Raw genomic sequence first — 57,671 nt, forward strand, 5'->3', positions numbered from 1 at the left:
GGACAAATTCTTCACGGAGAGGAATTTATTATACATAGAGATGATTTCGACCTAGTTTTAAGTATTTCAAAAGTCCCACTCTTCCACCCTGATGGCTCACGCAAAGGTCTTATAGTAATGGGAAGAGACGTTACCGAACTAAAAGAAACTGAAAAGTTATTACGAAAATCCGAAAAGCTTGCAGTAGTAGGACAACTGACAGCTGGAATTGCACATGAAATTAGAAACCCACTCACTTCATTAAAAGGATTTTTAACATTATTACATCCAGAAATAAATGAGGAAAATAAATGGTATGTGGACGTTATGCTGAGTGAGATTTCACAAATGGAATCTATAACAAGCCAATTTATGGCGATGTCTAAACCACAAGTGTTATCTATTCATACATGCAACGTACAAACATTAATTGAAGAAGTTGTAACTTTTATTTTACCAACAGCAATTATGCACAGCGTTCATATCATCATGGACCATTTCGATTATATTTCTGACATTCAATGTGACAGTAATCAATTAAAACAAGTTTTTATTAACATATTAAAAAATGCGATCGAGGCGATGCCTGATGGTGGTAACATATTCATTCAAACAACTTCGTTAGAAAATGATTTTGTTTCAATACGCATTATCGATGAAGGTTGTGGGATTCCTGAAGAGCGCATGGCTCGTCTTGGCGAACCTTTTTATAGCTTGAAAGAAAAAGGAACTGGCCTTGGCTTAATGATGTGCTATAAAATCATTCAAGAGCATCACGGGAAATTATTCATTTCAAGTGAATTAAACATAGGAACAACTGTCGATATCCAATTACCAGTTGCTACAGCTCAGCCTGTAACAAACTCTTAACTATGCTACATGAATATAGTAAAAGATATCTGTTATAAGTAGTTCAGTTATTGTGGAAAACATCTACACTAATACGCTAAAAAGCTCAAAGTCCCTATATGACTCTGAGCTTTTTAGCGTATAAAACGCATTTCATTACATCCATTCTCTTCCATGTTCACGAATAAATTTAATATCCTTTTCGTAATGTTCAAGGTGTCCTTCATCTATCATCTTTTGGAAGTTCATATCGCCTTCTTTTGCTTTTCTTTTCATGTATTTACATAATCCTTCTAATCGTAGAAGTACCATCTCCAAATAATCCTCGTCCATCCCCTCACCTTTATAGGACTCAAAAAACAATTTAATCCTTTGCTTTATACGTCCCGCATGCTGTAATGAATTATAATAAACTGCCTTACCTGTTTCCGTATAATAAACTCTACTTAATGGGACACAAGTGTAAAGAGTATAGGCTATGTCCCAAAGTCTTGGTCCAGGACCAGCAACATCAAAATCAATAATACCTACTGGTTTTTCGTTATTAAAAATAATGTTATATATTGCAAAATCATTGTGGCATACAACCTCTATTTTATTTGGAGTATTATCCATTAGTTTCCAATCATCTGATAAAGGAAAATCACTCACAGCATCATGATAAAGACGGAGCATCTTCGCTATTTCTTTTAAAACATCATTAGACCACATGTACTCTTTTAAAGGATAATTACCAGCTTTCCCTTCAATAAATGATAATATTTCTCTATCTTTATCATCAATACCTAAAAACTTTGGTGCATAACTAAAACCTTTATTTTCTAAATGATTTAATAGCTTATGAATTTTGGTACTGCCTTGCTTTAATTCTCGTCGAACTGTATCTTCTGAACGATATACGTTTGAGACATTGCCTCCCGTTAGCATTTCTTCATTTTCGTAGTTTGCCATCTAATAGTTTCCCCCATTATTAGAATAATCGACACTCCTGCTCATTAACAATACAGGAACCCCTTTACTTTTATTTTAACATAACTTTCCTATTCTCTTTTAACCCCTTAAATTGCAACAAAAAAATCGAGTATAAAATCTTTATGATTTTACACTCGATTTAGTCTACTATTTATGCATGTGAAAACATTTTTTCATACCATTCTGTTGCCTTCTCTACTTCATTCATCGTTAATTGATGTCCTCTATTTTCCCAATGCATTGTTACATTAGCATTTGCATTTTCTAATAGCATCTTCAATTCCTCTGACTCAGAAGGTGAACAAATTGGATCATTTGTTCCAGCAGCAATAAACACTGCTTTCTCTACTAAATTAGGAAGTTCTATCCCTCTTCTTGGGACCATTGGATGATGAAGAATGGCACCTTTTAATGCATTTTCATAATGGAATAATAAACTCGCTGCAATATTTGCTCCATTTGAATACCCAACAACTACGATATTATCTCTATCAAATTCATATGTTTTTGCTGCTTCATTTAAAAATTCATTTAATTCCTTCGTACGGAAAACAAGATCCTCTTCATCAAAAATACCTTCTGCTAATCGGCGGAAGAAACGGGGCATCCCATTTTCTAATACATTTCCACGAACACTTAAGACAGAAGCTTCCCGATCAATTCTTTCTGCAAGCGGTAATAAATCTAATTCATTTCCTCCCGTACCATGAAGCAATAATAGTGTTGGTTTTGACTCATCTTTTCCTTTTTGAAAAACATGTTTCATCATTTTTCTCCCCTTTCAATCCCTTATATAATTAGTATAATTCTCTTACTTAAATTGGTAATAACCCTTGTTCAATCTGTTTTCTATGCTGATTATATCGCTCTGGTAATTTTAATTCCTCACCCATCGTCTTCTCCACGCCCTTTTTTATTTCATTACAAAAAACGTTTATTTGCTAAAATTCATTATTCATTTTGTCCATATGATAAAGTTCAATCCGCAATGCTATTTTATCTCAATTTTGAGATGCCTTTCAAAAAAACTAACACATTTCATCTCGCTCAGAAATTATCTCGAATTCGAGGTAATTCACAAAAAAACTACAGTTCTTATGATTATATTTAAAATATTGATTTTATGTTTTTGACTATCCTTCAAAAATATCTTGAATCCGAGATTTATTATAGTCTAATTAGTTTTTATTGTCAATGCGTATATCGTTTCATTTTTTCATCAAAAACAATATTCTGATAACTCATCTCCATCAAATAATTTGTTTGAAAAAGAGCAACAGACAAGCGGGAACATTCATGTAATAAACTTCTACTTTTCCCATAACCAAAAAAGCCATACAAATGTATGACTTTGTACTCATATTTTTTGTTCAGCTACATATTTACTTCCCAATTACGGAAGGAAACAATTCCGAAAGTGGAACTACTCTCCCCATCTCATCTTTAAACACAATATGCTCTCTCGTTAAATGGCGCGGGCTCTTTACCCCCGCCGCTGCCGCTAATGAAAACAAACTATATCTCATGCTAATAATGTAGTTCATTACTCGCCATTTCTTCTCATATGGATCTAACGCTTTTTGGTAGTGTGGATCCGTAGTTGCAACACCCGATGGGCATTGCCCTGAATTACATTGAAGCGCCATAATACAGCCACTTGCCATCATGAAGCCGCGTGCTGAATTTACGGCATCTGCACCGATAGCCAAAGCAATCGCTACTTTATCTGGTGTGATTAATTTCCCTGAAGCAAACACCTTTAATTTATCCCGAACACCGTAATGATTCGCCGTATCAATAAATGTAAGTAATGCCGGTATAAGCGGCAGCCCCATACTATCTGCCATCGATTTATATGTTGCACCTGATCCACCTTCTGAACCGTCGATTGTAATAAAATCTGGATAGATGTTTAATTCTTTCATTGCTTTTAATAAATCTTCCAAAGGCTTCTGTTGACCAATTACAATTTTCATGCCCACTGGTTTACCACCGTTTTCTTGCAAATCTTGAATAAAATATAAAGCCTCTGCCGCACTATTAATAAATGAAAATCGATTTGGCGAATTAATCGTTTCACCTTCTCGTACTTTCCGAACGGAAGCGATTTTCTCATTTACCTTCTGCCCTTCTAAATGACCACCACGTATTTTTGCTCCTTGCCCAAATTTCAATTCAAACGCTTTAATATTACTTTCTTTCGCCTTCTCCAAAAATTCCTTCATCGAAAAATTCCCGTCCTCGTCACGGTATCCGAATAATCCAGGACCAATTTGCGCAACGATATTCGCACCCGTATGTAAATGTTCTGGAATTACGCCCCCTTCCCCAGTATTAATCCACGAACCACCTGCCATTTTTGCACCAAACCCAGCTGATAAAATATAATTTTCTCCAATCGCACCGTAAGATGTAGCTGACGCTCCAAACATCCCATACAGTTTCCATGGATATTTACGATTTTCGCCGACTATAATTGCATCATCTTCTTCATACAACCAAAGGTTTGTTGTATCCGCTGTCAATTTTTCTCTTCTTGAAAATAATCCTTCTTTATGAATCATATACTTTTTCCCCTCACGTTCTTGCGTGAGATTCACACTTAATTCATCTGTTAATGTGGGGAATAATGTATTAGCAATATAATAGCCAGATTCCTCAAAATCCCGTTTTGATCCAAAACCAAGTATTTCAGAACGGTATTTTGCTAGAAACATAACACTTTGAAAATCATAGCGCGAAAAAGGCTTTCCGTCAGTATCATGATCAAACCAATATTGCCTAAATTCTGGACCTATTTTTTCGAGTAAATAGCGCATTCTACCTAAGTATGGATGCAGTTTTAATATAGAATGATGCGTCCGTTTTTTAATAAAAAATGTAATGATAAAAAAGAAAATTAAAAGTAGCATCAAAAAGAGCAATATACTAATAATAACGAGTAGCGCTTCACTCATTCCGCTTCCCCCTATATATGAAATTCCATAATAAAAAGAGAACACTCGATGTGTTCTCTTTTTATCCTTATTCACACTAATGTAGCAAGATGCTCTTTCGCGTCATATTCAACTAAACTTTCAGCATTTTTAATTCGATGAACAAAATCTGGGTTAGCGATTAATGGTCTTCCGAACGCCGCTACATCAATTGTTCCTTCTTGCAATGCTTCTTCTGCCTCTTTCGGATTCAAATTGCCCACCCCAACAATAGTACCATCCCAATATTTTCTTACTAATTGATGAAAATTCTTTCCGTCAGCAATAACTTGCGTATAATTCATCGTTGAAGGGTGAATCATCGCTAATCCAACTTCTTTGAACATATTTACAAAAGTTTCAATCGCAAGTTCTGGATTTTTCCACATATAAGCAGGATTATCACCTTTAAATGCAGAGAAGCGAAGAAGTGTTTTATTAGCTCCAACTGCCTCTATTACAGCCTCGGTTACTTCTTTCATAAATGTTAACCTTTGCTTTAAGTCCCCGCCATATTTATCTGTGCGCTTATTCGCAAACTCATAAGTAAATTGATCAATTAAATATCCGTGTGCACCGTGAATTTCTACTCCATCAAATCCAGCTTCGATTGCGTTCTTTGCAGCTTGTGCATATTGACCGATAACTTCTTTTATTTCTTCTATTGTCATTGCTTCTGGTGTATCAAACGGTTTACGAAAACGCGGAACATTACCCTCCGCAGCAATAGCAGACGGCGCTTGCGGCATTTGACCACCAATTATTTCGTGATGACTCATACGTCCAACATGCCATATTTGAGCAATAATCGTTCCGCCTTCTTTATGTACTGCCTCTGTAACAGGTTTCCAAGAATCAATTTGCGCTTGTGTATAAATACCTGGTACTCCCGGATTCCCTTTTGCTCTCGGGCTAATGACAATTCCTTCTGTAATAATTAATCCAATCCCATCCGCAGCACGTTTTTGGTAATACTCTACTACATCAGTACCAACTACCCCAGTCTCATTATTTGCAAAACATCTCGTCATCGGTGCCATCGCTATGCGATTACGAAGAGACCAAGATCCAATTTGAATCGGATCAAACACCTTTGTTGCATCAATGTTTTCAAAAGATCCCCAATTATTTATATTTGTTCCTGCATAAATATTTGCTGCTTTATTGTTTGAACTTGTCATTTTTCTTCCCCCTTATAAAAAATTACTATAATCGCATCATACTTACTTTTAAATAGTAACGTCAATTTATACGTCTTTAACATTAAAGATTCGAATATTAAACAAATAGAATAATAAAAACAAAAATTAAAGAGGTTTCCTAATTAGGAAACCTCTTTTAGTTGACCATATAAGGCTAACAATTCGTTTATCTCTTTTACATAAAGAAAATAAACAATTATTATCTCCTCACATATGAAAAAAAATCCCGTAACAATAGAAATGAGAGTGGCTCAGTATTCTTCTAAAAATAAAAACTTATATACCTAAAACAATGAAAGCCCTACCTCTCTTTCATCCTTACGGCTCCTTGTCCGTGCCAGTGTGAATCAGGATTGCAAAAATCAAGTAACTATTTTATCGAAGTATTGAATTAAACTTCGAACATTCGTAAAAGAAATTAAAAAATAAAAATGGATTAAATTGTAGTCATAACAAACGAGGTTAATGCTTTAAAAGTGGTTTGAAAGAGTTGAATGTTTTTGAAATGATTGATGTTCTATAATTATATTCCCAAAAAATTCAAGATCTTTTTTGGGATGTAATACATTATCTACAATGAATCTTAACAAAAGCTTTTTATTTGATTTTCTGTGATACCTTCAATTAATCCCAGTTCACTAATCAAAAATTCATGTGCATTATCTAACATTTTCTTTTCGCTTGCATTAAGTGCTTTTTCTTTCTGCATACGTAATAAATCACGTACAACTTCAGCACCTTCTTGTATTTTACCCGTTTTTATTTTATCTGTATTCAATTTATACCTTTGTTTCCACGTCAGTAATCTGTCTGATTCTCCATGTTGAAAAATATCTATTATGTTTGTTAATGCCTTTATATCTGTGACTGGTCGTATATTTGAAGTCAATACTTTCCCAATAGGAATCATCACTTCCATATTACTAGCCGACATTTTTATAACATAATACTGTTGTTTTTCTCCTGTGATTTCCTTTTCTTCTATGGCTTTAATTATACCTGCTCCGTGCATTGGATAAACGATGTTATCGCCAATTTGAAACAAATAATCCACCTCCATATATGGTAACCTTCTCAATCTTAACACACATTTATTTTTTTAGCAAAATTTTTATAATATCACAAAAATATTTTCTATGTCAATTTATTTACGCATAAAAATTCAATCTGTACAGAAACACTAAAAAACCCGCATTTTGTTACATTTTCCACACACATATCTATTCTAATTTCACATTCTCATTTAACATAAAAACACATTACTACATATGAGTAGTAATGTGTTTTTTATAAGGTATAGGAAAACATTCACTTTTAATTTTACGTCTATATACTAACCTGCTTACGAACTGTTTCTCTCGCTAAAAGAAAACTCATAATCACTTGCGCAGCTACTCTACTCGTCATATCCCTAAAATCAAGAGTTGGATCAATTTCTACTATATCCATCCCTTGAACGAGTGGCTCTTTACCAAGGAATTCAATTGCATCAAGTAAAGTTGTACTATCCATTCCACCAGGGCCAATTGCTGGACAGCCTGGCGCAAACGCTTGGTCTAATACGTCCATATCAAGAGAAATATAAATAGAAGTCACACCTTGTTTTCTTAATATTTCAATACTTTCTGAAATAAGATCTTTTATTTCTCGCTCTCTTACATCTTTCATTGTATACACTGTCACGCCATGCTCTTTTGCATATTCATGGTACGCTCGTGCATTTGAAAAATTACGAATCCCAATTTGAACGAGTTGTTTTCCTGTAATCACATCATTTTCTAGCAAACTACGGAACGGTGTACCATTTGATGGACCACCATCATCTAAATTACGTAAATCATGATGGGCATCAAACTGAATAATACCGACCTTCCCTTTACTATTTGCAAAACCAGTTATACTCGGAAAACTAATCGAGTGGTCACCACCAAGAACGATTGGTATCATTTTCGGATTTACTTTCGTCAAGTGGCCAACTGTTTTCGCAATTCGGTTATGACTCTCTTTTATATCTGTCACATGCATCGCAATATCGCCGCAATCATGAAGAACACTTTCTTTCATATCGTGTTCTTCTGTAATTGCGTACGTGCTATATGCATCTAACATCGCACGAATTGTTTTTGGCGCAAAACATGCCCCCGAATGACTAATAGATGGTTTAGAAAGGGGCGCTCCAATTAAGGCAGCACCGAATATTTCTACGCCTTCCTCCCAATCTTTAATCATTTCGCTCCATTTCGTTACTTCACGATCGATAAACTTTGCATTTTTCTTTAAATAGTGGCCGTACTCCACGATTGTTCACCTCTTGTATATGCGATATTACCATTCTTCCATACTGTATTCACATGACTTACACCGTAATGGTACGGTACGTAAGCATAATTATAAGCATCCCATAAAACTAAATCCGCCTTACGACCAACTCTAATTTTCCCAGCTACATCGCCTCGATTAATGGCATAAGATGAGTTAACTGTTACCGCATTCCAAACTTCTTCTGGTGTCATTTTTAGTTTCAGCATTGCAATACTCATAATAAGCTGAATGTTTTCAGTTGGACAGCTTCCTGGGTTAAAGTCTGTAGCTAAAGCAACAGCAACACCTTCATCGATCATTTTGCGGCCGCGTGCGAAACTTTCTTTATTTAAATAGAAAGTTGTTCCTGGTAATAAAGTCGCTACTGTATTAGAATTCGCAAGCATTTCAATTCCTTTATCCGAAGCGCCAACTAAATGGTCCGCTGACGCTGCACCGATTTCAGCCGCTGCTTCCGCACCACCAAGAGGGTCGATTTCATCTGCATGAATTTTCACATCAAAGCCCAGCTCTTTCGCTTTTAATAAAAATTCTTTTGATTCTTCTACAGAAAACACACCTGTTTCACAGAAAATATCAACGAACTCAGCTAATTGCTTCTCTTTCATCTCTGGTAATAGATCTAGCATCCATTGTAAAAATTCTTTCGATCTTCCTTTATACTCTTTCGGAACTGCATGAGCACCTAAAAATGTTGAAACTAAATCAATTGAATGCTCTTTTTGTAATTGTGCAGTTACCTCTAATTGTTTCCATTCCGTCTCATCATCTAATCCGTAACCACTCTTCGCTTCTACGGTTGTTACACCGAAAGATAGCATACGGTCTAAATGAAATTTTGCTTTTTGAACAAGTTCTTCTTTCGATGCTTGTTTCGTTGCATTTACAGTTGAAAGAATACCTCCGCCTTGTTCTAAAATTTCTAGGTACGGAACTCCTTGTAATTTCAGCGCGATTTCATTTTCACGAGATCCACCAAATACAAGATGAGTATGCGGATCTACAAGACCAGGAGAAACCATTTTCCCGCCGCAATCAATAACCTCTTTCGCTTGTAATCCTTTTGCTTCTTCCGCTGTTCCAACGAAAGTAATTACGCCGTTTTCGATTCCAACAGCACCGTTTTCAATAACAGGAAGCGTGTTCATCGCTTCCTGTCTTAACAAGCCATCTTCTTGATCCATTGTTAGTAATTGACCGATATTTATTAGTAAAGTGTCCAGCATGTTTCTTCCTCCTTATTTCATCATTGGAATGTTAACGCCTTTTTCTTTCGCAGTTTGAACCGCTAAGTCATAGCCAGCATCAACGTGACGAACAACACCCATACCAGGGTCAGAAGTTAATACGCGTTCAATACGTTTTGCCGCTGCTTCTGTTCCATCTGCAACGATAACCATTCCAGCATGAAGTGAATAACCCATACCAACGCCACCACCGTGGTGAACAGATACCCAGCTTGCACCGTTTACACTGTTAATTAATGCATTTAAAATTGGCCAGTCTGCTACTGCATCACTACCGTCTTTCATAGATTCTGTTTCACGGTTTGGAGATGCTACTGATCCGCAATCTAAATGGTCACGGCCGATAACGATCGGTGCTGATAATTCACCATTAGCCACCATTTCATTAATAATGCGGCCAAATTTTGCACGCTCACCATAACCAAGCCAACAAATACGTGATGGAAGACCTTGGAACTCAACTTGCTGACGTGCCATACGAATCCAATTACATAAATGCTCATTATCCGCGAACTCGCGTAAAATAACTTCGTCTGTTTTATAAATATCTTCTGGATCACCAGAAAGTGCTACCCAGCGGAATGGTCCTTTTCCTTCACAGAATAATGGACGGATAAATGCTGGAACGAATCCTGGGAAATCGAAAGCATTTTTTAATCCTTCATCGAAAGCAACTTGGCGAATGTTATTTCCGTAATCAAATGTAATCGCACCTTTTTCTTGCATTGCAAGCATTGCTTCTACATGTTTTTTCATACTTTCTTTTGATAATTGTACGTAACGTTCTGGATCTTCTTCACGAAGTTTCTCTGCTTCTTCTACTGTGTAACCTACTGGAATATAACCATTTAATGGATCATGAGCAGATGTTTGATCCGTAACTAAATCTGGCGTAATATTACGCTTCACTAGCTCTGGTAAAATCTCTGCCGCATTTCCTAACAGTCCAATTGAAATTGGCTCTTTCTTCTCTTTATACTCGTTCGCAATAGTTAACGCTTCTTCTAAAGACTCTGTATACAGATCACAATATCTCTTTTCAATACGACGGTCGATACTACGCTTATCTACATCAATAGCAATTACAACACCGCCGTTCATCGTTACAGCAAGAGGTTGTGCGCCACCCATGCCACCTAAACCAGCAGTAATCGTTACAGTACCTTTTAATGAACCATCGAAATGTTGACGTGCCGCTTCACCAAATGTTTCATATGTTCCTTGTAAAATCCCTTGTGTTCCAATGTAAATCCAGCTACCTGCTGTCATTTGTCCGTACATCATAAGACCTTTTTTCTCTAGTTCACGGAAGTGATCCCAGTTCGCCCATTTTGGTACTAAGTTTGAGTTCGCTAAAAGAACGCGAGGCGCGTCTTCATGTGATTTAAAAATTGCAACTGGTTTTCCTGATTGAACAAGTAACGTTTCGTCGCTTTCTAACGTTTTTAATGAATCAACAATTGCATGGTAGCTTTCCCAGTTACGAGCTGCACGGCCAATTCCGCCGTATACAACTAATTCTTCTGGTTTTTCAGCTACTTCAGGATCTAAATTGTTCATTAACATTCGAAGTGCAGCTTCTTGAACCCATCCTTTCGTTTGTAACTCAGTACCTCTTGCCGCACGAATTGTTTGTTGTACTTTTTCCATTTCAATCTCTCCCTTTTCTCATTTTATAGTGCTGCATTTACATCCAATCTTTCCTTTATTGAATAGTTCGTTTTTAACCAATGCGCGATATTTTCGATATCCGTTGAGAATATACGGTCATTTGTAATAGAAGGCACTTGCTGACGACCTTGATGATAGAACGTTTTTGTAACTGTACTCATGTTTTCAATCCCGCGATATTCTGCTGCTTGCATCGCACAGATCATCTCAATTGCAAGAACGCGTCTTGCATTTTGAATAATTTGATGCGCATGACGTGAAGCGATTGTTCCCATACTTACGTGATCTTCTTGGTTAGCTGACGACGGAATTGAATCTACACTCGCTGGATGAGCTAATGTTTTATTTTCTGAAACGAGTGAAGCCGCTGCATATTGCATAATCATGGCACCTGATTGAAGTCCTGGTTCTGGACTTAAAAATGGTGGTAAGTCATTTAATTGCGGATTTACTAGGCGTTCAATACGGCGCTCTGAAATATTTGCAAGCTCCGCCATCCCTACTTTTAAGAAATCCATTGCAAATGCAATTGGTTGTCCGTGGAAATTACCACCAGAAATTACTTTTTCCCCGCCATCAAAAATAAGTGGATTATCTGTTGCTGCATTCATTTCAATTTCTAATTTTTCTTTCACATAATTTAAAACTTGCCAAGAAGCACCGTGAACTTGCGGGATACAACGAAGTGAATATGCATCTTGTACACGAAGTTCTCCTTGTTTTGTCACAAGTTTACTATCATGAAGAATATCACGAATTCTGCTTGCCACTTCCACTTGCTCTTTATAACCACGCGCTTTATGAACATTTTCATCGAATGCATCAATAATGCCGCGTAATCCTTCCATTGTCATCGATGCAATTAATTCTGATTGATAAGCACTTGCTTCAGCTTCTATATAAGAAAGAACCCCTTGCGCTGTCATCGCCTGCGTACCATTGATTAACGCAAGACCTTCTTTTGCTTCAAGTTCAATAGGTTCAAGTCCTTCTTCTGTAAGAGCAACCATCGCATGAACTCGTTTTCCTTTGTAGAACACTTCACCTTCACCTAATAAAACGAGAGCAAGATGAGATAAAGGTGCTAAATCACCGCTCGCTCCTAGTGATCCTTGTTGCGGAACGACCGGATGAATTTTACGATTTACAAACTCAAGAAGCATATTTACAACAAGTGGTCTAACACCCGATACTCCTTTTAACATCGTATTAGCTCGTAAAATCAACATACCGCGTGATACTTCTTCCGGGAATGGATCGCCTATTCCGCACGCATGTGACTGAATTAAATTATGCTGAAGTGCCTTTACATCATCTTTTTGAATAAGTACATCACTAAACTTTCCAAATCCAGTTGTAATACCATAAACGACTTTTCCGTCCTCTACGATTTTCTCAACTACTTCGCGGCACTCCGCTACCTTTTGCATACTATTTGGACAAGCTGTTACACCTTCACCTTCAAGTAACAACCTCTTCATTTCTTCAACTGTCAATGTATGTCCTGTTAACGTAATCATTCTTTTTCCTCCTTATAAAGGCAAAAGGGGACCTTATCTTTTTAAGACAGACTTCTGTCCTAAAAAATAAGGCCCCCTTCTAACTAATAGACTATGGGCAAATCATATGTGATTAATTCCTAAACCAATCGCCTCATGCTCAGATCCTTTTACAGGTGCACCAATCGTTCCATAAAGTGCAACAGCAACCCATTCGCCTTCTTTTTTTCCGTCGTATGGTGTACCGCGCACAATCGCAAAGCGAAGTCCTACTGTACGAAGAACGTCTGCTAACTGAATTTGACCTCTCGTCACTCCGTACAAAGCTTCCATAATTGCATGATAAAGTGCATGTGTTTCTCTGTAAACATCTGTTTCAATAACTCGGTTGCTCTTAGCCGCTGTTTCCATTGCTGCTACTACTTTTTGCGAATTCATAGAACCAACTTTCCCAGTACAATATTTCCAACCTTTTGGAATAGATAATACGGGACTTTCATTCTCATCCGCAAGTGCCAACAGCATGGCCATACGACCAATTCGATGTGTTCCTTGAAGAAGCATGTGACTCTCTCATTTCTTTTGAATTATTTGAATATTACTTAATTTAAGAATATATGAAAACGGTTAAATCGTCAATAGTTTAAAATATTATTCAAGCAATTTTTTATCCCTCTCATACTTGTACTTGTGTACACAATTTATTTACAGATTTTTTTCAGACGTGCTATAGTCTCACTAACAGATGCAAAGGGGTGAGATTTCAGTGGCGAAGCGAAAGGATATTCATTTTCGAATTGAAGAAAAATTACTTGCAAGGTTTGAATCGGCACTCCATTACGAAAGTTTAAATAAAACAGACGTATTAACACATGCGATTCAGCAATTTTGCATAAAGGTGGAATGTGAAAAAATGAATGATGTAAAACGCCAATACAACGTTAGTAACCATTTACAAACACGTATCGATACGCATACATATTTCGAAGAGAAACGAGTGAATGTAGATGAAGTCGTCATTGAACATTTACAACTCCAAGGGGAAGAAAAAATATTAGAGGTCAGGTGCGCTAATGGAAAATTCCTTTCCCTTTTGCAAAACAATGGTCATAAAGTCCAGTTAACCGGCTTTGATCAATCGAAAACCATGATTTCTGAAGCCGCTATAACGAATAATACGATTGAATGGAAACTCGGTGACGCTAGTAAACTTCCTTTCGAGGCTAATTGTTATGACTGGGTAATCGCAAGACATATGTTATACCATATGAAAGATGTCGAAAGAACAATCCAAGGATTCCATAAAGTAATTCGTCCCGGCGGCGCCCTTTTAGCTACAACAAATTCTAAAGTTTCATTGCCTCGTATAGTTGAAATGTGCAACAACATGCTAGACGCATTTGATTTACCGAAAACATCACCAGCAGTCGCTCCATTTTGTTTAGAAAATGGTAAAGATCTATTACACTCTGTTTTTTCAACTGTTGAAGAAACAATTATTCATAATGCACTTGTTTTTCATCATTCCACTCCAATCGTTAACTATATATCTAGCATGTTTCCGTCGCTGAATATACCTGATAATATGTCCCTTCACACCGAAATGAAGGAATGGCTAAAAGAAGAAATAGAAAATGAATTAACAATTCATGACGGTATATGGAGCGATCCGAAAACGTTAGTGATTTATCAATGTAAAAAAAGCTAGCATTTGCTAGCTTTTACACGTTTTCTGGTAACAGATTCTCCATCATCATATTGCCCTTGCCACTATAAAAATTTATATTATGTTCATTCGCTACCCCAAAATAATAGGCAATCGCTATTCCAAATGGTACAAATGCATGTCCTTGTGCTGTAATAATATTTGCGTGCTGTACAACTTCTTCATACACAAAATTTTCTACTGGAAAACAATCTAAGTTTTGATAATCTATGGTCGCTGTATAAGAAATTTCTTTAAATAAACCTGCTCTTGCTAACGCATACGGTCCAGCACAAATCGCTGCCACTAATTTGTCTTGTTCAGAGAATTGACGAATAACTGAAAAAAGCAGTTCTGCCTCTTTCATATGTATTTCATCTCCACCTGGAATAAGAATCCCCTCATACTCTTCCACACGCACTTCATTTAATTCTATGTGCGGTTGTACTTGCAAGCCCGTTTCACTTATAACCATTTCTTTCGTTACACCCGCTGTAATAATCTCATATTTATTTTTCAGCAATGCCGTTGCTACCGTAATTTCAAACTCCGCAAATGTTGGGTATACGAATAATAATATTTTTTTCATAGTCCTTTCTCCTTTAGCCACTCTATAAAATATGCCTCTAATTCGTTCACTGCTAGTACATTAGTGTTCACATAAGTTATAGGAAATTGTTTATACCATTCCTTTTCGATTTCTACTAATTTAAATTGTTCATCAAATGTACTTCGATTTCTTGCCCTATCATTATTTTTTCTATCATACAAATTCTCTTTCGAAACATCTAAATAAAAAATTGCATCTGAACGACATTCTCTTAATTTATACAATTCATCTTTTAATTCTGTTTCTATATCCCACTCTTTCCCTATCATCTTCGGATAAAAAAGTGTATAAAATTCAATATCTTCTGGTCCGCGATCAAAAATTATGACTGAACTTTTCACATTTTGAAACTCTTTTATTTTTGCTTCAATAAACATTTTTTGATTTGTAATAAACCCATCTTTTGTGTAAATATCCAAATTTAATTCTTTCCGCTTTTCTACAATTGGATAAGGATTTTCATATATAACTGAAAGCCCACATCGCTCTAACCTTTTGGCCAATGTTGTTTTTCCACTTGCCATAGGTCCTTGAAGTGAAATTACGTATGCCATCCCTCTCATTCCCTTTTCCTATAATACATTGATAATATACAGAATTTTGAAAACAATCAACAAAATATATATCATCTTGTTTCTTATTCTTATCTAACTTATAATAAAAATAGAGATTATGACGGACGCATCAATAATGTAAGCTTGGAAATCCAAGCTTACATTATTTTTTGCTTTCCCTTTTCTAATAAAAAGAGTATACTAATCTGGAACGTATGTTCTTAATGATTACATACAGTAAGGAGATAGAACAATGGTATACGACACAAAAGCAATTTCTTGGAATGAATCTTTAAAACAACTTCAACGCCGCTATACAAATAAACAAGTTGACCGAAAAGAATTTGAAGATATCGAACTGATGGAATTCTTCCGCGATAACAACTACATTTCTTTACCTACACATATAAGCGGCCTATCAACAACACGTTTTACTTCTTACTCTATTTTCACAACCGAAGATAAAGATCGTAAAGTTGGCACACTTATCATTGAATACGTAGAAGATGACAATGATATTTTACGCGTTGAACAACTATACTTCGTTTAAATCACAACGCTTGGTCATTTTGACCAAGCGTTCTTGCTTTCTATGAATCTCACTGTTTATAATATGAATAAAAGAAAACCACAATCATTAAGGGGGGGGTACGCTTGCTCGAAGGATGGTTCAGTTGGTTCATTGTATTATGGACTGTCATTTTACTAGGGCTTATGTCTATCGGTGGATACTTTATGTTCAGAAAATTTTTAAAACGATTACCAAAAGAAGACGGTATGTCTATTTTAGATTGGGAAGCACACTACATAAATAAAACGAAACATTTATGGGCTGACGAGCAAAAACAATTGTTAGAAGAGCTCGTAAGTCCTGTTCCAGAACTATTTCGCGATGTTGCTAAATCAAAAATTGCTGGCAAAATTGGAGAGCTTGCCTTACAAGAAAATGCCTCCCAAATCACACAAGATTTAATTATTAAAGGATATATTATTGCCACACCAAAGCGTGATCATAAATTTTTAGTTAAAAAATTGCAAGAAAAAGAGATTGATTATTCGAATTATAAAACTTTACTTGCAAAATAATCTTCATTTTTTTCCCTATTTTCAACAAGTTAACATCAATGGTAAACGTTTTATACGTCGTGGTTGGGACAGAAGATGTTAACAATACCAATAAAAAGACAGCGTCTTTGACGCTGTCTTTTTATTTTATACATATACAGTTTTTAAGTTAGCTTCATATCTTTTTCATTATAAAAACCATCTTCTTTTTCCATTTCCTTCTGTAATTTCGTAAAGGAACGGTACATCGCAATTCTCCAGGATACAATCATCGCAAACGCAAGTAAGAAGAACATGCCGCTAAGTTGTCCTAAATCAAGAGATTGACTTAAGTATGTTTTAAATACAATCCGCACTACCAGTAATCCAATTAATATAAAAACAAATGCTTTTGAACGCTTCAAGTAAATCTCTTGTCCTCTAATTTCAAATTTAGATGTTTTAATAAGAAAAATAGAGAAAATCAAACCAACACCAATTGCTTCTAACATTTCTGCTGGAGTTAATCGGAATTCAGGAAAAACATACATCAATGCTCCCGTGCTCATAAAAAATGGTGGAAGTATAATTTTTTTCAATGTTGCGGGTTTCTTAGCTGCTTTTAAACGAATAAACATCGCACCGACAGCCATACAAACAGCAACGATACTTGATAACAAAACTATGTTCATATTTTCTCATCCTTTTTTGTGGCTATATGCAAAATATAATTTCATTATATGCTTTTCCGTTAGTATTTCCAACATTTTCACAGAATAATACTAAAAACCGGTAAATCCACCAAATAAACTTGAGAAATATACGATAATTTTCGTCATCCAATTAAAGTATAGGAAGATCCCCATAACGATCATTATGTATCCTCCGACTTTCATGAACGCCATACTATTTCTTTTAATCCAAGACATTTTCGTAATAAAGAATGAAAGTACGAAAAAAGGAATCGCAAATCCAAGTATGTAAGCAATCATATAAATCATTGCCGATTCTGGATTTGTTGCAGCTAATCCAATTACAGACACTAATATAGGCCCCGTACAAGGTGTCCATCCAGCGGCAAATGCTAATCCAATTAGAACTGAACCAAAATAACCACTCGGACGGTTTTTAAAAGTAAATTTACGATCTTGCATTAAAAACTTCGGCTTAAATACACCGACGATAATAAGACCGAACACGATGATAAATATACCACCTAGCTGTCTAATTAAATCTTTATAATCCGTAAAAATTCCTCCGATAAAACTTGTACCAAATCCAATTGCGATAAATATAATCGAAAATCCAAGTAAGAAAAACGCTGTATGTATCATACTTCTTTTGCGAAGCATTGCATTTTCTTCTTTCAATTCAGAAACCGACATACCTGTTATGTATGATAAAAATGCCGGATAAAGCGGTAAGCAACATGGGGATATAAATGATAAGAACCCAGCTCCAAACGCTAAAAAAATACTAATATCTTGCATTATTCCACTCCTCTCCTCCTCCATATTGTAGCAAAAACAATTGAAAATACTATGGACATTTCATGAATTCACTTTTCCAACGTGACAATAAGAAAAACTACCCTTTCACACAGTTTCTAATAAAACGTTTTCATTTCCTTCTATTATATAGAAAAATCTCAATTGAATTATGAAACTCTTTCTAATTGTTACTAACATAACAAAGGTTCCACAGTTTCTCAAATCATTAGCACATTACAATTAACTTCACACATATTAAGCCTAAAAATTTTTTTTCAAATGCTGTCTTTATACAACGTAAAGCTGATTTTACAATACTTTAATTATTATTAATTTCAAGATTATGCATAAATATCATACTTTTATTATTATTCTATAAAATTTCGCACTTTTCTTTCATTTGACCCTTCATTTTTAATTTTGTATACTTCCCTCTAGTTATATATGTCCGTTACGGAACAATTTCATATAGATGGGAGGAATTTTTCATGCTTCGTTATTCTCTTTTAGTTTTATTAGGAGCGTGTAGTTATGGGGTTTTAGCTATTTTTGTTAAACTTGCATATGCAGAAGGATTTTCACTTGGAGAGGTAATTGGTAGCCAGTATTTGTTCGGTTGGATTATTTTACTTGCTATTACACTTCTATTTTCTAGACATCGTGTTCCACTAAAACAAATGTTAATTTTATTCGTCGCAGGTACGTCTGCAAGTTTTACTGGAATTTTTTATTACGCTTCTTTAAAAACTGTACCAGCTTCTATTGCAATTATACTTTTATTCCAATTCGTTTGGGTTGGAATTATCATTGAAGCAATTACAACGAAAACATTACCTTCAAGAGAAAAAGTTATTTCAGTAATCTTCTTACTTGCAGGTACATTTTTATCAAGTGGGTTATTAGAAACATCAGCTGGTGATTTCGATACGACTGGAATCATTTTAGGCTTATTATCTGCTATTACATTTGCAACATACATTTTCGTAAGTGGTAAAGTTGCCGTTGAAGTACCTTCGTTACCACGCGGTGTCCTTTTAATGGCTGGCGCTTTAACTTTAGTCATGATCGTATTCCCGCCAACATTTATTTTTAACGGAGCAATTTCTCAAGGCCTTTGGAAATACGGCTTAGGATTAGGAATATTTAGTATCGTTATTCCGTCCATTGCCTTTACAATCGGTATTCCAAAAATCGGATCTGGCTTAGCAACTATTCTTGGTGCAGCAGAACTGCCAGTTACAACAATTATGTCTGTATTCGTTTTAAAAGAAGCTGTACTATCTTCACAATGGGTCGGTGTATCACTTATTTTAATCGGTATTGCAATCCCGCAAATTGCATATGCAATGCGTGGACGTTATAAAAAACAGCATACTCATAAAAAAGTTGCAGCATAAACGAGAGAGGATTTTCATTTGAAAATCCTCTCTTTTATTATTGTGTTATATAATGAATACAAATATTTCACTTAAGAAAGAGGGGATAATAAGTGGCATCCATTCCAAATCAATTAACAGAAAAACTTATTTCTATTCGTCGCCATTTACACGAATACCCAGAACTATCGTACGAAGAATTTGAAACAACAAAAGCAATAAAAAATTGGTTAAAAGAAGCTAATATTACTATTATTGATTCCAGTTTAGAAACAGGAATTATCGCTGAAATTTCTGGTAATAAAAACGGACCGGTGGTAGCGCTTCGTGCTGATATCGATGCCCTTCCTATCCAAGAAGAAACAGACCTTCCATACACTTCAAAAATACAAGGTAAAATGCATGCTTGTGGGCATGATTTTCATACAGCTGCTATATTGGGTGCGGCTTACTTATTAAAAGAAAAAGAAGCTTCTCTTAACGGAACTGTGCGTTTTATATTCCAAGCTGCTGAAGAAAGTGGAAACGGAGCATGTAAAGTTGTTGAAGCGGGACATTTAAAGAATGTGCAAGCCGTTTTTGGTATGCATAATAAGCCCGATTTACCAGTAGGTACAATCGGTATTAAAGACGGTCCACTAATGGCTGGAGTAGATCGATTTGAAATTGAAATTCATGGTGTTGGAACACATGCAGCTGTGCCTGATGCCGGCGTCGATCCTATCGTTGCATCATCTCAAATCGTTATGGCACTTCAAACAATTGTAAGCCGAAATATTAGTTCTTCTCATAACGCTGTCGTAAGTGTAACAAACATTCATTCAGGGAATACGTGGAACGTTATTCCCGAAAGAGCAATATTAGAAGGAACTGTCCGTACATTCCAAGCTAAAACACGTGAAAAGATTCCGGCATTAATGGAACGTATCATTAAAGGCATTTCTGATGCACTAGGTGTAAAAACAGAATTTCGATTTTACCCAGGTCCTCCTGCTGTTCAAAACGATAAAGTACTCACTGATTTTTCTATTCAGATTGCAGAGAAAATGAATCTAAACGTTATCTCTCCTACACCATCAATGGCAGGAGAAGACTTTTCTTTTTACCAACAAGAAATCCCAGGTTCATTCGTCTTTATGGGAACAAGCGGTACACATGAATGGCATCATCCAGCTTTTACAGTAGATGAAGAAGCATTACCTATTAGCGCGGAGTATTTCGCCTTATTAGCCGAAGAAGCTATTCATCAATTATCACAAACAAAAAGCCGTTAAGTTACCCTTAACGGCTTTTGCTTATGCTGTTAAATCTCGTTTTATAAATACAGTATAGGACACCCCTAAAAATACAGCTAAGTATAGAAGAAGCATACAAGAAGCGAATGGGAATGTTACTCCATCAATAAAGCTCCCGCCCTTTGAAAGCCCATATAAATCTGTATTCGCTGGTAATAAATATTTCGCCCATTCATATCTTGCTGCTGGAATTAGCGCTATTCCCCCTGATAATGCGAGAAATAGTGAAATACCAATCGCGCCTCCACTAGATCTCGTCAATACAGAAATCATAAACGCAAACGCTGCGTACACAAGAGTTGGCAGCCACGATAAAACGTAATACTTACTTGCTTCCACAAAAATATTTTGTTTTATAATATTTCCATCTTGGAAAATAAATTCACTCCATGCAGGCTGTTGGAATTTATAAATAACAAGGCCACATAAAGCTGAGAAAATCATATTAAATATAAACAATAACGCTGCAAATATAACGATTGCTAAAAATTTTGCTGTTAATATTTTAAATCGACTCGCTGGACGAATCGTTAAAAATTTATATGTTCCCCAGCTATATTCATTCGCAAAAATTGTACTCGCATATACGAGAATAAACGGAAGTAAAATAGGAAAAACAATAAAACCAGTATCTCTCATGAAAGAAAGTGGAGAACTACTTGCTGGCGCTGTATTCGTATCTAAATGCTTCATTTTAAGCTGGTATTCCTTTACAAGCTCGTCTCCTGACTTTTCTGTTAAAATATCCTCTTTTTTCATGCCGAGCTTTTTCTCAATCTCTACAGTGCGTTCTGTATAATCCGCTTTCCACCCTTTTGTTTCTGGCTCTAAATACTTTACCGTAACCCATCCTAACCCAATAATTAATACCGCAATAGCTGCAAAAGGAATAATTGTTCGCTTTCGCTTAAATATTTTATACAGCTCGTTATAAACTAAATTAAACAATATCTTTTCCCCCTGTTAATTCTAAAAACTGCTCTTCTAGCGTTTTTCTTTCTTCATATACACGATAAACTTGAATATTTTTCTCCATCAATGTACGAAGAATATTTGGAATTTCTTCATCTTTCACGTTTATAATTAATTCGTTTTCTTTTACTAAAACATCGTATTCTAAAACCTCTGCCGCTTTATTCGCATCATCTACACGGATATGTATTTCTTCTGTTTCTTCCTTTTGATCATTTTGAATATTTTGTGTTGCGACATATTCTCCGTGCTGAATAATAATAACCCTGTCACACATTAATTCAACTTCTGAGAGTAAGTGACTAGAGACAAGAACAGCTTTTCCTTGTTCATGTGCAATTTTCTTTATGTACATCCGCATTTCATGTATACCACTAGGATCTAATCCGTTCGTTGGTTCGTCTAGTATTAATACATCTGGATTATGTATAAGTGCCTGAGCAATTCCTAAACGTTGTCTCATACCGAGTGAATATGCTTTTACTTTACGGTCAATCACTTGTCCCATTCCTAATAGTTGCACAACTTCATCGATACGCTCTTCAGTTACATTTCCATTCATTCGTCCGAAATATGTTAAATTTTCATAGCCGCTTAAGAAAGGATAGAATTCTGGTGTCTCAATTACAGCGCCAATTTTCGCAGCAGTTTTTTCAAATTGCTGTTTTACAGATTGACCATCAATCCATACTTCTCCTTCTGTCATACGAATCATTCCGACCATCATTCGCATTAATGTCGTTTTTCCAGCACCATTTGGTCCTAATAAGCCAACTACTTCACCTTTTTTCACTTCAAAACTAATATTTTCTACTAACGTCTTTGAACCAATTCGCTTTGTTAATCGATCAACTTTTACGATCGCTTGCTCATTTATCATTCCATACAACCTTTCTTCTTAACTCTTTTTTTCAGTTCTTCCCACTGTATCATGATTAATAACATGTGTAAAATGAAGAAAAAGCCATGATTTCTCATGCCTTTTTCCTTGTTTCATATGACTGTTCACCCTTTAACCTTTGTGTAAACCTACAACATTGCCACATTGATATTATAATGACGGTTATCATAACAACTGCTGTTACCATTATCGCATACGTCGTAATCGGTGCATTTGTTATCCCTTGGATTCCTACTGCTTTCATAAAAATAATAATAAATAATTTCAAAAATAACATACCATGAATTAATCCGAAAACGAAAGCTCCTCCGTAAATTAATAATTGCTCATGACACAATAAACATAACATTTCCTTTCTCGTCATATTCACTACTTCGTACGATTTAAACTCCTCTCTTCTTACCTGTAAAAAAGAGGCTGTCATTTTATAAGTAATGAAAATACATACACAAACTACAAATAGAAACATAGCATAAAACCACTTTACAAATATAAGTGTATATCCCGCTTTACTTGTTACAACTTCATTGAATCGGAATGATATCATAAAAAAACAAATCATTGTATTCATAGCAATCCACGTAAATTGTTTTAACCTTTTGGTAGCAAATGTTTGTATATTTTTTCTCGCTAACCGACATAAAGACATAGATCCCTTCCCCTACCTTACTTCATAACATACGCATTCTATACTACTAGTGTATAAAAATATGACATTTTAAACATCGCACTTCAATCGGAATCTTTTCTAAGCCTTTAGTCCTAGAAATAAAAATGGAAATAAAACTATTTACATACTATAATTACAAAAAAAGGGAGGGGTTATATGCGTGTAAAATTACTGTTTATTCTTTCTTTGTTACTTTTCACTAGTTGTAGCCCACTAAAAAACAACGAAGATGCCACTGTTAAACCATACAAGTTAACAAAAGAACAATCTGATATTTTACAAATGACTCCTATACAAGAAGGAAATAGAATGTTTTATGATGTTACAGTCAAGAATAATAAAGATGAACTACATGCTACGATTTAATATTATCAAAATGGTAAAAAAGTGAAAGAGATTGCTAACATAGCTTCATCACATTTTTTAGAAAAGAAAATAAGCCTTTCTTTCATACCACCATATTTCCAATTTGATAAGGATGTACAAGAAAAAGGTCAATGGTACATTAATATCGAAGGTGGTTCAACACTTGTTCCTGCAGTAGCTCCTCCAAGCATAAATAGTTCTGCAACCACTACAATTCAATCTACTAAAAACGTAAAATACAATCAAAAAACGATTTTAGCCGCTGTAATAAACACAAGTAAAGATACTTTAAGTGTTCCTACAATTGATGAAGAACCAGGCATTGAGTTACTCTTAAAAGAAAACGAACACGTTTATCTATTTAGTATCGAGCTAAAAAAAGAACAATAAAGAGGAAAGGCAACTCAAATGCCTTTCCTCTTTATTTTTTAACAAGGTGTACTTTTGTATATATAAATTAAATCACTTTTTCGTCACGATTACTACTCGTCCTTCTCATCTCCTATTTCTATTCGTTTCTTCTCTCTTGCAATTTTCAAAAACTCTAACAACTCTGGATTGTTATTCATTTTTTTATAAGCCACTGACATTTCTGCAACAAAATTAGAATCACATAACTCTTTATATACAACTTCTGTTTTATACAATTTATTTGCGGATACAGGTATTACTGTAATTCCAATACCTGCTGCTACAAGCCCCATGACAGTTTGATACTCCGTTGCTTCTTGTACAATATGCGGACTAAAACCTACATCGCGGCAAAGCGATAAAATTGTATCGTATAACGCTGGCCATACTGGTCTCGTAATAAATACGAAAGGTTCATCCCTTAAATCTTCGATATGTATTTCGTCCTTTTCAGCAAGTGGATGTGCCTTCGGTAAACATAACGTACACGAAAGTTTTTGAATTGGTTCTAACTCAAGTAATTGCGTTGGAATTGGCGGACGTAAAAATCCAATATCAATTCGATTATCATGAAGTGCATGCACCTGATCCGGTGTTGACAATTCATGTAATGCAACAGACACTCTTGGAAATTTCTTTCTATACTCCCTGACGATTGACGGTAAAATATCATAAATCGCCGCACCTACAAAACCAATTGAAAGTGATCCCACTTCTCCCCTTTGAGCACTTTGTGCGACTTCTACTGCTTTTTCAATTTGTTCAAACGCTTTTTTTACTTCTTTTAAAAACATTTCTCCCGCTTCTGTTAATTCAACCTTTCTCTTCGTTCTTGAAAATAACATAACTCCCATTTCTTTTTCTAATTGCTGAATTTGTTGACTAAGCGGTGGTTGTGTCATTTGTAGACGAGCAGCCGCTCGTCCAAAGTGCAATTCCTCTGCCACTACAACAAAATATTGCAAATGCCGTAATTCCATTTTGGACACCCTTTTCATTTTCGATTAATACATCTAATATATTAATAACATATAATTTATATATTAGACAAATATTTCGAATGAACGTATAGTAGAAATTGCGAATTATTTTTTACAATTTTTATGTAAAAAAACAAAAAGGTGGTTACTGTATGAAATGGTGGAAGTTAAGCGGACAAATTTTATTATTATTTTGTTTCGCTTGGACAGGTGAATGGATTTCAAAACAGGCACACCTCCCAGTTCCAGGAAGTATAATCGGTATTTTTTTATTATTAATCTCATTAAAATTTAACATAGTGAAAAAAGAATGGATACAAGACGGTGCAGACTTTTTATTAAAAGAACTTATTTTATTTTTCATCCCTTCTGCAGTCGCTGTCATTCGTTACAAAGATACATTATCACAATATGGAATCGATCTCATTTTAATTATCGTGATTAGTACACTTTGTGTCACTCTCGTAACAGGACTTTTAACAGAATTGCTATTAAAGCGGAAAGGATCCACACAATGATCGGCTTTCTTTGTTTACTATTAACACTATTCACATATTGGGTATCTAAAAAAATGTATCAACGCTGGAATTGGAGCTTACTTTCTCCCCTTCTTGTATGCCCAATCATTTTAATTGCTTTACTACTCGGATTAGATACACCATACGAAACCTACGAATCTGGTAGTCATTGGCTAACAGAATTATTGAAACCTGCAACGGTTGCTTTCGCATGGCCAATCTATAAACACTTTAATTTATTAAAAAAACATGGAACGGCCATTTTAATTAATGTCATTGTTGGTTCATTTCTATCGGTTATTACTTCCGCACTATTAGCTGATTTTTTTCAAATTGACTCTACAATAGAACAAAGTTTAGCACCGCACATTGTAACAACACCTATTGCAATGGCTATTTCAGAAATGATTGGCGGTATGTCACAATTAACAGCCGTTTTCGTCGTATTAACTGCCTTAACTGGAGCATTACTCGGTCCTACGCTCATACGCATATGCCGTATTAAAACAGCGCTCGCAAAAGGGATAATGCTAGGTACTAGCGCGAATGGAACCGGAACATCAAAAGCATTTGAAATCGGTCCTGTAGAAGGTACAATTGCAAGTTTATCAATGCTTTTAACAGCTGGAGCTAGTTTAGTTATCGTTCCGCTTTTCTTATCTTGGATACAATAAAAAAGAAAGTGTTTAAACACTTCTTTTTTATTTATATATTCATATAATAGATCATAACCTTCTGGAAACGATAAAGATAATTTTTTCACTTCATCTATTTCATGTATTAACTCATCAGGGTCTTGTATTTTCATGTTACCGCCTATTAACTTTACCATATAGTAATACACATGAACTGGTACCCCATATGTTATCCCCTTTTTTTTCACATAGCTTATCTATAACTTCCACTTCATAACCCGTTTCTTCCCATACTTCACGAACACAACACTCTTCAAGCTCTTCTCCCTCTTCTTGTCCTCCGCTCGGCACAGACCATCGCTTCTCTTCATTTACTTTTCCTTGTAATACCATTAGAAATTCATTCTTTTCATTCATACATATAACTGCCGTACCAATCCATCTTTTCATCCTATCTCCCCATACTAAATTTCTATCTTTTTTATATTTATCCTTGAAAAAAGAGGAAAAAAGTAAAAAGATGACGAAAGTTTACATCAACTTCATGAGCAGTCCCTTCTTAGAAATTCAATATGGAAGGATGAAATTATGATTTCTAAATATGTTGTGGAGTGTGTCTTTTGTGAAGAGAACCGAAAACCTCGGCAAGCCATTGTCACAGTACCTGCTACTTCTCAGCTACTAGCAATCCAAAAAGTACGGGCTGAATGCAAACGCCGCTTTGGAAAAACTTTATTATTGCAAACAGAAATTAAAGAAGAATTACTCTTTGAACAAAAAGAAAGCTGACCATAAATTGGCCAGCTTTCTTATCCGATCATATTTTCACATGAAGATTAGGGGCATCCTCTTTAAGGATCGGGATTTACCCATTATGTGCGTTCCATAATGGTCATCGAACAATATATTTCTATACAATAAACTATTGAATAGAATAGGGCAAAACTTGTTCGCATTTTTAGAAAAGGGATAGGGATATAATTCAAGTAATACTTCGAATACTCGAACTTTACACTCATTATATTAAAGTAAATCTTTTTATATGGGAAATATGAATTACTTACATAATTCATTCGTAAAATATATTAATAGTTTTCTTTACTCTACTAACAACATACATCCAGCTAGTATCGGTGTCATAATAATTGCCACATATTCCCCCTCCAATTATCTATCATATGCGCACTTCTATACAAACAAAAAGCACCCTAAATGGATGCTCTTTCTACTTTTCTATATTGATACTATATACTTACTCTTGATTAATCAAAATAACAGCCGGACCAGAAACAACTACTCCGGCCACTTCTATCTTTTCAAATTCCATCACTGTAATAGATATAACCCCTTCTCTTTCCATCAATTCCTTACTCAGGACATCAGTCGGTATCGCTTTCACCGCCCTACCTCCTTTTCATTTTATACAAAATTATAAAAAACTACCCAATGCCTCTAAATATATGCATCACCTCCGCTTTCATTCCTTATTCCATTCAACAATTCATGCCCCTTCTAAAACAAATTTAACAATAAAAAAGAAGCCATAAAAGATATAGCTTCTTCCCTCAATATTTTAATCTCGTTGCACCTTATATTCTATTACTCTTCCATCTCTATCAAATTGCAATACAAGGCATTCACTATCTATAGAAATAAAACCACGTTCACTCCCAAGATAATACAAAGTAGTAATTCCCTCTTCCCAACTTCTTGTTTCCGTAGGGGCCCCTAACAATTTTGTAATTTCCTCGTTTGATTTCCCTATCATTTTATTTTCTTCCAATAAGTTATCTACCATATATACCCGTTTTTCTTTATAATTTAACCATCGCTCCTGATTAAAATTTGAAGTGTATGCATTTATACTTAATTGTACGATGCACACTATTAATGGAATGAGCCCCACCATCATTACAGTAAACAGTTGTTTCTTACCCTTATTACGTTTTGCAGAAACATGCAAGCTAAACTTTTGAATAATAACTAATAGGACAAAAGGCATTACTACCAAAAAAATACTCATTACACTTAATGACACATGAACCATATCAATAACAAAAATAAACGTAATATACATTAATATATACAAACAAAAATAAATGTATAATATCCCCCTCAATATAGCGCTTTTACCTTTCTCCATTCATTCATTCAACACCCCTACTTTATTTTTCACTTCGCAACATAATTCATCTTGCCAATCATATCTCTAATCTTTTGTAGTTCTCGTGCTGTATATATTACTTTACTTGTTAAAACTTCATTTCTGAAAAACGTTACAATTTGCTCTCTATCTTTAAATCTCGGCAATTCTTCATTAGAAAGATCAATAATTTCTTTTCCACTTTCATTTTCAAAATATACAATCGGTTTTACTTTTCCCTTTACAATATCTACTTGCATTTCTTCCAAATAATTATATAAAGTTTGAGATAGTATTTTCGCTTTATACGCTGGATTCCCTTCATTTCTTACTTGGAAAGTTAATGAAATTCCATCCGTAATAAATTCAAACGTCTCTTCTTTTTCAATTTCATGTTGATACTTACCAATTTCCTCAATCATAAATGAATATATACCAGCATTTTCTCTCGTTAAACCATGAATTAATGTCCCCGTCCATTCTTTCGTCTCAAGTAGATAAATGCCTGTTTTACATAAGATGAGGTGATGGATTCGATTATCGTTTATGTCACGTTTATCTCTATATTTATTGCGTATCATAAAAACGTTCGGTATAATATGAAACTCTTCTTCTAGTATTATTCCTTGCTCAACGAAACCTCGCTTCATATAATGTAATGTTTCATGTGCATTCACTTCAGCACCATTTTTGGCATATTCTCGTAAATCCGCAATTAAATTTTGAAACATATGTATTTCATTACTATGCTTATCTTGCATTTCACTACGTTCTTTACTATGTTGAACAGCCAATTGATTTTTCATCATACGCATATTTTCAAGTTCTCTAGCTGTATTCACTTGTAAATCATTATACTTTTTCTGTTCCATATTCTTTAAAGTATCCTGTTGTTCTTTATGCTCTGTAATCGTAGCTGCAATCTCACTTTCATACGTTTCAATCGCTTGTTTCTTTTCAAACTCTACTTGCTGACTCTCTGATTCTAACTGTTTATTTTTATAAAATAGTACAAACACTACAGCTAATAATATTAAAATCCCACCTATTAGCACATACTCCATATTATTACTCCTTTATTTCATTTCCGATTATTTTTATAAATATATCGATTATATTATACTATGCTTTTAATATACACTTTGTAAAAATTATATATTTTTTATAAAAAGGCACCTCAAGTAAGATACCTTTTTATAGTTAGACTGCTGGTAAAAAATAATTGGTACTGGCCAATTGTCCAATAATCAGTGTGGACAATCCTCATCAATTAAAGTTTCACTTTATTGTACACCATACTGAATATAACTTGAATCATAGTATACCCATTGATTTGCCCCTAAGCAAAGCCATCCATCTTGCCTACTCCATACTCGATATGATTCACCATGATGTAACTGTCTTATAACATTCCCGTTTAATGATGGGGCGTCTCGTAGATTCACATTATCACCAGAAATAATTGCCACATAATGTTTATACTGAATATAACTAGGATCATTATATACCCATTGATTCGTCCCTAAGCAAAGCCATCCATTTTGTTCCCCAAAAACTTCATATGATTCACCACGATTTAGCTGGCGAATCACACTAGATTGTAAAGTTGGCCCACTTCGCAAATTTACATTATCACCATTAATTACAGCAACTCCGTATACTGGAGTTGCATTATTAGGCGTGGAAACATTACCTCCACCACTTGCTCCATTTCCTTGTAAAGCTTCTAATGAAACAGCTGCTGATACATCACAATTTCCTACACCTGAAATTTGCCCAGAATCTGTGTACTGCCATGCTGTCCACTCTGTCCATCCACCAGCATCAGCAGGCGGTGTACTAGAATATCTGGAAATCCAAAGTGGCATGTCATTTAACCCGTTAATTCCAAATTCATTAATATACCAAACTCCTGTATATAACATTACACTTTTCCCAGTGGCTTGTTTCACATAATTCACGAAACTTCTTGCCCAATTCGATATAGTCGCACCCGTTAAACTACTATTGCTAGTATCCGTTGGCGATTCTAAATCTAAAACAGGAATTAAGTCCGTCTGATTACTCTGTAATATACTCACAAAATATTTCGCTTCTGAAATTGCATCATTTTGTTCTGGGTGCGCAAAATGATATGCACCGATTAATACATTCGCATTTCTCGCAGCTTGTACATTTTGAACGAAAGTGGGGTCAATATAGTTCACACCTTCCGTCGCTTTTGCGTACGCCGCTGGAATACCAGATGACTTCACAGCATTCCAATTAATGTTTCCTTCCCAATGAGACACATCGATAAACGTAATATTTGAACTGGATCTATTTTGCATATAAAAGCTCCTATCAAATTTTGTTATTCTATATACAATATGTACAACTCTAGTTAAAGGACACGACAAACCTCTCACATATTTTGAAAATTTTATTACATTTTAATATCTGAGAGAATAGAAAAAAACCTTGTAATTCTACAAGGCCTGTTGCAAACTCCCTTTATTTTGTAGTAAGTACATATTGTAGTAAAGTCCTTGTTCACTAAGCAACTCTTGATGTGTTCCTCTTTCTATGATTTCCCCTTCATGCATAACAAATATTTGATCCGCATCTTGGATTGTAGACAATCTGTGTGCAATCGCTATCGTTGTTCTACCTTTTCGCATTTGCTGCAATGCCGTTTGGATCGCCTCCTCTGTTTCTGTATCAATATTTGCCGTCGCTTCATCTAGCACTAATACTTTCGGATTAGTTGCTATCGTTCTAGCAAAAGCAATTAATTGCCTTTGACCACTAGAAAACGCAGCTCCTCTCTCGACAACTTCTGTATCATACTGCTCCGATAATTTTTCAATAAACGTATTCGCTTGCACAAATCGCGCTGCTTCTTCTATCTCTTCATCCGTTATCTCTTCATTATACATACGAATGTTTTGCTTTACATTTCCAGCAAATAAAAATGCATCTTGCAGCACAAGACCAATTTTCTTTCGAATTTCTTGTTCTTCAAACTTCTCTAAACCCACTCCGTCTATTACAATATTACCTGATTTAATATTGTAAAATCTCATTAATAAATTCATAATTGTACTCTTACCACTACCAGTGTGTCCAACGAAAGCAACCGTTTGCCCTGGCTTTACGTGAAAAGATACATTTTTTAAAACGTCACGCTTTCCATCATATGAAAAAGTAACATCTTTAAACTGAATTTCCCCGTTAACTACTCGTGGATTTTCACTCCCCATTTGAACAGGAGCTAAATCTTTATCGTCCATTAAATGAAATACACGCGATGATGAAACGAGCGCTTGTTGGAAGAAAGATAGTTTCATCATCATCTCATTTACCGGCTGGAAGAAACGATGAATATAGTTAACGAAAGCATATAAAACCCCTACTTCAACAGGACTCTTTAAAGCATCAATTCCAAATAAACCAAGAACTAACGCAATTGCTACAATATGAACAAGATCTGTTGCTGGACGTAAAAGTAATGCATCTAATTTCAATGTACGACGTCCAGCACTATAATGCTTGTTGTTCACTTCTTCAAACTCTTTTCTCATCCGCTTTTCTTGCCGGAACACTTGAACAATATTCATCCCTTGAATGGACTCATTTAACTTTGCATTTAATACACTCAGTTGATTACGTACCTCTAAATAAAAAGCTGCACTTTTCCGTCGATACAGCACCATAATCGCAAACATAATTGGAATTAATATGAGAGAGAATAGCGCTAATTTTACATCTAGTAAAAACATCGCTACTAAAATCCCCACTAAAAAGACTACATTTTTCACGAATGTTGATAGTACACTAACATAAAAATCCTTAATCGCTTCCGTATCATTCGTTATACGAGATACAAGTGTACCAATCGGCGTACGATCAAAGAAACTTAATGACAATTTTTGAACATGGTCATACACTTCAACTCGCATATCTTGAACAATCTTAAAAGCGATATTTTGAAAGTACAATAAGTCTAAATACGTAAATAATACTTTTAATAAGTGAGCAATAATATACACTACAAATAGAGTTACAAGTGCTGATTGTTCAAAGTTACGTGGTACTAAGTGTTCATCAAGAAATTGTTTAATTAAAAAAGGACCCATCATTTCAGTTACAGTTGCACCAACTAGAAATAAAAATGCTAATGCTAATAACCCTTTATATGGTCTCATATAAGAAAGCAATCTCCTTAAATCACTCCGCTTTTTCTCAGCCATCATACGCCTCCTTTCTCTACCAACGCCTCTAACTGCTGGCTTTCATACATTTCTTTATACCAACCATTTTCGTTCATTAGTTGTTCATGTGTTCCTCGCTGCATAACCTTACCTTCATCAATAACAAGAATAAGATTTGCATGCTGAATCGCACTTAAACGGTGCGCAGTAATAATCGTCGTTTTTTCTGCTCTTTCTCGTTTCAATGCAGTTAATATAGTTTCTTCTGTTTTTGCATCTACAGCTGATAAACAATCATCTAAAATTAAAATTTCAGCATTCGTTAATAACGCACGTGCAATTGAAATCCGCTGTTTTTGGCCTCCTGATAGCGAAACCCCTCTTTCACCTACTACCGTGTCATATCCTTCCGAAAATTGAATAATATCATTATGAATACAAGCAACCTCAGCAGCCCTGCTAATTTCTTTATATGTAGCATCGGCCTTTCCAAAAGCAATGTTCTCCCCAATACTCGCTGAAAATAAAAAATGATCTTGCGGTACGTATGAAATTGCAGAGCGTACACCGTGAAGTGTTAAATCTCGAATATCCCGCTCACCAACTTTTAATTCACCATTAAAGTGGTCATACTCGCGAATTAAACATTTTAATAACGTCGTCTTCCCTGCGCCGGTACGCCCGACAACTCCTAACGTTTCACCTTTTCTTAAATTAAAGTAAATATCTTTTAAGTTTAATAGTTCATTCTTTTTATAAGAAAACGAATCAACAGCAAACGAGACATCACCACTTGCTATAGCATGTATAGCATTTTCCTTATTCACTACATCCGAAGTTTGTGAAAGTATTTTCTCCACACGATCATACGAAGCACGTCCACGCTCCATAATATTAAATAGCCATCCAAAAGCTAACATTGGCCATACAAGAGTCCCTAAGTATGTTGTAAATGTTACCAATTCCCCTACAGTTAATTCACCCCGTACGACTAATAATGATCCGTAACAAATTGCGATTAAAAATGAAAATCCGACAATTAAGGAAATCGTTGGATCGAATAACGAGTCAATACGTGCAACTAACATATTTTTATGTACGACATCTTCCGATTTTTTCCGAAACGCTTGTAAATCCTCTTTCTCTTGTCCAAGTGAGCGAATTACCTTCATCCCACTCATACTTTCTTGTACTTTATCATTGATTTCAGAAAACGATTGCTGCGCTTTATGAAATCTTCTATGCAATAAAGTTCCATAATAATTTGTAGAAATAGCTACAATTGGCATCGGAATTAAACTTAATAACGTTAACTTCCAGCTAATTGTAAACCCCATCGCTACGAGTACACATCCTCCAACAGCTAATGAATCAACGAGTGTTAACACACCTGACCCAGCAGTTTGCTGAATCGCCTGAATATCATTTGTCGCATGTGCCATCAAATCGCCCGTACGACGTGATTGATAAAAGGATGGGCTCATCTTTGTAAAATGTTCATATAAATTCTTTCGCAATTGACGAGCTAGTTTTAAAGAAGATCCAAAAATCATAATACGCCATAAGTAACGTAATATATACATCGTCATTCCTACAACTACTAATAGAATAACCCAGTTCAACAATTTTTCAGACGTTAATGTTCCATTATTAATTTCATCTACTACAATTCCTAGTACCCTTGGCGCTACAAGTTCAAGAAGCGCGACACCAAATAACATAATAATTCCAATTATGTACGCTCGTTTTTCTTGTTTAAAAAACCAAGCTAAATTAAAAAATACTTTCATATTTATCCTCCTCCCTTAAAATGAGCGATATTTTCAGTTTATCAAAAGTGCAGAATTTTTAAAAGTTTTAAATATCTTTTATATCCAAAAGAAAAGGGCACTCGGTAAGAGTGCCCTTTGGCGCTTATTTTGTTTGTTGCTTATTCATCGCGCTCATCATTTGATTGATTTTCTTTTGGGAAGGTTTTTGTCCCATTTGCATCATCATCATTTTTAACATTTGTTCGTTAATTGGTGGATTTTTTTGTAAGTAATTCATCATATATTTGCGGGCAATGAAAAATCCTAACGCCACGCCTGCTACTAGTGCTACTACGCCCACTAGAATACCTAACCACATTGGCATATCTTTTCCTCCTTCATGTTGTCTACCTTACAGTGTACTAAAACCTTTTCAATAAGACAAGATACTATTCGACATTTTTTACACATATGTTCGTACTTGTTTGAGAGGATTTAACCATCCGTACTTTTTATTTTCATAATCCATCGCTAAAAATGTTAACTCACACTTTCTAAGCACCTCAAAGAAAGTTGTTTCCATGGATACATTTCCAGAAGTATTCATTCGAATATATTGTGGTTTCACCATTATTTCGCCATATTCGGCTCCTGTATAGAGCGTATGAGTATGATGTGTTCTTTCATATTTGCCAAGAACATGCAAAGCTTGTTCTAATTTATGATGAAGTTTCATTACTTGTAATGGCATCGTAATATACGTCATTTGTTTATATAATACTTTCTTCTCCGAAAGGGACCCAGATTCTGAAAATCGAGCAAATAAATCAAAAAACAAATATTCACGACCAAAGTAAGCTTTCGCAATATCCTCTTGAATTAAATACAATTCATACGTTTTCATTTTTTCCCTCCCGATCTGGACAACCTTTTCCCTACATTATATAAGAAAAAATTTGCAATGATTGTCTGACTACGGAGAGAGAAAAAACTTTTCCTGTCGAAAAAACTCAATTACATAGAAAAATCTCCCCATGCTGGAGAGATTTTTCTAAAATCATTAAAGCATTTCTTTTACTTTGCGAACAACGTTCTCTACAGTAAATCCATACTCTTCCATAATCTTCTCACCAGGAGCAGAAGCACCGAATGTGTCGATACCTAGTACATCTCCATCAAGACCTACGTAACGGTGCCATCCGAATGTAGCACCCATTTCAATTGCGAAACGTTTCGTTACTGCTTTTGGTAGTACAGATTCTTTGTACTCAGCAGTTTGAGCTTCAAAGCGATCCATAGATGGCATGCTAACAACAGCTGCATCAACGCCGTCTGCTGCTAAAGCTTTTTGCGCTTCGATTGCTAAGCTTACTTCAGATCCAGTTGCAAGTAGGATTACATCAGCCGTTTCTTTCTTGCTTGCAGAAACTACATATGCACCTTTTGCTACTTTTTCATAAGTATCGTCTTTTGCACCTTCTAATGTCGGAAGATCTTGACGAGTTAACACTAATGCAGTTGGTGTTTTTGTAGATTCTAAAGCTAATCTCCAAGCTGCAACAGATTCGTTACCGTCAGCTGGACGAATAACAGAAACGTTTGGCATTGCACGAAGTGCTGCTAATTGTTCAACCGGCTCATGCGTTGGACCATCTTCACCAACAGCGATACTGTCGTGTGTGAATACATACGTTACAGGCAATTGCATTAATGCTGCAAGACGAATTGCTGGACGTAAGTAGTCAGAGAATACGAAGAACGTACCACCGTAAGTTTTCAAACCGCCATGTAGTGCAATACCATTCATTGCTGCACCCATCGCAAACTCACGAACACCGTACCAAATGTTTTTACCGCTGTAATCAGCTCTTGTGAAGTCTTTTTCGTTATTCATGTATGTTTTGTTAGAACCAGCAAGGTCAGCTGATCCACCAAAGAATGATGGTACAGACTCTGCAATAGCATTAATTACAGCACCTGAAGAATTACGTGTTGCTGCTTTTGATCCTAATTCATAAGTTGGTAAGCTTTGTTCCCAACCTTCTGGAAGAAGACCATTCATTGCTGCTTGCAGCTCGTTTGCTAATTCTGGATATGCTTGTGCATATTCACCGAGCATCGTGTTCCATGCAGCTTGTGCAGTCTCACCAGCATCTTGTACCGTTTTACGGAAGTTGTCATATACTTCTTCTGCTACATGGAAATCTTGTTCAGCAGTCCAAGCATATGCTTCTTTCGTTAATTTTGTTTCGTCTACACCAAGTGGAGAACCGTGTGAAGCTGATTTTCCTGATTTGTTTGGAGAACCGAAACCAATTGTCGTTCTTACTTCAATTAGCGTTGGGCGTTTTTCGTCAGCTTTCGCTTCTTCAATTGCTTTTGCAATTGCTTCAATATCGTTTCCATCCTCAACACGGATTACTTGCCAGCCGTATGCTTTGTAACGATCTTCTACACTTTCAGAGAATGAGCGATTTAAATCGCCATCTAATGAAATATCGTTTGAATCGTAAAGCACAACAAGACGACCTAATTGTAAATGAGCAGCTAATGAAGATGCTTCAGCAGAAACGCCTTCCATTAAATCGCCATCACCACAAATAGCGTATGTATGATGATCTACTACATTGTACGCATCACGGTTATACTTTGCTGCTAAATGTCTTTCAGCCATCGCCATACCAACAGCTGTTGCAATACCTTGTCCAAGTGGACCAGTTGTTGCGTCTACACCCGCTGTGTGACCATACTCAGGATGTCCTGGAGTTTTGCTTCCCCATTGACGGAAGTTCTTTAAGTCATCCATTGTTAAGTCATAACCAGATAGATGAAGTAGGCTGTATAGTAACATTGAACCATGACCTGCAGATAATACGAAACGATCGCGGTTAAACCACGTTGGGTTATTTGGATTGTGTTTCATAAATTGAGTCCATAATGTATAAGCCATTGGTGCTGCACCCATTGGCATTCCTGGGTGACCAGAGTTTGCTTTTTCAATCGCATCAATGGATAATGTGCGAATCGTGTTGATAGAAAGTTGTTCGATTGAATGTGACATGCTATTCTTCCCTTCGCGTATGTTAGTAAACGTTTTATACATTTATATGATAGCTTCCCACGCAAGATTATACAACATGTATCGACAAATATGTTGATGTTTTTTTGTTTTTTTATAAAAAAACCAATGTTTCCGGTAATGTATGGGTATTCAATATGACATACTTTTTTATTGTTTTTATTTTAAAAACAAAGGGAATTATCTGTATATTTATACAAATATATGAACTTCTTCTATACCAACTTTTTTGATAAACACTAAAAAAATACAAAAAAAGCATCTAACTTCGATGCTTTTAAAATTCGTTAAATAATCCGTTTTCGAATCGAACTTGAAATAAAATCAATTATAATTACCATTAAAATGATGCCTAATAAAATAATTCCCACGCGGGACCAATTCCGTGAACTCAGTGCAAAAATTAATGGAGTACCAATACCACCTGCTCCAATAACACCTAAAATCGTAGCGGATCGTACATTAATTTCGAATCTGTATAACGTATACGATAGAAAATCCGGTAACACTTGTGGTAATACTGCATACCAAAGTATTTGAAACCGATTTGCACCTGTTGCGATTAACGCTTCCGTCGGTCCCTTGTCTATATTCTCAATTCCTTCCGAATATAGTTTCCCTAACATTCCGATAGAGTGTAATCCTAAAGCTAGAACTCCGGCGAAAGAGCCTGGACCGACAGCTTTTATAAATAAAAGGGCCATAACTAATTCAGGAAATGTACGAACAAAACTAAGTACAAATTTCCCAGTTACTGAAGTTAATTTTCCACTACTCATATTCGTTGCCGCCCAAAAAGCAAATGGAACAGATAAAAAGGCAGAAATAAATGTACCTAATATCGCAATTGCCAATGTATCAATTAAACCATGTAACAAATCTTCACCATCTGGTAAAGATACATAGGACCAATCTGGGTTCAGTACGCCTGTCATAATTGCTTTTGTAATTTCTCCCGCTGTATCCTTTATTCCCTCTAGCGGGACTCCTGAAAAGGCCCATACATATATAACTGTAAGTACTATAAAAATAATCCAGCGATATACACTCGGTTTCTTCGGTTTCGGTACGATTATCGTCGTTTTACTCATTATAATTTCTCCCGCAACAATGTACTTACATAATCAATTAGCAATACAACAACAAGAGTATAAATAATAATAGAAGCAGTTTGTTGATATTGTAAAAATCCAAGTGTACGATCGTAATATAATCCAATACCACCCGCTCCTACTAAGCCTAGAACAGCTGCTGCACGCACATTCACCTCAAATGTATAAAGGACATAGGAGACAAAGTGCGCTTTTACTTGCGGAATTACCCCATAAACAATCCATTGCACCTTATTTGCTCCTACCGCCGTCATCGCTTCTAATGGACCTGGGTCAATTGATTCAATTGACTCATACAACAATTTCGCCACGAGTCCAATCGAGAAAAAAGTAAGCGCCAAAATACCTGGAAGTGGTCCTATTCCAAAAATAGCTACGAAAATTGCCGCTAATAATAAATCTGGTATTGTCCGGATAAAATTTAAAATCAATCGAGCTGGACTGTACAAAAATGCGCTAGTAAACACATTACTTGCCGCAAATAGTGCAATTGGAATAGCTAAAATCGCTCCTAAAGTCGTCCCAATAATTGCCATGCGTATTGTATCTAACATTGCTGTTGTAATAACTTGAAAATAGCTCAAATCTGGCGGCACCATCTCTTTCAGCAAATCCATCATATTAGGAAAACCAACTACTAGTTTTGCAAATGATGCGTCGACCTGCACACTACTTCCCCACAAAAGTAAAATAACTAGAATAGCCGTTAACATATGTTTCAATTTACTCGGCGGCTTCGGTATCGATTTCGAATATATCGTCACGTCATTCATTTAGCTGCCACCTCTAATAATTCGCTTTTCTGAGCTACGTCCCCATAAATTTCAGCAAATTTTTCATCCGTTGCCTCTTCTACTGAACCATCAAAAACAATTTCACCTGCATGTAATCCAATAATGCGTGTAGCATATTGCCTAGCTAAATCAATAGAATGTAAGTTTACAATTGTCGTAATTCCAAAATCTTCATTAATTTTTTTCAAATCATCTAGCACTTGCTTTGTTGTCAACGGATCTAACGATGCAACAGGTTCATCTGCCAATATGATTTTCGCTTCTTGCGCCAACGCTCTAGCAATCGATACACGTTGCTGTTGTCCTCCTGATAATTCATCAGCCCTCGCATATGCTTTTTCTAAAATATTCACTCTTTTTAACGATTGAAATGCAAGCTCCAAATCCTCTTTTGGAAATAGACCTAACGTTGTACGCAGTGTCGAATGATACCCAACACGTCCAGCTAATACATTCTTCAATACCGTTGACCGCTTTACAAGGTTAAAGCTTTGAAAAATCATACCAATATCCCGGCGCATACGTCGTAACCCTTTTCCTTTTGCAGCAGTAATAGACTCACCTTCTATTATGATTTCACCTTCCGTAATCTCATGAAGGCGATTTACCGATCTGAGAAGTGTAGACTTTCCAGCCCCGGATAGCCCTACCATTACAACAAACTCACCCTTTTGAATTTTCAAGTTTATATTATTCAATCCTTTTGTACCATTCGGATACACTTTGGAGACATTTCGAAACTCTATCACACATCTTACCTACCTTCTATGTATTCAAAACGGCAAACTAACTGAAACTACACCCCTTCCAGTTAGCTGCCATTTTCATATGTATTATTGCGTTTTTACTTTCTTTCCGTATTCACGAACGATATCAAATTTACTATCATCAGATTTAACGTATCCTTCATGTGAGTATACTTCTTTAATGATTTTGTGCCCTTCCTCATTCTTTCCTATTTCAATGAAAGCATCCTGTAATTTCTTGCTCCACTCTGCATCTAAGTCAGAACGTACAGAAATCGTATCGTTTGGAATTTTCTCCGTAAATTTCACTATTTTCGTTTGATCGAATATATTAGGATAATCTTTTTTTACAATATTACGAGCATCTTGGAATACAACAGCTGCATCTACATCACCATTTAAAAGCGCAATAAGTGACTGATCATGACCTTTTAATGTAACAGGTTTCACATCTTTCAACGGATCAATTCCCTCTTTTAACAATACAGCCGCAGGCCATACATACCCCGCTGACGATGTTACATCTTGATAACCAATTTTTTTACCTTTTAAATCTTTTACACTGTTAATATTAGAATCTTTCTTAACAACAAACTCAGATTTATAAAAGTCTACTAAATCTTTTGTAGGAGCTCCTGTCTCATCATCTACACCAAAACGTTGTGCCTGTAAAATTACATTTGCAGCCTTTTTCTCATGCGCTAACACATACGCTGTTGGAGGTAAAAAGCCTACATCTACTTGCTTAGATGCCATCGCTTCTACAATTGTATTGTAATTCGTTGAAATACTAACTTTTACCGGCATATTTAATTTATCACTTAATAGCTTTTCCAACGGTTTTGCCTTCGCCTCTAACGTATCTGCATTTTGAGAAGGAACAAATTGAACATTTAAAGTCTTCGGTACATAACCTTTTTTCGTATCTTCATTTTTACTTGCACTTGATTCCTTCGTTCCACAGCCACTTAATAATCCCGCTGCTAGTACAACTGTTGTACTCATTGCAAAAACTTTTTTCAACATATTAATACCTCCATTTTTGTTGTTATAAAATAACCTTCCGTAAACATGAAGAAATATATCACACATTTTCACGAATAATTTCCTATTTACAGAATCTTTACACATTCTATACATTCACATTAAAATTCCCTTCATATATTTGATATGCTTAATTAGTAGATAACAATAGAAAAGGTGAATGATATTGAATCAAAATCAAATTGTAACTTTAAACATCTTATTAACAAGCGATATACATGGTACTGTTTATCCAATTCACTACCAAGATAACTCCCCAGCTGAAATTGGTTTAGCTAAAATTTCTATACTTATAAAAAAAGAACGTTCCCAAAATACAAACGTTCTCTTAATTGATAACGGGGACTTCATACAAGGAACACCCTTTACTTATCATTACGCTACATATGAAAAAGATAAAAAAAATCCAATGTCTTTATTAGCAAACTATTTAAGTTATGATGCTGCAGTTATTGGAAATCATGAATTTAATTATGGAATGGATGTATTAAATAATGCTATTTCTGCCGCAAATATCCCGTACCTATCAGCAAACATTTTAGATAAAAACAGAAAAGAACCTTATTTCGGGAAACCATATATAATAAAACATATTGAATCAAATATAAAAATTGCTATTTTAGGGGTGACAACGCATTACATCCCCCATTGGGAACAAGCACATCATATTAAAGATTTACAATTTGAAGATGCATTTGAAACAACAAAAAAATGGGTTTCTTACATCCGCAAACATGAGAAACCAGATTTACTAGTCGTAGCCTATCACGGGGGATTTGAACGCGATTTACAAACTGGGGTACCGACTGAAGTTTTAACAGGTGAAAACCAAGGATATGCAATGTGCCATGAAATTGAAGGCATAGATATTTTACTAACAGGCCACCAACACCGAGAAATCGCTCACACCGTGATTAATGGTGTAACAATTTTACAGACCGGATGCAATGGACACTCAGTTGGAAAAGTAACAGTAACATTCGAAAAAGCAGAACAAAAATGGGTGAAAAAAGAGAGTTATTCAGAGTTATTGCCCGTACAAGGAATTGCGGCAGACCAAGATGTTCTTTCCTTGGTTGCCGATTATGAAGAGAAAACACAAAATTGGCTTGATCAACCTATTGGACTAATCTATGGGGACATGCAAATTTCAGATGCTATGCAAACTCGTTTGCAAGACCATCCTTTTATTGAATTCATAAATAAAATACAGATGGATATAGCTAATGTTTCAATTTCTTGCACAAGTTTGTTCCATAATACATCTCCAGGTTTCCCGAAACATGTAACAATGCGTGACATCGTTTCTAATTATATTTATCCAAATACATTAAAAGTAATTAGAATAACCGGAGCGGATATAAAAGATGCTCTCGAACTCTCTGCTTCTTATTTCACATTAAAAGCAGATGGATCCATCATCGTAACCCCTACCTACATAGAACCAAAGCCGCAACACTATAATTACGATATGTGGGAAGGGATTTCGTACGTATTAAACATTTCAAAACCAATTGGTGAGAGAGTAGAATCTTTACAGTATAAAGGCGCTCCCCTTAATAAAAATGAAGAATATGACGTTGTTATGAATAATTATCGCGCAAGTGGCGGAGGGAACTTCTTTATGTTTCAAAATAAGCTAGTAGTAAAAGACATACCAACAGATATGTCTGAACTTATCGCTAACTATATATTGAAGCACAAAAGGATAGAAGCAACAGTCAATCACAACTGGAAAGTTATTAAATAACGATTTTAACAAATAAAAAAAGATGGGCTATGCCCATCTTTTAATTTAATTTTGCATTCTCTTGCTTTTTTAAAGCTTTTAATTTCGCCGGTGTAACATCCGTTCCTTCTTCGTTAACGACTTTAATTCCTTTTAATTCGTTTAACATATTTTGACGAAATCCTTTTAAATATTGTTCACGTAGCGATTGGCGCTCACGTTGTTCTTCTTCAGTTAAGCCTTCAGCTTTTGCTTTTTTCGCTAAGAAGTTAATGCGTTCAATGAGTTCTTGACTTGGCATCTCGAATCCCCCTTCTACTCAAAACTGATTATTATCATACAATAGTTAGTCCTCTTTATCAAGCAATTGCTTTGTATATTCTACATACCTTCGATGTACAGTTGCTTTTGAAACATCATGACCAAAACCACGAAGTGTTGCTGCAATTTCTTCAAAAGTTAATTCATTCCGGCGTAAACGTACAATTTCCTCAATTGGCACTTCTTTTTTCTCACGTCCTATACTTAAATGACGATTTTTCAAATTATTCTCTGGACGAAATCCTTTCTCTACCGCCCTTTGCATGCCACGTTTAATTTTTAAATTGTGGATCTTTCTTTGATACTCTTCAACAATCCCTATTATATTTAGCACCATCGAATCAGAATCTGAAAGCTGTAATTCACCACTATGCGTGTGCGTATAAACTTTTATCCCCTCTTTATGTAAACAATGCATTAATGCAATCTTTGCATTTCCTCTACCAAGACGCGTTTCATCTTGTATAAGTAGTACATCAACTTGTTCATCTCGAATTGTATCTAGCACTTCTAATATGCCATCACGTTCAATTGTATAACCGCTAGCCTGCTCCTCAATTACCTTTGTAACATCCATTTGATAGCGCTCAGCTAAATGCAATAATTCATCTTTTTGACGCAATAATGATGTTTCCTGTTCTTCTTTTGTTGTGCTCACACGTGCATAAATAATTGCATTCATTTTGAACCCTTCTTTCTCACTATATCTTCCTTATAGTGTATCATAAATTTGCCTTTCGTTCGAACTTATGTTTGTAGAATGTTTTTTCGCATGTTATACTTAATAATAAGAAAAATGAAAGAAAACGAGGTGTTAGAAAACATGGAAAAGTTAACGAAACGCCAGCAAGACATTCTCGACTTTATTAAGTTAAAAGTACAAGAAAAAGGATATCCACCTTCCGTACGTGAAATCGGTCAAGCAGTCGGCCTTGCTTCTAGTTCTACAGTGCACGGACATTTATCACGACTAGAAGAAAAAGGATATATTCGACGCGACCCAACAAAACCACGCGCAATTGAAATTTTAGGTGACAACCGAATAGAAACACAGTCAGTAATTCAAGTTCCAATCGTCGGAAAAGTTACTGCCGGTTTACCGATTACAGCAGTCGAAAGTGTAGAAGATCACTTCCCACTTCCAGCTAGTATCGTTGCTGGAGCAGATCAAGTGTTTATGTTACGCATTTCTGGAGATAGCATGATTGACGCTGGTATCTTTGATGGTGATTTAGTTGTTGTTCGCCAACAACAGTCTGCATACAACGGTGAAATTGTAGTTGCTTTAACAGAAGATAACGAAGCAACTGTTAAACGTTTCTATAAAGAAAAAGATCATTTCCGTCTACAACCGGAAAACTCTTCACTAGAACCTATCATTTTAAAACAAGTGTCAGTTATCGGAAAAGTAATTGGCGTATATCGTGATTTACATTAAAAATAATAAAAAGAAGATAATTCCCTTATTTATATAGGTAATTATCTTCTTTTTATATTTTGATAGATTTCCGTTCATTCAAAAGAATGCGTTTCACTAATTATTAACGCGTTTCAATAGTAACATCTCCAGCAGCGGTTTTACCGCTAATCTTTTTACTACCATTACCAATCGTTATAGTTTTATTGTCTTCATTAAAAATTGTCACGTCTCCAGCAGCGGTTTGCCCAGTTATAACTGCATCTTGTGGTTTTTCCAATAAAGTAATGTCTACATCTCCAGCAGTTGAACTTGCCTCTAAATCATATTTAGAATCATGATCAATAATATCTATATCCCCACTAGCCGTTTTTGCTGTTACTTTCCCTATTACTTTTTTAAAATTCACCTCACCAGCTTTTGTAGACCCCTCCACACTCTTTGCTGTTACATGTTTCAAATCCACTTCTCCGGCGAGTGTTTCAACACTTACGCGGTCACTTTTCACATTACTTATTTCTATTTGTCCAGCGGATGAATTTACTTTTATCTCTTGATAAGAACGTTCTGGTACAAATATAGTCAATGTAGGCGTTTGAAATCCGAAATTGTAAAAGGAAAAATTAAATGAAACACCTTTTTCTATTTCCCCTATGACTTTTAATGTGTCACCATCTTCAGCAATACGAATCTCCTGTTTACTTACGTCTCCTGTTTGCTTTACATAAAAAGAGGAATCAGGAGATTTTTGGACAACAATATCTCCAGCATCTAACTTAACTTCCACATTTTTTAGCGTTTCGTTTTTAATAACTTCTTCCTTATTTCCTTTCTCTACAGTTTCTACTGCTTTCTTATATGTTTGTGAAATCCCTATTACTCCAATAATGATACAAGCGATAGCTACTAATAATATTTTTTTCATCATCTACTCCCCTTTTATCATTTTGAAGTTCCATACTACATAGCGTACACATAATCTTTTAAACCACTTCGTACTATAATAAGCTACAATACATAACAACAAACCTACTCCAACAAACGTTATACTAACGAAAAGATCCAACCATATAAAAGTACCCATAAATACTTTTACAATAACGAAAAATGGTGTCACTACACTAGCAATACCACCGACCCAAAAGGAAAATATAAAAGCTATAATTGCAATTAATGGGCCTAACACAATAATAAAATTAAACAAACTAAGTCCAACCGCTGCCATGACAGCTCTTGTTACATTCGAAGTCGATGGATCTTTTTTCATCTCATCAAAGCGATACAAAGCAAGCAAGTCTTTCGCAATTACTTTCGGAGAACCAAGTTCCTTTATTATTTCTGATTCAGTTTTCCCCTCTTCCATCCCAAACTGAAAGTGTTCTTCATAATCAAATAAAATATCTTGTCGCTCTTCTTCTGGTAACTTTCTAAGATGACTTGATAATTCTTTAAGAAACTGTTCTTTACTCATCCCATTCCACCCCTTCAATAATTTCTTGAACACCTCTAGCAAAATCACGCCACTCTGTTACTAATAACGTAAGTTGCATCTCCCCTTGCTCTGTTAGTTGATAATATTTACGGGGCGGTCCTTCCGTGGATTCTTTTAAATATGTTTGAAAATATTCCTCTTTCGTTAAACGACGTAATAGCGGATATACAGAACCTTCCGATATTAAAAATTTATTTGAAATTTGCTGAACAAGTTCATAACCATAACAATCCTTACGTTTTACAAGCGCCAATACACACAGTTCTAACACACCTTTTTTAAACTGAACGTTCAAGGACAATCCCCCTTTCTTATTTCAGTACTGTTCAATACATGGTACCTGTTATATCCATAATATACCACTCGGTACTGTTTATTGCAAGGTACTAAATTATATTTATTTCCTAAATTTACAAAACACAAATATAAAAGCCCGAATAAGATCTGCTGTAACTGACCATTATCCGGGCTATCATTCAACTCGAATTACAATAATACAAGATTTCATTCAATCTTTCTCCTCTATGAACCCACTTCTACTTGTTTACCTAATAAATTACGAAAGACACCTTTTCTCTCTTGAGCGAGTTGGTTAAATGCTCCTCGTTGAACGACCTCTCCCTTATCTAGTACGATGACTTGATCAGCATTACGTATCGTTGATAAACGATGTGCAATTACGATAATAGTCATCTGGCCCTTTAATTTTTCTAATGCACTTTGAATTAGCGCTTCGTTTTCTGTATCTAACGAACTTGTTGCCTCGTCTAAAATTAAAATAGAGGGTTTTCGTAATATCGCTCGCGCCAATACTAAACGTTGCCTCTCTCCGCCCGAAAGCCTAACTCCTCTATCCCCAATAAAAGTATCAAGCCCTTTTGGTAGCATTCGTACAAATTCAGCAGCAGCAGCAAAATCTAATGCAGCCCAAATTTGTTCTTCACTTGCATTCGGCTCAATCATCAATAAATTTTCTCTTATGCTTGCATTAAATAAGAATGGATCCTGCTGAACATAGCTAATAGATTTCCTTAAAGCCAATAAATTATCACTTGTAATAGTCGAATCATCTAGTAATACCTTTCCTTTTTCCGGATGAACAAGTCCCATTAAAATATCAATTAATGTACTTTTTCCGGCACCGGATCGTCCAACAATCGCTGTCATACAATTGGTTGGGATTTGCAAATTAATATTTTGAAGAGCATATACAGGTTCGTTTTGATTGTAACGGAAATATACGTTTCGGCATTCAATCCCTTTTTTTATAGACATTGGTTTTACATATTTATAGCATTGTTCTATATCTTGTAATTCCTCTGCTTTCTTACATTCCTCTTGTAATTCTATTAAAGACTTAAAAGCAGGAATACTTGCAGCTAGTTGCTCAAGATTGGATTGAATGCTTGTAAATCTTGGCCATAGCCTAGAAAAAATAAGAATAATTAATAATAATTGTCCTGGCTGAGCTTGGAATAGTTTTATAGATGTAAAAATAAGAAATGCAATTAAAATAGACGATGCAATTTTATAAAAAAGTTGCGAACTATTTTTTAGTTTCATAAATGCTAATTGTTCTTGCTCTATCCTTTGGCACCAAGTATGTAACCATGTATATCTAGATTCTTCTAACGTATTGCTTTTAATATCTTTAATCCCGTTAAAATGGTCTGTTATGCCTCCAAGATAACTTCTAGCTACCTCCGATTTTTGATTACCAAGCGCTTTTGATTTTTTTATAAAATGTCTAGAAAAAAAAGCAAGAACTAAACCAGCAAATAGGACAAAGAGAGTTATCGTTGCAGAAAGCCATAAAGCAATTCCAACTTGTATTAATGTAAAAATAAGAGCCGTTAACATCTGAAAAAATAAGTTTGTTCCATTCACAACACGTCCTAATTCTTCAGTCAAAGCATTGATTAAATCGGATTTTCTCTTTTTTACAAAAAAACCCCAATTAGCTTGTAATAAAGTACGATATATTTCCAATCTTATATGGTTTGTAAAGTTTATAAGAATTTTCATATTTCGAAGGGTAAGATTTTGTTGCAAGAGGGATTGAGCTACTACCAAAAAAATATAAACACTTAAGATAATCAGCAAGCTCAATGTTTCAGGAATATTATGCAGGAATTCAAACACCTCTGAACCTGGAATTGAACCGCTATTTACCTTTACAACTCCACTGACACTTATCATAGGAATTAATAAAAGAATGCCAATCCCCTCTAAAAGGCTAACCAAGGACATTCCTAATAGATTTATATATAATGTTTTTCCAGAAAAAGAATGTAACTTCTTAGCAAAGTACAAGAGATTTTCCATTTTTATGTCCCCCCTATGATAATACATGCTTTCTCGCTTTCCTCCAGGTACATAGAATAGGACGTAAAGGAAAGTACAAAAAATGAAGATACTTAGGCAATGGTAACGTCTTTGCATCAATTGGATAAGGATAAAAGTAACTGATAATAAATAAAATTTTTTGTTGATTTGACATTAATGAAAATAAATGACGACTGTGATACGCCGCTACTTCATCTGGAACAGGAGCCGTATGTAGGTTTACCATTTTTCTAATATAAAATATTGCATCTTGTGCTAATTTTCTGGACCGTCTTTGACCTGCCAATACTTTCATTTCTTCAGGGATTGTTGCATTTAAAAGCTCAGTAGCTAGAATTAGCGCTTGGCCTCCTACATGCCCACATTGATATGTTGTGAATAACTTGTAAACTGCTTTCCAATCAAGTCCTTGCTTGACCATTTGTTTTATATCTAATAACCAACGCAGTCGAGACCATCCATGACGTGCCCCATGAGAAATAAGAAATAAAAACAAGTCTTCGCTTCCTAATAGATATATAGGATAACTTGTAAGCGTGCTTTTTCGTTTTCGCTCCCACAGTTCCTCAAATCTTGGCTCTTTCCCTGGTCCAGGGTGTAATCTCCAATGAATTTCAAGTTTAATTTGCTTTTGCGGATGAAAAAATTCCATATGATGATGTCTCCATTTCCAATCACTTAATATTGTTTGAATATCACCATCCTTTACGTAACCTTGTTCTAAAAGAAGTTTTTCTACTTTTTTCAGCTGATGAATTGGAATAAGAACATCCAAATCAGAAGATGTTCGCAAGGAAATATCCCCATATAGGTCATGAGCAAGTAGCGGTCCTTTTAAAAAAAGAGTACGAATCTCATTTTCAGTAAACAGTTTACTTACTAGCTCCATTTCAGCACTTAAATGAAGCATCTGAAATGTATTCATTTTAAAATATTGGTGTAAAATTTGAATAACACGTACCGGAACCAATTTTTTATCCACCTCTTTCATCTTTGGATAAATGAATGAATATACACGATGATGGATTGTTAGTTCGAGAAATCTATCCCAATCAATATTTTCAAACCACTCCTTATTGATTTCTTGTAACTCCGTAGCATTTCCACTTTTTAGAATTTCAAGTTGTAATTTCAGCTCCTTAGCCACACAGTTTAAATCCAGTCCATAACTGTTATTCATAGTATTCTCCTTCAAGATTTTTTAACCCATTCTTCTCGCAAATTTGCTAACTACAGTGAACCGTTCCATTTCTTCTGCTCCAGTTATATAAAAAGAACCACTACGTAACCAAGCATGAGCAACCATCTTTCCATTCTTATCCTTCGCGGTCCCTAAATACAAAGTACTCTCAATTTGACGTCTTTTTAGCATTTCCATTCCAGCTATCGCACTCACAAGACATTTACTCTCCCAAAAAGTGTGCTGACTCATAATATGTATTGCTTCAGAAATACTTCTTAATATTAATTTATTAGATTCGTTACAGCTTAAAGATGTTTCATCCATATGAGTACCTAATGTAGGAGCAATCTTAGAAAATGGCATAGATTTAAGAAAACGAGCCCATCCTAAATACATATACGCTTCTATAAATAAAAACATTGTCTTCATATCTAATGAGAAAAACTTTCTTATCTTTTGCACAATATTCATATATTCCCCTACTTCTTATACAGGATAAAATACTAGACTACTTGTTTCTCCCTTCTACAATCTCAACCAGATTTTCTTCTAACAGAAGTTCTAAAAAAGAAATAACTTGCTCCTCACATGTAAATTGCTCTACTTCATATTCCGATATTAATGCAGCAACTAATTGAGTAACAGATGTTGGGTTCTCAATAAAATCCCATATCGTTCCACCCATTTCACCTAAATTATAATATTTTCCATTTTGGATACTCAACATGACTTTTTCTCCATCCATATTACTGACGATGTTTCCTTTTCCTTGTACGATTGTATGGTGTACTGAAATATTTTGTTTTCGAATCATAGATTACTCCTCCTTATTTAAGGTTGCTAGAACTAAAGATACTAGTTGATGTGCTGTAAATTCGCAAGTTGGTCGGCGTAGTCGAAAAATATCAATTTGTTCGATGATCCTTGTAGAAGTACTAAAATGCCAATCCATTAATCCCAAACGTGGAATCAGAAAGTTACGATATGAATGGCGGAACAAAGTATGGAGACGCTCAAGTCTCTGAATAGGATAAATATCAATGCCCTCTCTCTCAGTTTTAACTAATTCAAATACACCGGCAAGGGGTAATATTTCAGTTGAAAATTGAGAATTGACTGGAACTGCATATTTAGTTTCCCGTTCAAATAAAGAACAATATTGACTTGACTTCATTCCAAACGCAGTGAGGGTTTCCTGCCATAGTTTTTGTTGTGGATAGGCCGAAAAAACAAACGGAACATGACCATCATTTGAAAGAGACACAGCTATCACATCATCACTTAGTAGCTGATATCCCTTACTTAAAAAAGCAGTAGCTAAGGTAGACTTTCCAGCCCCTGAATCTCCAATAAAAGCATACGCCTTTCCATTTATAGCAACCGCACTCCCATGTAGCGGTAATATTTTCCTTTGCATCAATATAGTGCCCATACAAGTCCCCAGAATGTAAATCCTAATCTCATTTTCGTCAGCTCCATTCATCGGGGAAACACTAATCCTATTTCCATCCCTTATAGCAAACGTAGCAAGGTTAGAAAGTTGAAACATAACTAGATTATCCCTCACTAAAAATTGATTGGGTTGACCTGCTATTTCCAGCCATAACTCAGATAAATCATCAATCGTAATCACAACATCCGGTTTATCGGATTGTTTATTTATTTGAGGTAATTCTGGTAAAATGATTTCACTTAATAAATTTAATCCAAAAGCTTTATAAGTATTTTTTTTTACAGTATCTATCATCTATATCACTCCAGATTACTAAAAGAATTAATTTAAAGGAAAAGCCCTCATCCTTTTTCATATGGAATAAGGGCAACAAAACATCTAAAAACAAATAAATTTATGACTGATGATGCGGACCATTTGCAGGTTCACCATTGTAAGCTTCATCATGATAGCCCTCGTATCCTGATGCCATAGTCATATTAATATCCAGTGTCTCTAGCACCGGAGTTTTCCACTCTTTTTTCATATTTTCACCTCCTCTCAAGAAAAGTTTTTTATAAATCGACTAACGACTAAACTTCGAATAGCAATCCTATATTCTGGATTTGTTGCATATTCCGGCCGAGGTCCTTCCCTAACCTTTGAAATAGCTGACTTCACCACTTGCTCATTTAAAAATTCCCAAATCCTCATATCTGAACTAAGGCACTGAAGTTCCTCAACAAATATATGCCAAGAAGGAGTCATACGATGAACCCAATCTACACCTTGAACCCCTCTATAATGCTGATTCAATCTAACTTTATCTGGTAAAAAACTTTCTGTTGCCCTACGGATAAGTGCTCTGTCAAAACCATCCTGTACATACTGTTCTTCAGGTACTGATAGGCAAAAACGAATCACTCGTATATCATTTGTTGGATCTCGTTTCCATAGCGAATAGCGTAAAGATTGTTTCGCTCCAAGTGTGTTTGTTGCATTCCAATGGAACAACTCTTCAAAATGTCTTCTTCTTTCTTCATATATATTTGGCAAATTTCCTCTCTCATCAATGCCATGTTCTTTTAGTTTTGTAAACACATCAGTCCTTTTTGCCAGCTCGGGGCTAATTAATCTAGGTGAACGATATATTTCAATGCCCGGAGTGATTTTATTAATAAGTGGGAATGCAAATTTCCAAATATATGATAAGGATTTTGTTTTTTTCACTCCAATATTTTTACTATATAAATTTAGTTCTTTATAAAGGCGAATCCACTTTAATTTTTTTAAAAGAATAGCATAATACTCTATAGCAGGTCCCCAAGATATGGATAAATTCCCCCTTCCTCCGGTTAATAATACACCTATTCCTTCCTCATGTGCTTTCTCGAAAATTCCCTTTAACCAAATAGAATTTTCAAAAAATTTATATGGCATCTCCATCGTTTCAAGGAAATCATTTATCTCTAATAGGGGGTTCTCTTCTTGAAAATCTACATAATGATCTGTAATACCTTCTATATGCTCTACGGTTGATTGAATAAACGGCCTCTCGTTAGCCATCCTATACTTGGGTGTAAAATCGATAAAATCACTAGGAGGAACATAACTATATGTATGTAGTCGTTTATTCTTTGTACGTAAAACCTTTGCTGCAAAGCTGACAACAGATCCTGAATCCAACCCTCCACTCAACTGGGCACCAACATGACGATATGTTCGTAACCTTGCCGTCACTGCATCTTGAAATACGTCCTGAAATGCCTCTACATATTCCTCATCTGACTTTAACTTTAACTTTTCTCTTGAAGTTAAAGTACAATATCTCGTAAGTATTATCTTATCTTCAACTATCGAAATACTATGAGATGGAGGTACTTGTTCTATATTTTTATAAGGCGTCATGGTGGCATCAACTACATCAACCATTCCACTTATAGCCAAATATTCAGCGAGCCATTGTTCATTTAATTGTTTTCGAACGTATGGTAAGGTCAACAACGGCTGTATTGTCGTACAAAACGCAAATCGCTGTTGATTCTTGTAATAGTAAAGAGTTCGACTCCCAGAAAAGTCTCTTGCTCCAAACAATTTTTGCTTTCGCTCATCCCAAATCATAAAAGCAAAATCGCCTACTAAATACTTTGGAGTTTCTTCTTTCCACCTTTGATAGGAGAGCAAGATTAATTCGCTATCTGTCATTTTTTTTCTATCAGCATATTCCACTTGTAGTCTTTCAAATAACTCATCACGATTATCGATAATGGCATCTGCTGTAATCGCTAATTGCCTTTTATAATCATAAAATGGTAATTGTTCACCGATAGACTCTGGTGTAATCCATTGTGCGTGACACCCAAGGAAGACGTTATCTGTATGCCATATTTGAACATCATCAGCAGGATATTTTTGCAAATCCTTCATTAATCTCGTACCGTGCTCAATCGATATAGGTTCATCATTAAAATGTAAAATCCCAGTTATAGCACTCATTTTTTCCTCCCACTATGCAACAGTAAGTAAAGGCCAATCGAATCAAGTAAAACTCTCATCAGCTTAACTTAATCATTCTCTACTGATAATTGCTTCTCACGAATTGGGCTTTTACAGACAGTTCCTCTACAGCTACATACATTTTGTTGCTCTTTCCACATTCTTTTTAAAGAACACTTATATTTAGTTCAACAAAAATACCAAGTAAATATCTATAGTTTTATTATCTACTTTTCAATATATGGCTGTACTTAAATTTCATTAAAGAAGGACATTAGTAAGATAAAATTAACATTTCATCTTTACTCTGTCAATAAATAGACCGAATTTTCTGGTTATATCCAATTGGAAACCTTTATAATGAACTCCCCTACTTACTCTTTAACCTTGTCCGCAAGTATGGATATTTTCTACACCATCTTGGTAAACTAGGAAAAGTTAAAACAATATATCTCCATACATCTGATCTTGCTGTATTTAAATCAACAGCGTAGCTATCTGTAATATTATAAATGATATATCTTCAAGTTCTCGTTACCCTCTTACTTCCTCTAAAATATATGCACCGATAACGTTTATTTTTGTTATTGTAAAATTTTCAGTATCCATAATAATCCACTCATTATCAATTTTTACAATATTTTTTTGTACATTCGTACTTTATACTCATGATATCAACTCCCAAAACTATCATTTTTTAAAATAACGAAACTACCAACTACTTTTATTCTTGTTTAACCCCATTTCAAAAATAATCATTCAAATAAAAGCACCTCCTGAATTTACACATACCATCCAGAAAGTGCTTTATTTTATAAAGCATTTTTGATACATTGAATTACCCTTTGTAGTTCACCGTCTGCCATGTTAGAACTAGAAGGAAGACAAATACCTCTTTTAAATAATTGTTCACCCACATGAGTATTTCCGCTATGAGGGTAATATTTCATTGTTTCAAAAAGCGGCTGCATATGAAGCGGTTTCCAAACAGAGCGAGCTTCGATATTTTCTTTGGCTAATACTCCCAATAATGATTCTATAGATATACCTGCTTCTTTTTCATCAATCGTTAAAGTTGTAAGCCAACGATTCGAGCAAGTGTTTTCTAATTCGGGCATAAACTGAAACCCAGATATATTGGATAATTCTCGGTAATATTGCTCAAATATGAACCTTCTAGCCCTAACTCTCTCTTCTAGCACCTCTAATTGTGCTCTTCCAACACCGGCCAATATATTACTCATTCGATAATTGTAACCCATCACACTATGCTCGTAGTGAGATGCTAAGTCTCTTGCTTGAGTTGCTAAAAATCGCGCTTTCTGTAATGCCTCAACATCATCAGAAACCAGCATTCCTCCACCAGAGGTTGTAATAATCTTATTGCCATTAAATGAATAAACCCCAAATTTCCCGAATGTTCCACTTGCTTTTCCTTTATATGTAGAACCGAGAGATTCTGCTGCATCCTCAATAACGGGAACATCATATTCATTACATAATGAAAGAATTTCATCCATTTTCGCACTCTGCCCATATAAGTTAACAACGATAATAGCTTTTGGTAATTTCCCTTCTTTATCCGCATCACATAACGCACATTCCAATGCTTGAGGTGACATGTTCCATGTTTCCGGCTCTGAATCAATGAATATTGGTTCAGCTCCTACATAAACAATTGGATTTGCACTTGCTACAAAAGTAAGGCTTGAACAAAATACTTTATCTCCTTTTTGAACCCCTAATAACCGCAAAGCCAAATGAATAGCAGCAGTGCCTGAACTAACCGCTGCAGCATCCTTTACACCAACAAAAGTTGCAAGCTCCTTTTCAAAAGCATCTACATTCGGACCAAGAGGAGCAATCCAATTTGTATCAAATGCATCCTGAATATATGTTTGTTCATTTCCGCTCATGTGCGGTGATGAGAGATAAATTCGTTTTTGTTGTATCATTACCATCTTTATCACCCCTAGCAACTTATTTCATTAATAACTTTGGCAGGAATACCAACAGCAATACAATTAGGCGGCATATCATTTATTACAACAGCTCCTGCTCCAATAATAGACCATTCACTGACTTTGACACCTGGAATTATAGTAGCCGCGGCCCCTATATGTGCCCCTTCTTCTATGATGACAGAACCTGTAAGTGTAGCGCGAGGAGAAATATGCACAAAATCACCTATTATATTGTCATGCTCAACGACAGAGCCTGTATTTATAATGGCATGATTACCAATTTGAGTATCAGCATTTATCACTACATTGGGCATGACAACTGTGCCGTTTCCTATCTTAGCACTTGGACTGACAACAGCTGTTTTATGTATTAACGTGATGTAAAATTCGTCAGATAAACATAATCTTTCGACAATTTTTCTTCTAACTTTATTATTCCCTATCGCGATAACAAAATTTATTTGATGAAAATAATTAATCATATCGTATACAGTTGAAATCGGCCCAAAATAAATATTATCTACAATAACTATATTTTCATATCGATCATCTAAATATCCAACGATTTCATATTCATTGTTTGATAAAATAATATCCTGTATGACCTTACTATGACCGCCTTGTCCAATAATTGCAATTTTCATTTTCTCTCCCCACTTACAGCCGATTTTGCACCCGTAAAAGGCTCCATTGTTACATGACCAACTTGGTTTATTCCTTCTGATTTAAGCACTTTTATTACTGTAAGAAATAATATTTTCATATCGAGTGAAAAGGATTGATTATTTACATACCATACATCTAATGCAAATTTTTTTTCCCAAGTAATCGCATTTCTCCCATTCACTTGGGCCCACCCAGTAATTCCTGGTTTTACATGATGTCTTTTAACTTGTTCATTGGAATATAAAGGTAAGTATTCCATTAACAATGGCCGCGGTCCTACTAAACTTAAATTACCTTTTACAACATTTATAAGCTGTGGCATTTCGTCTAAACTGTATTTCCTAAGAAATTTTCCAAATGAAGTTAATCTAACTTGATCGGCTAACAACTCACCTTTACTATCTCTTGCATCGGTCATTGTACGAAATTTGTAAAGATAAAAAGCTTTTCCATATAAACCTGGACGCTGTTGCTTAAATATAATCGGAGATCCTAACTTAATTCTAACTAATATAACCACTATAATAATAGGCAATGAGAGAATTAATAAGAATGACAAAGAAACTAACAAATCAAAAAATCTCTTCATATATAATTATACTCCTCATTCAAACTTTTTAGGATGTCTTCCTAAACCATGTCAATACAATATATAAAAGAAATTGCTACCGTTTCTCTTCCTTTCATTACAAAAGCAAATACCTTATATAGAATAAGGATTACTTAAATTTAAGTACCTGTTTTCTGCCATCAAGTACTTCCAAATCCTCATTAAAAACGTAAGTATGAGTACCTTTGTTCCTCTTAAAAATACTTGGAGTAATCTCTTTAATTTTCTTTTCTTTATATGCATCTTCATTAAGTATTTCGATTTCATTCAAATTGACTGAATATCCATAAGAAAATAAACAGTTTTGTGATGGTCTAATTAATTTACCATCGTGGAAAAATATATTCCCAGCAGGTCGAGCCGATTTTGCATCAGAAACTATAGGATTCATTGGATGCGACACCCATTGACCAAATAAAGAATCTGAATGAAATAAATATAACTCATCAAGTGAGCTTCCATCAGTAAAAACGTTAGTAAACAACCAATACTTACCTTCATGTTGAATAATTGTTGTATCAACAGCATTAACATTCTCCATTAATACTTTTTCAATTTCCCACTCATATGGAAAATTAGTCGCTTTATATAGTTCTATTGTTTGATTACTTGACGTCTCAGGTATCATATAAATCTCTCCACCATCTTTTATTAAGAAAGGATACGATAAATGATACGGTTTCTCCAACACAGTAGTCGGTTGTGAAACGCTATTTGATTCAATATCCACTTCGACGAACGCAATATTCCCCTTACCCTCGCTATATATATAATCTTCAAAAAAGATGAAATTTCTTTCATTTCTTTCGATAACAAAAGGATCAGCATAAAATCTACTTAACGGGGCTTTAATAATATGAAATCTACTACGTTCCTCTTTTCTATTTTTAAATGCTATAAACCAATGTTC

The 57,671-nt window shown here is 35.2% G+C and carries 58 protein-coding genes and 4 pseudogenes (2 of these 62 running past the window's edge); 12 read left to right on the forward strand and 50 right to left on the reverse strand.

Features of this window, described 5'->3' with window-relative positions:
• On the forward strand, positions 1 to 849 hold the 3' portion of the coding sequence (locus EXW56_RS17145; RefSeq protein ID WP_002199663.1) for a BA3702 family sensor histidine kinase. The gene continues 684 nt to the left of window position 1, outside the view; 849 of the gene's 1,533 nt are visible here — the last part of the coding sequence; its start codon lies beyond the left edge, outside the window; its stop codon occupies positions 847 to 849.
• 135 nt (positions 850 to 984) lie between these two features.
• On the opposite strand, the gene EXW56_RS17150 is transcribed toward EXW56_RS17145, so the two are convergent.
• The 11 genes and pseudogenes from EXW56_RS17150 to hutP form a co-directional block, all read right to left on the reverse strand.
• Positions 985 to 1,779 (reverse strand): phosphotransferase, encoded by a 795-nt coding sequence (locus EXW56_RS17150; protein ID WP_204208676.1) that lies wholly within the window; start codon positions 1,777 to 1,779, stop codon positions 985 to 987.
• A gap of 172 nt (positions 1,780 to 1,951) precedes the next feature.
• The gene (locus tag EXW56_RS17155; protein ID WP_002199661.1) at positions 1,952 to 2,566 is read right to left on the reverse strand and encodes an alpha/beta hydrolase; all 615 of its coding nucleotides are present in this window, start codon (positions 2,564 to 2,566) and stop codon (positions 1,952 to 1,954) included.
• A 49-nt stretch (positions 2,567 to 2,615) separates the two neighbouring features.
• A pseudogene (locus tag EXW56_RS17160) lies at positions 2,616 to 2,699 on the reverse strand (VOC family protein); the annotation flags it as partial.
• Between the two features lie 483 nt (positions 2,700 to 3,182).
• Complete coding sequence (locus tag EXW56_RS17165) at positions 3,183 to 4,757, reverse strand: FMN-binding glutamate synthase family protein (RefSeq protein ID WP_002199660.1); 1,575 nt, start codon at positions 4,755 to 4,757, stop codon at positions 3,183 to 3,185.
• Between the two features lie 71 nt (positions 4,758 to 4,828).
• On the reverse strand, positions 4,829 to 5,956 hold the full coding sequence (locus tag EXW56_RS17170) for an alkene reductase (RefSeq protein WP_002199659.1): 1,128 nt from the start codon (positions 5,954 to 5,956) through the stop codon (positions 4,829 to 4,831).
• 604 nt (positions 5,957 to 6,560) lie between these two features.
• Positions 6,561 to 7,022, reverse strand: a complete 462-nt coding sequence (locus EXW56_RS17175; RefSeq protein ID WP_176555913.1) for a CarD family transcriptional regulator — start codon at positions 7,020 to 7,022, stop codon at positions 6,561 to 6,563.
• A 281-nt stretch (positions 7,023 to 7,303) separates the two neighbouring features.
• The gene (gene hutG, locus EXW56_RS17180; RefSeq protein ID WP_002199657.1) at positions 7,304 to 8,275 is read right to left on the reverse strand and encodes a formimidoylglutamase; all 972 of its coding nucleotides are present in this window, start codon (positions 8,273 to 8,275) and stop codon (positions 7,304 to 7,306) included.
• A complete protein-coding gene (hutI, locus tag EXW56_RS17185; RefSeq protein ID WP_002111179.1) occupies positions 8,254 to 9,525 on the reverse strand; it encodes an imidazolonepropionase in 1,272 nt (423 codons plus the stop codon). Before hutI ends, hutG begins: the two co-directional genes overlap by 22 nt.
• A 12-nt stretch (positions 9,526 to 9,537) precedes the next feature.
• A complete protein-coding gene (gene hutU / locus EXW56_RS17190; protein WP_002111180.1) occupies positions 9,538 to 11,196 on the reverse strand; it encodes a urocanate hydratase in 1,659 nt (552 codons plus the stop codon).
• A gap of 23 nt (positions 11,197 to 11,219) precedes the next feature.
• A complete protein-coding gene (hutH, locus tag EXW56_RS17195; RefSeq protein ID WP_002066582.1) occupies positions 11,220 to 12,737 on the reverse strand; it encodes a histidine ammonia-lyase in 1,518 nt (505 codons plus the stop codon).
• A 102-nt stretch (positions 12,738 to 12,839) separates the two neighbouring features.
• Positions 12,840 to 13,280, reverse strand: a complete 441-nt coding sequence (hutP, locus tag EXW56_RS17200; RefSeq protein WP_000926519.1) for a histidine utilization transcription antiterminator HutP — start codon at positions 13,278 to 13,280, stop codon at positions 12,840 to 12,842.
• 202 nt (positions 13,281 to 13,482) lie between these two features.
• Here hutP and EXW56_RS17205 point away from each other — a divergent pair, with 202 nt between their 5' ends.
• A complete protein-coding gene (locus EXW56_RS17205) occupies positions 13,483 to 14,424 on the forward strand; it encodes a class I SAM-dependent methyltransferase (protein WP_098988323.1) in 942 nt (313 codons plus the stop codon).
• Between the two features lie 13 nt (positions 14,425 to 14,437).
• On the opposite strand, the gene EXW56_RS17210 is transcribed toward EXW56_RS17205, so the two are convergent.
• Together EXW56_RS17210 and EXW56_RS17215 are read right to left on the reverse strand one after the other, a co-directional pair.
• A complete protein-coding gene (locus EXW56_RS17210; RefSeq protein ID WP_002199655.1) occupies positions 14,438 to 15,010 on the reverse strand; it encodes a DJ-1/PfpI family protein in 573 nt (190 codons plus the stop codon).
• Positions 15,007 to 15,585, reverse strand: coding sequence for an AAA family ATPase (locus tag EXW56_RS17215; RefSeq protein ID WP_033716689.1), 579 nt, complete (start codon positions 15,583 to 15,585; stop codon positions 15,007 to 15,009). The genes EXW56_RS17210 and EXW56_RS17215 overlap by 4 nt, the downstream gene beginning before the upstream one ends.
• A 253-nt stretch (positions 15,586 to 15,838) precedes the next feature.
• On the opposite strand from EXW56_RS17215, the gene EXW56_RS17220 reads away from it, so the two are divergent.
• Together EXW56_RS17220 and EXW56_RS17225 are read left to right on the forward strand one after the other, a co-directional pair.
• Entirely contained in the window at positions 15,839 to 16,135 is a 297-nt protein-coding gene (locus EXW56_RS17220; protein WP_002199653.1) for a hypothetical protein, read from the forward strand.
• Positions 16,136 to 16,239: 104 nt separating this feature from the next.
• Positions 16,240 to 16,671, forward strand: coding sequence for a DUF2621 domain-containing protein (locus EXW56_RS17225; protein WP_002199652.1), 432 nt, complete (start codon positions 16,240 to 16,242; stop codon positions 16,669 to 16,671).
• A gap of 143 nt (positions 16,672 to 16,814) precedes the next feature.
• On the opposite strand, the gene EXW56_RS17230 is transcribed toward EXW56_RS17225, so the two are convergent.
• The 3 genes and pseudogenes from EXW56_RS17230 to EXW56_RS28010 all read right to left on the reverse strand — a co-directional run bounded on the left by EXW56_RS17230 (position 16,815) and on the right by EXW56_RS28010 (position 18,287).
• Positions 16,815 to 17,321, reverse strand: coding sequence for a CcdC family protein (locus tag EXW56_RS17230; protein ID WP_001028440.1), 507 nt, complete (start codon positions 17,319 to 17,321; stop codon positions 16,815 to 16,817).
• 90 nt (positions 17,322 to 17,411) lie between these two features.
• On the reverse strand, positions 17,412 to 18,119 hold the full coding sequence (gene ccdA, locus EXW56_RS17235) for a cytochrome c-type biogenesis protein CcdA (protein ID WP_001152675.1): 708 nt from the start codon (positions 18,117 to 18,119) through the stop codon (positions 17,412 to 17,414).
• A gap of 60 nt (positions 18,120 to 18,179) precedes the next feature.
• Positions 18,180 to 18,287 (reverse strand): annotated as a pseudogene (locus EXW56_RS28010) (peptidase T).
• Between the two features lie 320 nt (positions 18,288 to 18,607).
• On the opposite strand from EXW56_RS28010, the gene EXW56_RS17240 reads away from it, so the two are divergent.
• Both EXW56_RS17240 and EXW56_RS17245 read left to right on the forward strand, forming a co-directional pair.
• The gene (locus tag EXW56_RS17240; protein ID WP_002111188.1) at positions 18,608 to 19,516 is read left to right on the forward strand and encodes an EamA family transporter; all 909 of its coding nucleotides are present in this window, start codon (positions 18,608 to 18,610) and stop codon (positions 19,514 to 19,516) included.
• Between the two features lie 92 nt (positions 19,517 to 19,608).
• On the forward strand, positions 19,609 to 20,769 hold the full coding sequence (locus tag EXW56_RS17245) for a M20 peptidase aminoacylase family protein (RefSeq protein ID WP_002199651.1): 1,161 nt from the start codon (positions 19,609 to 19,611) through the stop codon (positions 20,767 to 20,769).
• A gap of 21 nt (positions 20,770 to 20,790) precedes the next feature.
• Here the strand turns inward: EXW56_RS17245 and EXW56_RS17250 are convergent, their stop codons facing one another.
• The 3 genes from EXW56_RS17250 to EXW56_RS17260 form a co-directional block, all read right to left on the reverse strand.
• Positions 20,791 to 21,738 carry an ABC transporter permease gene (locus EXW56_RS17250; RefSeq protein WP_002199649.1) on the reverse strand — a complete coding sequence of 316 codons (948 nt, stop codon included), beginning with the start codon at positions 21,736 to 21,738 and terminating at the stop codon, positions 20,791 to 20,793.
• Positions 21,731 to 22,642: an ABC transporter ATP-binding protein gene (locus tag EXW56_RS17255; protein ID WP_002199648.1), complete on the reverse strand. Its 912-nt coding sequence runs from the start codon at positions 22,640 to 22,642 to the stop codon at positions 21,731 to 21,733. Before EXW56_RS17255 ends, EXW56_RS17250 begins: the two co-directional genes overlap by 8 nt.
• A 94-nt stretch (positions 22,643 to 22,736) precedes the next feature.
• Positions 22,737 to 23,312 (reverse strand): FtsX-like permease family protein, encoded by a 576-nt coding sequence (locus tag EXW56_RS17260; RefSeq protein ID WP_002199647.1) that lies wholly within the window; start codon positions 23,310 to 23,312, stop codon positions 22,737 to 22,739.
• Between the two features lie 177 nt (positions 23,313 to 23,489).
• Between EXW56_RS17260 and EXW56_RS17265 the strand changes: the two are divergent.
• Positions 23,490 to 24,089: pseudogene (locus EXW56_RS17265) on the forward strand (histidine kinase).
• Between the two features lie 92 nt (positions 24,090 to 24,181).
• Here EXW56_RS17265 and alsR read toward each other — a convergent pair.
• Positions 24,182 to 25,090: an acetoin biosynthesis transcriptional regulator AlsR gene (gene alsR / locus EXW56_RS17270; protein WP_002066566.1), complete on the reverse strand. Its 909-nt coding sequence runs from the start codon at positions 25,088 to 25,090 to the stop codon at positions 24,182 to 24,184.
• A 152-nt stretch (positions 25,091 to 25,242) separates the two neighbouring features.
• Between alsR and EXW56_RS17275 the strand changes: the two genes are divergently transcribed.
• Both EXW56_RS17275 and EXW56_RS17280 read left to right on the forward strand, forming a co-directional pair.
• Positions 25,243 to 25,608, forward strand: a complete 366-nt coding sequence (locus EXW56_RS17275; RefSeq protein ID WP_002111194.1) for a CidA/LrgA family holin-like protein — start codon at positions 25,243 to 25,245, stop codon at positions 25,606 to 25,608.
• A complete protein-coding gene (locus tag EXW56_RS17280; RefSeq protein ID WP_002111197.1) occupies positions 25,605 to 26,282 on the forward strand; it encodes an LrgB family protein in 678 nt (225 codons plus the stop codon). The genes EXW56_RS17275 and EXW56_RS17280 overlap by 4 nt, the downstream gene beginning before the upstream one ends.
• Before the next feature lie 23 nt (positions 26,283 to 26,305).
• Here EXW56_RS17280 and EXW56_RS17285 read toward each other — a convergent pair.
• Positions 26,306 to 26,693, reverse strand: a pseudogene (locus tag EXW56_RS17285) (NUDIX hydrolase); the annotation flags it as partial.
• A gap of 138 nt (positions 26,694 to 26,831) precedes the next feature.
• On the opposite strand from EXW56_RS17285, the gene EXW56_RS17290 reads away from it, so the two are divergent.
• On the forward strand, positions 26,832 to 27,032 hold the full coding sequence (locus tag EXW56_RS17290) for a DUF3903 domain-containing protein (protein ID WP_002121502.1): 201 nt from the start codon (positions 26,832 to 26,834) through the stop codon (positions 27,030 to 27,032).
• A gap of 463 nt (positions 27,033 to 27,495) precedes the next feature.
• Here the strand turns inward: EXW56_RS17290 and EXW56_RS17295 are convergent, their stop codons facing one another.
• From EXW56_RS17295 to EXW56_RS17355, 13 genes are all read right to left on the reverse strand, one after another.
• Positions 27,496 to 27,642, reverse strand: coding sequence for a BC1881 family protein (locus EXW56_RS17295; protein WP_002111200.1), 147 nt, complete (start codon positions 27,640 to 27,642; stop codon positions 27,496 to 27,498).
• Positions 27,643 to 27,816: 174 nt separating this feature from the next.
• Positions 27,817 to 28,386, reverse strand: coding sequence for a hypothetical protein (locus tag EXW56_RS17300; protein ID WP_098988324.1), 570 nt, complete (start codon positions 28,384 to 28,386; stop codon positions 27,817 to 27,819).
• 29 nt (positions 28,387 to 28,415) lie between these two features.
• Positions 28,416 to 29,450 carry a nuclease-related domain-containing protein gene (locus EXW56_RS17305; RefSeq protein WP_098988325.1) on the reverse strand — a complete coding sequence of 345 codons (1,035 nt, stop codon included), beginning with the start codon at positions 29,448 to 29,450 and terminating at the stop codon, positions 28,416 to 28,418.
• 219 nt (positions 29,451 to 29,669) lie between these two features.
• Entirely contained in the window at positions 29,670 to 30,716 is a 1,047-nt protein-coding gene (locus tag EXW56_RS17310) for a GH25 family lysozyme (RefSeq protein WP_002199641.1), read from the reverse strand.
• A 138-nt stretch (positions 30,717 to 30,854) separates the two neighbouring features.
• Complete coding sequence (locus tag EXW56_RS17315; RefSeq protein ID WP_016105862.1) at positions 30,855 to 32,618, reverse strand: ABC transporter ATP-binding protein; 1,764 nt, start codon at positions 32,616 to 32,618, stop codon at positions 30,855 to 30,857.
• Positions 32,618 to 34,369 (reverse strand): ABC transporter transmembrane domain-containing protein, encoded by a 1,752-nt coding sequence (locus tag EXW56_RS17320; protein ID WP_098988326.1) that lies wholly within the window; start codon positions 34,367 to 34,369, stop codon positions 32,618 to 32,620. Before EXW56_RS17320 ends, EXW56_RS17315 begins: the two co-directional genes overlap by 1 nt.
• Positions 34,370 to 34,493: 124 nt before the next feature.
• The gene (locus tag EXW56_RS17325; RefSeq protein WP_001132292.1) at positions 34,494 to 34,715 is read right to left on the reverse strand and encodes a YneF family protein; all 222 of its coding nucleotides are present in this window, start codon (positions 34,713 to 34,715) and stop codon (positions 34,494 to 34,496) included.
• A 78-nt stretch (positions 34,716 to 34,793) separates the two neighbouring features.
• The gene (gene sirA / locus EXW56_RS17330; protein ID WP_002160871.1) at positions 34,794 to 35,234 is read right to left on the reverse strand and encodes a sporulation inhibitor of replication protein SirA; all 441 of its coding nucleotides are present in this window, start codon (positions 35,232 to 35,234) and stop codon (positions 34,794 to 34,796) included.
• Positions 35,235 to 35,390: 156 nt separating this feature from the next.
• Positions 35,391 to 37,391: a transketolase gene (gene tkt, locus EXW56_RS17335; RefSeq protein WP_002111206.1), complete on the reverse strand. Its 2,001-nt coding sequence runs from the start codon at positions 37,389 to 37,391 to the stop codon at positions 35,391 to 35,393.
• A gap of 305 nt (positions 37,392 to 37,696) precedes the next feature.
• Entirely contained in the window at positions 37,697 to 38,500 is an 804-nt protein-coding gene (gene phnE, locus EXW56_RS17340; RefSeq protein ID WP_215596813.1) for a phosphonate ABC transporter, permease protein PhnE, read from the reverse strand.
• Positions 38,500 to 39,294 carry a phosphonate ABC transporter, permease protein PhnE gene (phnE, locus tag EXW56_RS17345; protein ID WP_098988327.1) on the reverse strand — a complete coding sequence of 265 codons (795 nt, stop codon included), beginning with the start codon at positions 39,292 to 39,294 and terminating at the stop codon, positions 38,500 to 38,502. Before phnE (EXW56_RS17345) ends, phnE (EXW56_RS17340) begins: the two co-directional genes overlap by 1 nt.
• Positions 39,291 to 40,064, reverse strand: coding sequence for a phosphonate ABC transporter ATP-binding protein (gene phnC, locus EXW56_RS17350; protein WP_016100236.1), 774 nt, complete (start codon positions 40,062 to 40,064; stop codon positions 39,291 to 39,293). Before phnC ends, phnE (EXW56_RS17345) begins: the two co-directional genes overlap by 4 nt.
• Positions 40,065 to 40,148: 84 nt before the next feature.
• Positions 40,149 to 41,087, reverse strand: coding sequence for a phosphate/phosphite/phosphonate ABC transporter substrate-binding protein (locus tag EXW56_RS17355; RefSeq protein ID WP_002087886.1), 939 nt, complete (start codon positions 41,085 to 41,087; stop codon positions 40,149 to 40,151).
• Positions 41,088 to 41,271: 184 nt separating this feature from the next.
• On the opposite strand from EXW56_RS17355, the gene EXW56_RS17360 reads away from it, so the two are divergent.
• Entirely contained in the window at positions 41,272 to 42,855 is a 1,584-nt protein-coding gene (locus EXW56_RS17360; protein WP_098988328.1) for a bifunctional metallophosphatase/5'-nucleotidase, read from the forward strand.
• Between the two features lie 40 nt (positions 42,856 to 42,895).
• Here EXW56_RS17360 and EXW56_RS17365 read toward each other — a convergent pair whose 3' ends face one another.
• Positions 42,896 to 43,135, reverse strand: coding sequence for a DUF896 domain-containing protein (locus EXW56_RS17365; protein ID WP_002111213.1), 240 nt, complete (start codon positions 43,133 to 43,135; stop codon positions 42,896 to 42,898).
• A gap of 45 nt (positions 43,136 to 43,180) precedes the next feature.
• Complete coding sequence (locus tag EXW56_RS17370) at positions 43,181 to 43,837, reverse strand: YneB family resolvase-like protein (RefSeq protein ID WP_002111214.1); 657 nt, start codon at positions 43,835 to 43,837, stop codon at positions 43,181 to 43,183.
• A 141-nt stretch (positions 43,838 to 43,978) separates the two neighbouring features.
• Here EXW56_RS17370 and lexA point away from each other — a divergent pair, with 141 nt between their 5' ends.
• Positions 43,979 to 44,593: a transcriptional repressor LexA gene (lexA, locus tag EXW56_RS17375; protein WP_002199634.1), complete on the forward strand. Its 615-nt coding sequence runs from the start codon at positions 43,979 to 43,981 to the stop codon at positions 44,591 to 44,593.
• A gap of 103 nt (positions 44,594 to 44,696) precedes the next feature.
• Here the strand turns inward: lexA and EXW56_RS17380 are convergent, their stop codons facing one another.
• The 14 genes from EXW56_RS17380 to EXW56_RS17445 all read right to left on the reverse strand — a co-directional run.
• A complete protein-coding gene (locus EXW56_RS17380; protein ID WP_215596814.1) occupies positions 44,697 to 45,497 on the reverse strand; it encodes a DUF4097 family beta strand repeat-containing protein in 801 nt (266 codons plus the stop codon).
• Between the two features lie 3 nt (positions 45,498 to 45,500).
• Positions 45,501 to 46,043, reverse strand: coding sequence for a DUF1700 domain-containing protein (locus tag EXW56_RS17385; protein ID WP_215596815.1), 543 nt, complete (start codon positions 46,041 to 46,043; stop codon positions 45,501 to 45,503).
• A complete protein-coding gene (locus tag EXW56_RS17390; protein WP_002199631.1) occupies positions 46,036 to 46,359 on the reverse strand; it encodes a PadR family transcriptional regulator in 324 nt (107 codons plus the stop codon). Before EXW56_RS17390 ends, EXW56_RS17385 begins: the two co-directional genes overlap by 8 nt.
• A gap of 227 nt (positions 46,360 to 46,586) precedes the next feature.
• A complete protein-coding gene (locus EXW56_RS17395) occupies positions 46,587 to 48,389 on the reverse strand; it encodes an ABC transporter ATP-binding protein (protein ID WP_215596816.1) in 1,803 nt (600 codons plus the stop codon).
• A 13-nt stretch (positions 48,390 to 48,402) separates the two neighbouring features.
• On the reverse strand, positions 48,403 to 49,590 hold the full coding sequence (locus tag EXW56_RS17400) for a nucleotidyltransferase domain-containing protein (RefSeq protein ID WP_002160862.1): 1,188 nt from the start codon (positions 49,588 to 49,590) through the stop codon (positions 48,403 to 48,405).
• Between the two features lie 21 nt (positions 49,591 to 49,611).
• Positions 49,612 to 50,064 carry a lasso peptide biosynthesis B2 protein gene (locus EXW56_RS17405; protein WP_002160861.1) on the reverse strand — a complete coding sequence of 151 codons (453 nt, stop codon included), beginning with the start codon at positions 50,062 to 50,064 and terminating at the stop codon, positions 49,612 to 49,614.
• Positions 50,065 to 50,101: 37 nt separating this feature from the next.
• Positions 50,102 to 50,407, reverse strand: a complete 306-nt coding sequence (locus tag EXW56_RS17410) for a lasso peptide biosynthesis PqqD family chaperone (protein ID WP_215557337.1) — start codon at positions 50,405 to 50,407, stop codon at positions 50,102 to 50,104.
• Between the two features lie 3 nt (positions 50,408 to 50,410).
• Positions 50,411 to 51,340 (reverse strand): phosphoenolpyruvate carboxykinase (ATP), encoded by a 930-nt coding sequence (locus EXW56_RS17415; protein WP_215557338.1) that lies wholly within the window; start codon positions 51,338 to 51,340, stop codon positions 50,411 to 50,413.
• A gap of 100 nt (positions 51,341 to 51,440) precedes the next feature.
• A complete protein-coding gene (locus EXW56_RS17420) occupies positions 51,441 to 51,572 on the reverse strand; it encodes a paeninodin family lasso peptide (RefSeq protein ID WP_002160858.1) in 132 nt (43 codons plus the stop codon).
• Positions 51,573 to 51,586: 14 nt separating this feature from the next.
• The gene (locus EXW56_RS17425) at positions 51,587 to 53,521 is read right to left on the reverse strand and encodes a lasso peptide isopeptide bond-forming cyclase (RefSeq protein WP_215557339.1); all 1,935 of its coding nucleotides are present in this window, start codon (positions 53,519 to 53,521) and stop codon (positions 51,587 to 51,589) included.
• A gap of 812 nt (positions 53,522 to 54,333) precedes the next feature.
• Positions 54,334 to 55,482, reverse strand: a complete 1,149-nt coding sequence (locus tag EXW56_RS17430; RefSeq protein ID WP_002160856.1) for an aminotransferase class I/II-fold pyridoxal phosphate-dependent enzyme — start codon at positions 55,480 to 55,482, stop codon at positions 54,334 to 54,336.
• 11 nt (positions 55,483 to 55,493) lie between these two features.
• Positions 55,494 to 56,129 (reverse strand): acetyltransferase, encoded by a 636-nt coding sequence (locus EXW56_RS17435; protein ID WP_215557340.1) that lies wholly within the window; start codon positions 56,127 to 56,129, stop codon positions 55,494 to 55,496.
• Positions 56,126 to 56,740: a sugar transferase gene (locus tag EXW56_RS17440; RefSeq protein ID WP_002160854.1), complete on the reverse strand. Its 615-nt coding sequence runs from the start codon at positions 56,738 to 56,740 to the stop codon at positions 56,126 to 56,128. The genes EXW56_RS17435 and EXW56_RS17440 overlap by 4 nt, the downstream gene beginning before the upstream one ends.
• Before the next feature lie 130 nt (positions 56,741 to 56,870).
• A protein-coding gene (locus EXW56_RS17445) for a glucosamine inositolphosphorylceramide transferase family protein (RefSeq protein ID WP_215557341.1) crosses the window boundary here: on the reverse strand, positions 56,871 to 57,671 show its 3' portion. It continues 834 nt past the right edge of the window; the window shows 801 of its 1,635 coding nt (coding positions 835-1,635); the start codon falls outside the window, past its right edge — the gene reads right to left on this strand; the stop codon is at positions 56,871 to 56,873.

Source organism: Bacillus mycoides, from assembly GCF_018742245.1.
In the GTDB taxonomy this organism is placed as follows: Bacteria; Bacillota; Bacilli; order Bacillales; family Bacillaceae_G; genus Bacillus_A; species Bacillus_A cereus_U.

What these genes read in the sequence shown, in the direction of transcription:
- hutU (WP_002111180.1), bottom strand. Translation starts at nt 11,196, where the DNA reads ATGGAAAAAGTACAACAAACAATTCGTGCGGCAAGAGGTACTGAGTTA.
- EXW56_RS17280 (WP_002111197.1), top strand. Translation starts at nt 25,605, where the DNA reads ATGATCGGCTTTCTTTGTTTACTATTAACACTATTCACATATTGGGTA.
- lexA (WP_002199634.1), top strand. Translation starts at nt 43,979, where the DNA reads ATGGAAAAGTTAACGAAACGCCAGCAAGACATTCTCGACTTTATTAAG.
- EXW56_RS17420 (WP_002160858.1), bottom strand. Translation starts at nt 51,572, where the DNA reads ATGAAAAAAGAGTGGAAAACTCCGGTGCTAGAGACACTGGATATTAAT.
- EXW56_RS17240 (WP_002111188.1), top strand. Translation starts at nt 18,608, where the DNA reads ATGCTTCGTTATTCTCTTTTAGTTTTATTAGGAGCGTGTAGTTATGGG.
- hutP (WP_000926519.1), bottom strand. Translation starts at nt 13,280, where the DNA reads ATGCTTCTTCAAGGAACACATCGAATTGGTCGTATGGCCATGCTGTTG.
- EXW56_RS17155 (WP_002199661.1), bottom strand. Translation starts at nt 2,566, where the DNA reads ATGAAACATGTTTTTCAAAAAGGAAAAGATGAGTCAAAACCAACACTA.
- EXW56_RS17425 (WP_215557339.1), bottom strand. Translation starts at nt 53,521, where the DNA reads ATGAGTGCTATAACTGGGATTTTACATTTTAATGATGAACCTATATCG.
- EXW56_RS17220 (WP_002199653.1), top strand. Translation starts at nt 15,839, where the DNA reads ATGGTATACGACACAAAAGCAATTTCTTGGAATGAATCTTTAAAACAA.
- EXW56_RS17355 (WP_002087886.1), bottom strand. Translation starts at nt 41,087, where the DNA reads ATGTTGAAAAAAGTTTTTGCAATGAGTACAACAGTTGTACTAGCAGCG.
- EXW56_RS17310 (WP_002199641.1), bottom strand. Translation starts at nt 30,716, where the DNA reads ATGCAAAATAGATCCAGTTCAAATATTACGTTTATCGATGTGTCTCAT.
- EXW56_RS17370 (WP_002111214.1), bottom strand. Translation starts at nt 43,837, where the DNA reads ATGAATGCAATTATTTATGCACGTGTGAGCACAACAAAAGAAGAACAG.
- EXW56_RS17150 (WP_204208676.1), bottom strand. Translation starts at nt 1,779, where the DNA reads ATGGCAAACTACGAAAATGAAGAAATGCTAACGGGAGGCAATGTCTCA.
- EXW56_RS17400 (WP_002160862.1), bottom strand. Translation starts at nt 49,590, where the DNA reads ATGAATAACAGTTATGGACTGGATTTAAACTGTGTGGCTAAGGAGCTG.
- EXW56_RS17210 (WP_002199655.1), bottom strand. Translation starts at nt 15,010, where the DNA reads ATGAAAAAAATATTATTATTCGTATACCCAACATTTGCGGAGTTTGAA.
- EXW56_RS17430 (WP_002160856.1), bottom strand. Translation starts at nt 55,482, where the DNA reads ATGGTAATGATACAACAAAAACGAATTTATCTCTCATCACCGCACATG.
- EXW56_RS17435 (WP_215557340.1), bottom strand. Translation starts at nt 56,129, where the DNA reads ATGAAAATTGCAATTATTGGACAAGGCGGTCATAGTAAGGTCATACAG.
- phnE (WP_215596813.1), bottom strand. Translation starts at nt 38,500, where the DNA reads ATGAGTAAAACGACGATAATCGTACCGAAACCGAAGAAACCGAGTGTA.
- EXW56_RS17170 (WP_002199659.1), bottom strand. Translation starts at nt 5,956, where the DNA reads ATGACAAGTTCAAACAATAAAGCAGCAAATATTTATGCAGGAACAAAT.
- EXW56_RS17380 (WP_215596814.1), bottom strand. Translation starts at nt 45,497, where the DNA reads ATGAAAAAAATATTATTAGTAGCTATCGCTTGTATCATTATTGGAGTA.
- EXW56_RS17325 (WP_001132292.1), bottom strand. Translation starts at nt 34,715, where the DNA reads ATGCCAATGTGGTTAGGTATTCTAGTGGGCGTAGTAGCACTAGTAGCA.
- EXW56_RS17300 (WP_098988324.1), bottom strand. Translation starts at nt 28,386, where the DNA reads ATGGAGAAAGGTAAAAGCGCTATATTGAGGGGGATATTATACATTTAT.
- ccdA (WP_001152675.1), bottom strand. Translation starts at nt 18,119, where the DNA reads ATGCAAGATATTAGTATTTTTTTAGCGTTTGGAGCTGGGTTCTTATCA.
- EXW56_RS17320 (WP_098988326.1), bottom strand. Translation starts at nt 34,369, where the DNA reads ATGAAAGTATTTTTTAATTTAGCTTGGTTTTTTAAACAAGAAAAACGA.
- EXW56_RS17385 (WP_215596815.1), bottom strand. Translation starts at nt 46,043, where the DNA reads ATGAGTAAAGAACAGTTTCTTAAAGAATTATCAAGTCATCTTAGAAAG.
- EXW56_RS17440 (WP_002160854.1), bottom strand. Translation starts at nt 56,740, where the DNA reads ATGAAGAGATTTTTTGATTTGTTAGTTTCTTTGTCATTCTTATTAATT.
- EXW56_RS17315 (WP_016105862.1), bottom strand. Translation starts at nt 32,618, where the DNA reads ATGGCTGAGAAAAAGCGGAGTGATTTAAGGAGATTGCTTTCTTATATG.
- EXW56_RS17290 (WP_002121502.1), top strand. Translation starts at nt 26,832, where the DNA reads ATGATTTCTAAATATGTTGTGGAGTGTGTCTTTTGTGAAGAGAACCGA.
- EXW56_RS17275 (WP_002111194.1), top strand. Translation starts at nt 25,243, where the DNA reads ATGAAATGGTGGAAGTTAAGCGGACAAATTTTATTATTATTTTGTTTC.
- EXW56_RS17255 (WP_002199648.1), bottom strand. Translation starts at nt 22,642, where the DNA reads ATGATAAATGAGCAAGCGATCGTAAAAGTTGATCGATTAACAAAGCGA.
- EXW56_RS17405 (WP_002160861.1), bottom strand. Translation starts at nt 50,064, where the DNA reads ATGAATATTGTGCAAAAGATAAGAAAGTTTTTCTCATTAGATATGAAG.
- tkt (WP_002111206.1), bottom strand. Translation starts at nt 37,391, where the DNA reads ATGTCACATTCAATCGAACAACTTTCTATCAACACGATTCGCACATTA.
- alsR (WP_002066566.1), bottom strand. Translation starts at nt 25,090, where the DNA reads ATGGAATTACGGCATTTGCAATATTTTGTTGTAGTGGCAGAGGAATTG.
- EXW56_RS17415 (WP_215557338.1), bottom strand. Translation starts at nt 51,340, where the DNA reads ATGATAGATACTGTAAAAAAAAATACTTATAAAGCTTTTGGATTAAAT.
- phnE (WP_098988327.1), bottom strand. Translation starts at nt 39,294, where the DNA reads ATGAATGACGTGACGATATATTCGAAATCGATACCGAAGCCGCCGAGT.
- EXW56_RS17230 (WP_001028440.1), bottom strand. Translation starts at nt 17,321, where the DNA reads ATGAACATAGTTTTGTTATCAAGTATCGTTGCTGTTTGTATGGCTGTC.
- EXW56_RS17395 (WP_215596816.1), bottom strand. Translation starts at nt 48,389, where the DNA reads ATGGAAAATCTCTTGTACTTTGCTAAGAAGTTACATTCTTTTTCTGGA.
- EXW56_RS17165 (WP_002199660.1), bottom strand. Translation starts at nt 4,757, where the DNA reads ATGAGTGAAGCGCTACTCGTTATTATTAGTATATTGCTCTTTTTGATG.
- EXW56_RS17365 (WP_002111213.1), bottom strand. Translation starts at nt 43,135, where the DNA reads ATGCCAAGTCAAGAACTCATTGAACGCATTAACTTCTTAGCGAAAAAA.
- EXW56_RS17215 (WP_033716689.1), bottom strand. Translation starts at nt 15,585, where the DNA reads ATGGCATACGTAATTTCACTTCAAGGACCTATGGCAAGTGGAAAAACA.
- hutH (WP_002066582.1), bottom strand. Translation starts at nt 12,737, where the DNA reads ATGATTACGTTAACAGGACATACATTGACAGTTGAAGAAATGAAGAGG.
- EXW56_RS17260 (WP_002199647.1), bottom strand. Translation starts at nt 23,312, where the DNA reads ATGTCTTTATGTCGGTTAGCGAGAAAAAATATACAAACATTTGCTACC.
- hutI (WP_002111179.1), bottom strand. Translation starts at nt 9,525, where the DNA reads ATGCTGGACACTTTACTAATAAATATCGGTCAATTACTAACAATGGAT.
- EXW56_RS17410 (WP_215557337.1), bottom strand. Translation starts at nt 50,407, where the DNA reads ATGATTCGAAAACAAAATATTTCAGTACACCATACAATCGTACAAGGA.
- sirA (WP_002160871.1), bottom strand. Translation starts at nt 35,234, where the DNA reads ATGAAAACGTATGAATTGTATTTAATTCAAGAGGATATTGCGAAAGCT.
- EXW56_RS17305 (WP_098988325.1), bottom strand. Translation starts at nt 29,450, where the DNA reads ATGGAGTATGTGCTAATAGGTGGGATTTTAATATTATTAGCTGTAGTG.